The organism is Pelomonas cellulosilytica (assembly GCF_021353265.1).
Taxonomy (GTDB): Bacteria; Pseudomonadota; Gammaproteobacteria; order Burkholderiales; family Burkholderiaceae_C; genus Pelomonas; species Pelomonas cellulosilytica.
This window is the reverse complement of record NZ_JAJTWU010000008.1, coordinates 140,388-198,058: the sequence shown is the minus strand read 5'-3', so window position 1 is coordinate 198,058 and position 57,671 is coordinate 140,388. Positions and strand designations below refer to the sequence as shown.

Annotated in this window: 45 protein-coding genes (2 of these 45 cut by a window edge); 21 read left to right on the top strand and 24 right to left on the bottom strand. The window is 68.1% G+C overall.

All coding sequences use genetic code 11. From position 1 onward, the window contains the following. The 4 genes in view from LXT13_RS20000 to LXT13_RS19985 are tightly spaced (each overlapping or abutting the next) and all read right to left on the bottom strand, a layout consistent with a single transcriptional unit that may run on beyond the window. On the bottom strand, positions 1-535 hold the start of the coding sequence (locus LXT13_RS20000) for a hypothetical protein (protein WP_233373789.1). It extends 638 nt beyond the left edge of the window; the window shows 535 of its 1,173 coding nt (coding positions 1-535); its start codon is at positions 533-535; the stop codon falls past the left edge of the window. Beyond that, complete coding sequence (locus LXT13_RS19995) at positions 522-3,338, bottom strand: ATP-binding protein (protein ID WP_233373788.1); 2,817 nt, start codon at positions 3,336-3,338, stop codon at positions 522-524. The genes LXT13_RS20000 and LXT13_RS19995 overlap by 14 nt, the downstream gene beginning before the upstream one ends. Then, positions 3,338-4,051, bottom strand: coding sequence for a hypothetical protein (locus LXT13_RS19990; RefSeq protein WP_233373782.1), 714 nt, complete (start codon positions 4,049-4,051; stop codon positions 3,338-3,340). The genes LXT13_RS19995 and LXT13_RS19990 overlap by 1 nt, the downstream gene beginning before the upstream one ends. After that, on the bottom strand, positions 4,048-5,355 hold the full coding sequence (locus LXT13_RS19985; protein WP_233373780.1) for a hypothetical protein: 1,308 nt from the start codon (positions 5,353-5,355) through the stop codon (positions 4,048-4,050). The genes LXT13_RS19990 and LXT13_RS19985 overlap by 4 nt, the downstream gene beginning before the upstream one ends. A gap of 91 nt (positions 5,356-5,446) precedes the next feature. Between LXT13_RS19985 and LXT13_RS19980 the strand changes: the two genes are divergently transcribed. The 3 genes from LXT13_RS19980 to LXT13_RS19970 all read left to right on the top strand — a co-directional run bounded on the left by LXT13_RS19980 (position 5,447) and on the right by LXT13_RS19970 (position 7,251). After that, positions 5,447-6,250 carry a DODA-type extradiol aromatic ring-opening family dioxygenase gene (locus LXT13_RS19980; protein WP_419964692.1) on the top strand — a complete coding sequence of 268 codons (804 nt, stop codon included), beginning with the start codon at positions 5,447-5,449 and terminating at the stop codon, positions 6,248-6,250. 69 nt (positions 6,251-6,319) lie between these two features. After that, the gene (locus LXT13_RS19975; protein ID WP_233373777.1) at positions 6,320-6,727 is read left to right on the top strand and encodes a hypothetical protein; all 408 of its coding nucleotides are present in this window, start codon (positions 6,320-6,322) and stop codon (positions 6,725-6,727) included. Then, positions 6,724-7,251, top strand: coding sequence for a MerR family transcriptional regulator (locus LXT13_RS19970; protein ID WP_233373775.1), 528 nt, complete (start codon positions 6,724-6,726; stop codon positions 7,249-7,251). The genes LXT13_RS19975 and LXT13_RS19970 overlap by 4 nt, the downstream gene beginning before the upstream one ends. Before the next feature lie 22 nt (positions 7,252-7,273). Here the strand turns inward: LXT13_RS19970 and LXT13_RS19965 are convergent, their stop codons facing one another. Next, the gene (locus LXT13_RS19965; RefSeq protein WP_233373768.1) at positions 7,274-8,614 is read right to left on the bottom strand and encodes a CapA family protein; all 1,341 of its coding nucleotides are present in this window, start codon (positions 8,612-8,614) and stop codon (positions 7,274-7,276) included. Next, positions 8,602-9,633 (bottom strand): PEP-CTERM sorting domain-containing protein, encoded by a 1,032-nt coding sequence (locus tag LXT13_RS19960; protein ID WP_233373766.1) that lies wholly within the window; start codon positions 9,631-9,633, stop codon positions 8,602-8,604. Before LXT13_RS19960 ends, LXT13_RS19965 begins: the two co-directional genes overlap by 13 nt. A gap of 74 nt (positions 9,634-9,707) precedes the next feature. Here LXT13_RS19960 and LXT13_RS19955 point away from each other — a divergent pair, with 74 nt between their 5' ends. After that, complete coding sequence (locus tag LXT13_RS19955) at positions 9,708-10,610, top strand: hypothetical protein (protein WP_233373760.1); 903 nt, start codon at positions 9,708-9,710, stop codon at positions 10,608-10,610. Further along, positions 10,607-13,450 carry a serine/threonine-protein kinase gene (locus LXT13_RS19950; protein ID WP_233373756.1) on the top strand — a complete coding sequence of 948 codons (2,844 nt, stop codon included), beginning with the start codon at positions 10,607-10,609 and terminating at the stop codon, positions 13,448-13,450. Before LXT13_RS19955 ends, LXT13_RS19950 begins: the two co-directional genes overlap by 4 nt. Here the strand turns inward: LXT13_RS19950 and LXT13_RS19945 are convergent, their stop codons facing one another. Together LXT13_RS19945 and LXT13_RS19940 are read right to left on the bottom strand one after the other, a co-directional pair. Beyond that, a complete protein-coding gene (locus tag LXT13_RS19945; RefSeq protein WP_233373754.1) occupies positions 13,451-14,005 on the bottom strand; it encodes an ECF-type sigma factor in 555 nt (184 codons plus the stop codon). It abuts the gene before it with no gap. A 28-nt stretch (positions 14,006-14,033) separates the two neighbouring features. After that, the gene (locus LXT13_RS19940) at positions 14,034-14,963 is read right to left on the bottom strand and encodes a Gfo/Idh/MocA family protein (protein WP_233373751.1); all 930 of its coding nucleotides are present in this window, start codon (positions 14,961-14,963) and stop codon (positions 14,034-14,036) included. Between the two features lie 287 nt (positions 14,964-15,250). Between LXT13_RS19940 and LXT13_RS19935 the strand changes: the two genes are divergently transcribed. The 3 genes from LXT13_RS19935 (at position 15,251) to LXT13_RS19925 (ending at position 19,517) form a co-directional block, all read left to right on the top strand. Beyond that, complete coding sequence (locus LXT13_RS19935; RefSeq protein ID WP_233373734.1) at positions 15,251-16,360, top strand: glycoside hydrolase family 43 protein; 1,110 nt, start codon at positions 15,251-15,253, stop codon at positions 16,358-16,360. A gap of 51 nt (positions 16,361-16,411) precedes the next feature. Beyond that, a complete protein-coding gene (locus LXT13_RS19930; protein ID WP_233373730.1) occupies positions 16,412-17,122 on the top strand; it encodes a fumarylacetoacetate hydrolase family protein in 711 nt (236 codons plus the stop codon). A 103-nt stretch (positions 17,123-17,225) separates the two neighbouring features. Then, the gene (locus LXT13_RS19925; RefSeq protein WP_233373724.1) at positions 17,226-19,517 is read left to right on the top strand and encodes a hybrid sensor histidine kinase/response regulator; all 2,292 of its coding nucleotides are present in this window, start codon (positions 17,226-17,228) and stop codon (positions 19,515-19,517) included. Here LXT13_RS19925 and LXT13_RS19920 read toward each other — a convergent pair. Further along, positions 19,500-20,090, bottom strand: a complete 591-nt coding sequence (locus LXT13_RS19920; protein ID WP_233373722.1) for a DUF1294 domain-containing protein — start codon at positions 20,088-20,090, stop codon at positions 19,500-19,502. The genes LXT13_RS19925 and LXT13_RS19920 overlap by 18 nt on opposite strands. Then, a complete protein-coding gene (locus tag LXT13_RS19915; RefSeq protein ID WP_233373721.1) occupies positions 20,087-20,980 on the bottom strand; it encodes a LysR family transcriptional regulator in 894 nt (297 codons plus the stop codon). Before LXT13_RS19915 ends, LXT13_RS19920 begins: the two co-directional genes overlap by 4 nt. A gap of 100 nt (positions 20,981-21,080) precedes the next feature. Between LXT13_RS19915 and LXT13_RS19910 the strand changes: the two genes are divergently transcribed. Continuing rightward, positions 21,081-21,722: an NAD(P)-dependent oxidoreductase gene (locus LXT13_RS19910; RefSeq protein ID WP_233373718.1), complete on the top strand. Its 642-nt coding sequence runs from the start codon at positions 21,081-21,083 to the stop codon at positions 21,720-21,722. A 63-nt stretch (positions 21,723-21,785) separates the two neighbouring features. Here the strand turns inward: LXT13_RS19910 and LXT13_RS19905 are convergent, their stop codons facing one another. The 3 genes from LXT13_RS19905 to LXT13_RS19895 all read right to left on the bottom strand — a co-directional run bounded on the left by LXT13_RS19905 (position 21,786) and on the right by LXT13_RS19895 (position 25,715). Next, positions 21,786-23,003: a glycoside hydrolase family 27 protein gene (locus LXT13_RS19905; RefSeq protein WP_233373717.1), complete on the bottom strand. Its 1,218-nt coding sequence runs from the start codon at positions 23,001-23,003 to the stop codon at positions 21,786-21,788. A gap of 35 nt (positions 23,004-23,038) precedes the next feature. Further along, a complete protein-coding gene (locus LXT13_RS19900) occupies positions 23,039-24,520 on the bottom strand; it encodes an MFS transporter (RefSeq protein WP_233373716.1) in 1,482 nt (493 codons plus the stop codon). Positions 24,521-24,656: 136 nt separating this feature from the next. Continuing rightward, positions 24,657-25,715 carry a LacI family DNA-binding transcriptional regulator gene (locus LXT13_RS19895; protein WP_233373715.1) on the bottom strand — a complete coding sequence of 353 codons (1,059 nt, stop codon included), beginning with the start codon at positions 25,713-25,715 and terminating at the stop codon, positions 24,657-24,659. A 233-nt stretch (positions 25,716-25,948) separates the two neighbouring features. Between LXT13_RS19895 and LXT13_RS19890 the strand changes: the two genes are divergently transcribed. Further along, entirely contained in the window at positions 25,949-27,337 is a 1,389-nt protein-coding gene (locus LXT13_RS19890; RefSeq protein ID WP_233373714.1) for a GH1 family beta-glucosidase, read from the top strand. A 23-nt stretch (positions 27,338-27,360) separates the two neighbouring features. On the opposite strand, the gene LXT13_RS19885 is transcribed toward LXT13_RS19890, so the two are convergent. After that, on the bottom strand, positions 27,361-27,984 hold the full coding sequence (locus LXT13_RS19885; protein WP_233373713.1) for a cysteine hydrolase family protein: 624 nt from the start codon (positions 27,982-27,984) through the stop codon (positions 27,361-27,363). A gap of 251 nt (positions 27,985-28,235) precedes the next feature. Between LXT13_RS19885 and LXT13_RS19880 the strand changes: the two genes are divergently transcribed. The 9 genes from LXT13_RS19880 to LXT13_RS19840 all read left to right on the top strand — a co-directional run bounded on the left by LXT13_RS19880 (position 28,236) and on the right by LXT13_RS19840 (position 39,447). Next, positions 28,236-28,766, top strand: coding sequence for a CbrC family protein (locus LXT13_RS19880; RefSeq protein ID WP_233373712.1), 531 nt, complete (start codon positions 28,236-28,238; stop codon positions 28,764-28,766). A gap of 270 nt (positions 28,767-29,036) precedes the next feature. Next, complete coding sequence (locus tag LXT13_RS19875) at positions 29,037-29,531, top strand: Lrp/AsnC family transcriptional regulator (RefSeq protein ID WP_233373711.1); 495 nt, start codon at positions 29,037-29,039, stop codon at positions 29,529-29,531. Positions 29,532-29,704: 173 nt separating this feature from the next. Further along, positions 29,705-31,978 carry an aminotransferase class V-fold PLP-dependent enzyme gene (locus tag LXT13_RS19870; protein WP_233373710.1) on the top strand — a complete coding sequence of 758 codons (2,274 nt, stop codon included), beginning with the start codon at positions 29,705-29,707 and terminating at the stop codon, positions 31,976-31,978. A gap of 6 nt (positions 31,979-31,984) precedes the next feature. Further along, positions 31,985-32,797 (top strand): sulfite exporter TauE/SafE family protein, encoded by an 813-nt coding sequence (locus LXT13_RS19865; protein ID WP_349254849.1) that lies wholly within the window; start codon positions 31,985-31,987, stop codon positions 32,795-32,797. 271 nt (positions 32,798-33,068) lie between these two features. Continuing rightward, positions 33,069-33,269, top strand: coding sequence for a hypothetical protein (locus LXT13_RS19860; protein ID WP_233373709.1), 201 nt, complete (start codon positions 33,069-33,071; stop codon positions 33,267-33,269). A gap of 170 nt (positions 33,270-33,439) precedes the next feature. Further along, the gene (locus LXT13_RS19855; protein ID WP_233373708.1) at positions 33,440-33,781 is read left to right on the top strand and encodes a thioredoxin family protein; all 342 of its coding nucleotides are present in this window, start codon (positions 33,440-33,442) and stop codon (positions 33,779-33,781) included. Next, positions 33,778-34,776: a hypothetical protein gene (locus LXT13_RS19850; RefSeq protein WP_233373707.1), complete on the top strand. Its 999-nt coding sequence runs from the start codon at positions 33,778-33,780 to the stop codon at positions 34,774-34,776. The genes LXT13_RS19855 and LXT13_RS19850 overlap by 4 nt, the downstream gene beginning before the upstream one ends. 26 nt (positions 34,777-34,802) lie before the next feature. Next, complete coding sequence (locus LXT13_RS19845; protein WP_233373706.1) at positions 34,803-36,578, top strand: ABC transporter ATP-binding protein/permease; 1,776 nt, start codon at positions 34,803-34,805, stop codon at positions 36,576-36,578. Positions 36,579-36,600: 22 nt separating this feature from the next. Then, the gene (locus tag LXT13_RS19840; protein ID WP_233373705.1) at positions 36,601-39,447 is read left to right on the top strand and encodes a TonB-dependent receptor domain-containing protein; all 2,847 of its coding nucleotides are present in this window, start codon (positions 36,601-36,603) and stop codon (positions 39,445-39,447) included. A gap of 73 nt (positions 39,448-39,520) precedes the next feature. Here LXT13_RS19840 and LXT13_RS19835 read toward each other — a convergent pair whose 3' ends face one another. The 10 genes from LXT13_RS19835 to LXT13_RS19790 form a co-directional block, all read right to left on the bottom strand. Next, entirely contained in the window at positions 39,521-40,423 is a 903-nt protein-coding gene (locus LXT13_RS19835; RefSeq protein WP_233373704.1) for a helix-turn-helix domain-containing protein, read from the bottom strand. Between the two features lie 68 nt (positions 40,424-40,491). After that, positions 40,492-41,352, bottom strand: a complete 861-nt coding sequence (locus tag LXT13_RS19830; protein WP_233373703.1) for a hypothetical protein — start codon at positions 41,350-41,352, stop codon at positions 40,492-40,494. Beyond that, positions 41,349-41,684 (bottom strand): thioredoxin, encoded by a 336-nt coding sequence (gene trxA, locus LXT13_RS19825; RefSeq protein WP_233373702.1) that lies wholly within the window; start codon positions 41,682-41,684, stop codon positions 41,349-41,351. The genes LXT13_RS19830 and trxA overlap by 4 nt, the downstream gene beginning before the upstream one ends. A 47-nt stretch (positions 41,685-41,731) precedes the next feature. After that, on the bottom strand, positions 41,732-42,703 hold the full coding sequence (gene trxB, locus LXT13_RS19820; RefSeq protein WP_233373701.1) for a thioredoxin-disulfide reductase: 972 nt from the start codon (positions 42,701-42,703) through the stop codon (positions 41,732-41,734). Positions 42,704-42,706: 3 nt separating this feature from the next. Beyond that, positions 42,707-44,173: a metalloprotease TldD gene (tldD, locus tag LXT13_RS19815; RefSeq protein WP_233373700.1), complete on the bottom strand. Its 1,467-nt coding sequence runs from the start codon at positions 44,171-44,173 to the stop codon at positions 42,707-42,709. Between the two features lie 32 nt (positions 44,174-44,205). Continuing rightward, on the bottom strand, positions 44,206-45,609 hold the full coding sequence (locus LXT13_RS19810; RefSeq protein WP_233373699.1) for a TldD/PmbA family protein: 1,404 nt from the start codon (positions 45,607-45,609) through the stop codon (positions 44,206-44,208). A 343-nt stretch (positions 45,610-45,952) separates the two neighbouring features. Further along, positions 45,953-47,512 (bottom strand): tryptophan halogenase family protein, encoded by a 1,560-nt coding sequence (locus LXT13_RS19805; RefSeq protein WP_233373698.1) that lies wholly within the window; start codon positions 47,510-47,512, stop codon positions 45,953-45,955. Beyond that, on the bottom strand, positions 47,509-49,050 hold the full coding sequence (locus tag LXT13_RS19800; RefSeq protein ID WP_233373697.1) for a tryptophan halogenase family protein: 1,542 nt from the start codon (positions 49,048-49,050) through the stop codon (positions 47,509-47,511). The genes LXT13_RS19805 and LXT13_RS19800 overlap by 4 nt, the downstream gene beginning before the upstream one ends. Before the next feature lie 115 nt (positions 49,051-49,165). Continuing rightward, positions 49,166-52,306 (bottom strand): TonB-dependent receptor, encoded by a 3,141-nt coding sequence (locus tag LXT13_RS19795; protein ID WP_233373696.1) that lies wholly within the window; start codon positions 52,304-52,306, stop codon positions 49,166-49,168. 132 nt (positions 52,307-52,438) lie between these two features. After that, a complete protein-coding gene (locus LXT13_RS19790) occupies positions 52,439-54,958 on the bottom strand; it encodes a glycoside hydrolase family 2 protein (RefSeq protein WP_233373695.1) in 2,520 nt (839 codons plus the stop codon). A gap of 272 nt (positions 54,959-55,230) precedes the next feature. Between LXT13_RS19790 and LXT13_RS19785 the strand changes: the two genes are divergently transcribed. Both LXT13_RS19785 and LXT13_RS19780 read left to right on the top strand, forming a co-directional pair. Then, on the top strand, positions 55,231-57,432 hold the full coding sequence (locus LXT13_RS19785) for a GDSL-type esterase/lipase family protein (RefSeq protein WP_233373694.1): 2,202 nt from the start codon (positions 55,231-55,233) through the stop codon (positions 57,430-57,432). A gap of 81 nt (positions 57,433-57,513) precedes the next feature. Next, positions 57,514-57,671: the 5' end (the start) of a glycoside hydrolase family 5 protein gene (locus LXT13_RS19780; protein WP_233373693.1), read on the top strand. 976 nt of this gene lie beyond the right edge of the window; the window shows 158 of its 1,134 coding nt (coding positions 1-158); the start codon lies at positions 57,514-57,516; its stop codon lies off the right edge, out of view.

Below are 57,671 nucleotides of genomic sequence, written 5' to 3'. Positions count from 1 at the left end.
GCAGCGCGAAGTCGCGACGCAAACCCGAGCGCCCCTCGGCCGCCCAGCGGCGCAGCGCTTCCAGCAGGGCCGCCCGCGCCTCAACGGCAGCCGTAGCCATGCGCGCCTCGGCCAGCGCCTGCGCGGCTTCTCCGACGAGGTCGTCCGCCATCAGCGTTTCCAGGCGCTGCGCCAGCACCGCCGTGCGCGCCTCGCGGTCGCTGCGGGTGGCCAGGCCCAGCGCGGCCTGCAAGGCCTCCAGCTCGACCCAGCAGAGCTTCACGGGCCACCAGCGGCCGTGTTCGCTGCGCTCGTGGCGCGTGGCCAGCCCGGCCTCCAACGCCCTCTGCGACAGCGCGTCGGCCAGCTCAATGCGCCCGGGCCCGGCGGCCTGCAGCAGGCTCTGCCAGGGCCGCGTGTCGGCGCTGCCGCGCAGCCAGTCGATCAGCAGCTCGCGCTCCTCGGCGCTCAGTGTCGGCAGCCGTCCGGGCCACACCGCCCGCGCCGCCGCCAGGTGGCGGCGCGTGCGGCTGGCAGTCAGCTCACGCGTAGTCACTGACCTCAGGCCGCCGCGCCAGCACCGCAATCGGCGGCGCCCAGCGTTCGCCGCGCGGCTTCTTGCTCGTCACCAGCGTGATTTCGCTGGGCTCGAAGACCTCGACGTTGTGCGTGATCGGCGTCGTCAGCAGGTATTGCGCGCGGGTGCTGCGCAGGAAGTGGCCGACGAGCTGGATGTTGCGCACGTCCAGGTGGGCGAAGGGCTCGTCAATGAAGACGAAGCCGCCGGGCGTCTCGTCGTCCTTCATCAGGCCCACCAGCAGGATCAGGCTCTTCAGCACCTGCTGCCCGCCCGAGGCCTCGCCGTCATTCAGTCCCACCTCACCCTTGCCGTCGAAGTTGAACTTGACCTGCAGGCCGGCCTGGGCCAGCACGATGTCGTCGTTGTCCAGATGGGGCAATTGCGCCTCGGCGGCCACCCCAGCCAGCTCGCCCAGCTCGGCGACGTTCTTCTTGTAGCGGCGCACGGTGGCGCGCAGCACGTCGATGTAGCGCTCGCGGGCGTTGCCGGCCGCCGTGGCGGCTAGCGCGTTGCTGGCCTTGCGGTTGGACAGCTGTTCCTCCTCGTCACGCACCTGCTGGGTCATGCGCACATGGCGGTCCAGCACGGTGGCGTCCGTCTCCCAGACGCCTTTCTCAAGCTCCTGGTCCACATGATTGGCGCGGATCTCGGCCTGGCGGGCGTTCTCGAACTCATTCTTCAGCGCCGTGAGCGCGATGGGCGTAATCCAGCGCGGCGGGAACTTGGCGCCGGCCTCGCGCGAGACGCGCGCCGCCGCTTGCAGCGTCTTGCGGCGCTCGGCATGCTCGCGCGCGGTGCGCGCCTGGCGCTCCTCGCCGTCGGCTAGTTCCCGCTGCGCACGCTCGTAGTTCTGCTCGTGCACGCCGGAGGCCTTCAGCAGCCGGTCGTGCTCGGCCTCCACGGCCGTCATGCGCGTGGACGCCTCGGCGCGGGCCTGCTTGAGCGCCGGTAGCCGGGCGCGGGCCTCGGCGAACTCGTCGGCGCGCTCGGAGAGTTCCATCGCCGCCTTGTGGCCCTGCGCGGCGCGCTGAGCGTCCTTGAGCTGGCGGTCCACCTCGGCCTGGGCCTTGGCGACGCGGGTCAGCTCGGCGTCGATGCGGGACAGCTCGCCTTCGAGCGACGCGCGGCGGCCGGCCACGGCATTGGCGCCGAACTGGTGGTCCGACGCCGGTATAGCGACGCTGCGGCCGCCGCGGCCATCGCGGTAGTAGGCATCGGGCGTGATCCATTCGCCGCCCGTGCCACTGCCCTCTTCCGTGCTGGCGACGCAGCGGATGCCATCGAGCTGGCGCGCCAGCCACGTCGGCAGCGGCGCGCTGACCTTCAGCGCGGCCAGCAGCGAGCCAGACTTGGCCTGCGGCACGGGCGCGGCATCGGACACGACGTAATGGCGGTACTTCTGCTTGGACGCGATGGCGAAGGCGCGCGCCTCGTCACTGCGATGCTTCAGCACGACCACCCAGCGCGAGCCGCGCAGCACGCCCTCGGCGGCCTCGCGCCAGCGCTCGTCGGCGATGTCGATGCTGTCGGCCACGACATGGTGGGCGATGCCGGCGTCGTCCAACGCCTGACGCAGAGGCCTCACCTCGGGTGGCGGCGGCGGCAGGCGCTTGTCCTTCAGCTCGGCGAGCAGCCCCTGCACATGGCGCAGCTTGTCGTCGGCGCGGGTGTACTCGCCGCGCAGCCTGTCCTTGTCGGCGGCCAGCTGCTGCGTGCGGGCCGCGAGTGCGGCAGCATCGGCTTCCACATCGGCCAGCGCGCGCAGCTCGTCCTCGCGCTTGACGGTCTGCTCCACCGGCTTCTCGGCCTCGCGGGCCTGATCGAACGCGGCGCGGGCCTCGCGGCGCTCGCCTTCAAGCGCGACAAGCCTGGCCTTGGTGGCCTCGTGCTCCTTGAACAGCTCGTGCAGGCCGGCCCGCTTGGTCGACATGGCGCGCGCATCGGCGGCGGCAAAGAGCCGCGCGCGGTGCAGCTCTCGGCCGTCACGCGCCAGCCTTTCACGGGCTTCGCTCCACTGCATGACGGGCAGCACCTCGGTGGCCAGGCGCTCGCGCTCCTGGACCTTCAGCTGCCACTGGCGGTAGCTCGTCACGCGGTTGGCCAGCTCGGCCAGCTGGGCCTGCGTGCGCGCCAGCTCGCCCTCGGCGGCCTGCACCTCCTTGGCCAGCTGCTGCTGGTGGCTGCGCGCCTGCTCGTAACGGTCCAGCACCTCCTGGTCGCCGAACACCTCGAACACGAGGCGCAGCAGCTCCTTCGGCGACAGCTCGCAGAGCCGGTCGGTCTGCCCCTGCTCCAGTGCCAGCACTCGGCCGATCGCGCGCGTGAGACCTGCAGCTTCAAGACGTTTTCTCCAGGCCTCGATGCCCAGCCAGTCGCGGTCGCTCTTCTCGGCCAGCTGCTCGATCTCGACAACGCCTTCCACGATGGCATAACGCCGCACCCAGTCACCGCCCTGGCGCTCGATGCGGCAAGCCAGCGTGACCTGGTCGGCGTAGATCAGCGAGCTGGCGAAAGGACGGCTGCTGTTCTGCCGGCCGCGCGGTCGGTTGTCCACCAGCGCGCGCAGCCAGGCCGTCTCGGCATTGGCGTGGCGGGCGTAGGTGCGGAAGGTGCGGCCACCCGAGCATTCCAGTCCCAGCAGCGTACGCAGCGCGTCCAGCAGCGTGGTCTTGCCCGACCCGTTGGGGCCGGCGATGGTGATGATGTTGCCGTCCAGCGGCAGCGTAACGCGCTGGCAGTAGTCCCAGTGCAGCAGTTCGAGGGTTTGGAGGTGGAACATCAGGCGGCGTCGTCAGCGGGTTCTTCTTGTTCCTGGCGAGCGGCCTGGATCTGTTGAATCGCCGGGCCGGCGACCGCATCGGTCGCGCGGGCCAGCACGTCAGCCAGCGCGCCGTCGAGGATGCGCGGCGCGAGCTGGTCGTAGTCCAGCAGCAGGTCCAGCAGCGGGCCCTCGGCAATGTCTTCGCCGCGCCGCGTGATGAAGCCGTGGCGCTCCAGCGCTTTCAGGTTGCCGTCCAGCCGCACCTTCTTGCCGAGCTGGTCGCCGAAGTCGGCCAGCAGGCTGCGGTAGCTCAGTACCGGCGACACGCTGGCGGCGGCAGGCAGCGGCTTGTCAGCGGCGAACATCTCGCCCTGCTGGTCGCCATCGGCGTCGGCCCGGTTGAGCTGGCGCTGGCGCTTGGGCAGCACGATCAGACTCCACAGCACCACAAGCAGCGACACGCCATCGCGCGGCAGCTCCAGGTTGTTGTTGGCCGCCAGGCCCGACTCGCCAAACACCGCGGTCTCGGCCGGCCTCAGCAGCGCGACCGATACATGCTCGGCGTAGACGTTGTCGACGAGCTTCAGCCCCACGCCGGCCAGCCGCGCGGTGACGGCGGCCCACAGGTCGGCGTCGATCAGCGCCCGCTTGACCAGCGGGTGGGTGCGCGGCAGCCAGCGGCGAGCCAGCAGTTGGGCCGCCAGGTTGGCGGCATCATCGAAGTTGTTCATTCGGATTCGCTCAGGAGGTCGCCGCGGCTCATCCAGGCCACGGCTTCGTCGTCCACAGCGCCCTGCTCGGCGCTCCAGCGCACGCGCCAGGGCTGGCGGGCCATGTCACCAGTCGCGCCCTTCAGGTGGCGGGCCTGCGGGTCGCCCAGCAGCGGCAGCAGTTGGGCACGGTAGGCGGCCGACGCGTAGCTGCCGCCCAGCACGGCCGGCGCCACCGGCTGGGCGCCGCGGCCCTCGGCCGTCCAGCCGTCTAGCAGCAGCTGCAGCGCGCCCAGTTCGGGCGGCAGGCTCAGCACCTCCAGCCGACCATCCGGCGCGGCCTGGGCGGCGGGCAGGCCGGCCACGTCGGCGGGCTTGGGTCGGTCACGCTCGAACTCGGCCTCGGCGCCGTCCACCAGCTCCTGCGCGGCGACGATGACCGGGTGCACGCCGGTGGACAGCGCGTCGCCCAGCAGCGCGTGCAGCTCGCCGGCGCCGGCTTGGCGCTGCAGCCACTGGCGCAGGTCGGTCGTCGTCACGCCGGTGGAGCCCAGCGTCACGCGCTGGCGGTCCGCCTGCTGCAGCGCGCGGTTGAACTGGCTGGCCATGACCAGCAGACTGGCCTGGGCACTGGCCAAGTCGCGCGCCAACCGCTCCAGCCGCGCGTGGCCGCTGGCCTGGGCCTGCTCGATGATGGCCTTGACGGCGTCGCTTGCACGATCCACGAGCGCCATCGCGCGCTCGAACCGGGCATTGGCGCGGCGCAGCTCGAACTCGCTGCCGCTGGCCATCGCGTCAGCGAACTCCTCGCGCAGCCGCGCCAGCTGTGCGTGCAGCATGTTGAGCTGCTGCGGCTCCAGCAGGCCCAACTGGTGAGCGCCGGCCACGCCGGCCAGCAGCGCGGCGAGGTCGTCGTCGGGGCCGGCTGTGTCGGCCGTCAGCGGCTGCAGCATGCCGACGACCGACTGTGCCAGCGGCGTGATGGCGTAGGTCTGCGTGGAGGCTTCCCAGTGCAGCAGGCCGGCGTCGCGCAGGCGCTTGAGCACCGTCTCCAGCGCGTCTTCCTTGACGTGATGGAAGTGGCGGTTCAGCTCGTCACGGGCCAGTCGCGCGGCGGGCAGCGCCATCAGCTCCAGGAACACCCACACCCGCAGCCGCACCCAGGCCGCCTCGCCACCGAACAGCGCACGCTGCGCGGCCATCAGCGCCTCATGGCGGTCCAGCTGCCACCACAGCAGCGAGTCCACCGGCGCGCCGCCGTCGCGGAAGAACTCGTCGGGCGAGCGCGGGTCGTCGGGGGTGGGCGTGGGGCGGAGGTCGGCCATGGGGCCAGGATTATCGTCGGCGGCATTCAGCCGCTTTGAGCGCTGCCACCGGCCGGCTTGAACCTCCGAAGGGCGATGCAGGTCCACACTGATGCTCATCATGAGACAACCCACCTTCTTCCTGTCCCACGGCGGCGGCCCCTGGCCCTACATGGACGGCGAGTTCCGCCATGCCCACGCGAAGCTGGAAGCCTCGCTGCAGGCGCTGCCGGCTTCGCTGCCGGCGCGCCCGAAGGCCATCCTGATGATCTCGGCGCACTGGGAAGCCTCGGCCTTCACGGTGATGACGTCCCCGACCCCCGGCATGCTGTACGACTACGGCGGCTTCCCGGCGCACACCTACGAGGTGGTCTACCCCGCCCCGGGCGACCCGGCGCTGGCCGAGCGTGTCGTCGCGCTGATCCAGGCCGCTGGCCTGCCCGTGGCGCGCGATGCCGCACGCGGCTTCGACCACGGCGCCTTCTGCACCCTGGCGCCGATGTACCCGGACGCGGACGTGCCCGTCGTGCAGCTGTCGCTGCGCCAGGGGCTGGACCCGGCCGAGCACCTGGCGCTCGGCCGCGCCCTGGCCCCGCTGCGCGACGAAGGCGTGCTGATCCTCGGCAGCGGCTTCAGCTTCCACAACCTGGGGCTGATGTTCAACGGCCGCGGCCAGGCGCCGTCCATCGCCTTCGACGCCTGGCTGCAGGCCGCCGTGCCCGCGCCCGAGGGCCGCGCCGAACGGCTGAAGGACTGGGAACAGGCCCCCGCCGCGCGGCTGGCCCATGCGCGCGAGGAGCATCTGCTGCCGCTGATGGTCGCGGCCGGCGCGGCCGAAGGCGAGGCCGGCAGCTGCGACTACCACCAGACCGACTACCTGGGCGGGCTGACGGCGTCGAGCTTCAGATTCGGTTGAAGGGGCAAGCGGCTTGACCTGACGGCCGCCGTCAGGTTGATGCTCACGGCTTTCCGCCTCGGAGATGCCATGAGCCCGAACGATGACGAAGCTTTCTTGAGCGCCATCACGCGCTGCGACCTGCCACCCGCGGACTTCGGCCACCTGCAGCACCTGTGGCTCGCCTGGCTGCACCTGCGCCGCACGACGCTGCCGGAAGCCATCGAGCGCACCTGCACCGACATCGACCGGTTTGCCCGCCACCACGGCGCCCGCGACAAGTTCAACCGCACGCTGACGGAAGCCCTGGTTCGGCTGATGGCCGGCCGCGGCGCGACCCAGGCGACGTTGGACTGGGCCGGGTTCCAGCACCGCAACGCTGACCTCGTCCGCGATGCAGCCGGGCTGCTGGCGCGGCACTATTCGCCGACACTGCTGGCCAGTGCCGAGGCGCGGCGGCAGTTCCAGCCGCCCGACCGGCTGCCCCTGCCCGCATGAAGCCCCTCCTCACCCTCGGCCGGCTTGCCCGCGCGACGCGGCTGGCGCGCTCTTCGCTGCTGCACTACGAATCGCTGGGCCTGCTGCAGCCGCGTGACCGCAGTGAGGCCGGCTACAGGCTCTATGGCGAAGCTGAAGTCCAGCGGCTTCAAGCCATCCGCCGCTACCGCGAGGCCGGGTTGTCGCTGCACGCGATCCGGGACCTGCTCGCGGGCCCACCCGCCGACGGGCCTGCAGGGCTGCTCGAGCAACGGCTGCTGTCCCTCGGCGAGGAGGTGGACCGGCTGCGCGAGCAGCAGCAGGGCCTGGCGCGCCTGTTGGCCATGCCCGAGTTCCACGCCCGTCGCCAGGCGCGAGGCAAGGCCGCCTGGGTGGCGCTGCTGCGCCGGGCCGGGTTCAGCGACGACGACATGCGCCGCTGGCACGCCGCCTTCGAGGCGTCGGCACCGGCGCAGCACGCGGCCTTCCTGCGCTCGTTGGGGCTGCGACCGGCCGAGGTGGCCGGCATCCGACGCGCGACATGAGCGGGCTGGCGAAGCGAACTTGCTAGTCCGGCGCCCGTGCAGCTTGCAGCAGCGCCGCCGGCCGGCACATCGACGGCTGCACCTGCCCGCGCTGCCAGCACGGGGCCTCCTGCGTCGGCCGCGGATGCGGCACACCTTCGCGGTCGATGTGGCCGGACACGACATGGAAGCCCTTCACCCCTTGCGCGTCGACGTCCAGCTGCAGCAGCCAGGCAGTGTTGTTGTCATCGTCCTTGAAACCGTCGAAGACGAAGTTTCCAAGGCTGTAGACGATGGGCCGGCCGCGGTAGACCTCCACATCCTGCGTTAAATGCGGATGGCCGCCGACGACGGCGTCGGCGCCCGCGTCGATCATGTGGCGCGCCAGCGATCGCTGCCGGTCATTGGCCAGCGGCTCGTGCTCCTGACCCCAGTGCATGACGGGGATCACCACGTCCGCCACGCGGCGGGCGCGCTGGATGTCCAGCCACACCTGCTCGTCCTCGCTCCAGGCAATGCCGGGGCGGTCCACGTCGGCCTCGAAATGACGCGGCATGAACTCGTTGTAGCCCAGCAGCGCGATGCGCAGGCCACCGCGCTCGACGATAAGCGGCGCGTGCGCCTGGGCCAGCGTGCTACCGCCGCCGAAATGACGCAGGCCCTGGCGGCGCAGGCGGTCCAGCATCTCGGCGAAGGCGTCGGGGCCGAAGTCGCCCGAGTGATTGTTGGCCAGGCCCACGACGTCGACATGCCGGGCCAGCACCGGCAGCACACGCGGATGCGCACGGAACGTGAACGGCTTGACCGGCTCGGCACGCCCGCCGGTGGCCACGACGCACTCCAGGTTGGCCACGCGCACGTCGGCGAGCGCCAGCCACGGTGCGAACGGCTCGAAGGGGTCGCGACCCTCGCGGATGACGCGGCCCGGCGTGTCGTCCAGTAACACGTCGCCTACGAAGGCCAGGCTCACGTCGCGCGCCGGCGGGCTCGACGTGCGCGTGACGGCATCGTCCCGCACCTCGCAGCGGTAGCTCAGCTCCTGGCCGAGGCCCGGCGCGTAGACGCGCTGCAGGCCATCGGCCGGCAGCGTCGAACCGGCTGCGGGCACCTGGACCGTGGCCTGGTGAACCAGCGCGTCCCCGGCATAGGTGGCGAGGCGGATGTAGGCCGGTTGCGTGCCATCGTCCACCCACATCGCGCGGAAGCCGAAGCGGCCCAGCGGCACCCGCGCCACCGTGTACGGGTCGGCCACGGGCCGCGCCTCCACCGTCGTGCGACTGCCCCCCTGCACGAGCTCGCAGCGCAGCAGCGGCGCAGCTTGAGCTTGGGCCGCGCCAAGGCTGCCGGCCAGCACCAGGCCGGCCGCGCGGGTCACGCCGCGCACGACGACCGGCGGCGGGAGGCGGCCAGCAGCCCGCCCAGGCCGGCCAGCATCATCCAGCCGCTGGCGGCCTCGGGCACGGGCGCGAGGTAGTCGGTGCCGGAAGCGGACAGCAGGCGGGAATCCCCCACCGCCTGGTGCTGGCTGTCGAACAGCTGCACGCCAACCAACCGCGCGCCGCTCATGAAGTTGGACGTCACGTCGCCGTACGCCGAGGCGACGAGGCCGACGGTCAGGTCCCAGGACTGGCCCCAGACAATGGGCAGGTCCTCGCTGTAGAACGTGCTGCTGCCGCTGAGCATGCCGGGCGTCGTGGTCCAGCCATCAGGCACCAGGCGATAGGAAAAGAAGCCCGTTGACCCACGGGTGAGCTGTGCGCTCCAGCCGTACTTCACCGGCTGGTAGGAGTTCATGTAGAGCAGGTCTAGCACGGTGCTGCCGGTGAAGTAAGGTGCCAGTGCACCCGGCGCACTGGCCGAGCCGCTGAGCTCGAAGGCATAGCGCACGTAGCCCTTGCTGCCCTGGGCGACGCTGGCGCTGGTGGCCGTCAGCGTGTCGGTGAACTTGGCCGCGGCCACCATCGAGTCGTAGGTGCCGGGTCCGCCGTTGGCCACGCCGCCGGCGAATTGGCCTGCCGCCGACACCCCCACCCAGCCATATCGGGCGAAAGCATCGGCCTGACCCGAATACACGGCGGCATGCCCCTCGGGGATGCCCAGCTTCACGGGACCGACCGCGTAGGTGCTGGCGACACGGCCCGAGCTGCCGCTGTCCTGGTCCAGCCCGCCGGTCAGGCCGCAGGCGGCAATACCGCCGGCGGGAAAACTACCGCCGCTGAAGAAGGGCTTCAGCGCGTCCGGCGTGCCGCTGGTGTAGCAACCGGAATCGACGGAGCCTCGGGCGATTCCTCCCACGCCGCCGGCGTAGGTGTCGAGGCTGCCGGCGTGGGCCGGGGCGGCGAGCGAGGCCGCCAGCGCCGCAGCCACGGCGAGGCAGGAGGGATGTCGGTGAAGTACAGCCATGGGCCAACCTTTAGGGGGAGTCGGGACAAGAACGGTTCTGATCAGCTGTACGCATCCGGTGGGCTGGTTCCGCCATGCGACGCCCCCCTGACTTGGGGATCACACCGGCTGCCGCGCGTGTCGTGATACCGCCCGCCACTGCGTACCTGCCGGTATGGGGCCGCGTTCGGCCCCCCGGTGAGGTGGCGATGCTGTGGGAGAAGCTGGCCCTGACGATGGCGGGGATGCTGCTGGTGACGGCGGCCCTGCACATGGGCGGACGGCGCCTGGGTGGACTGCTGGCCGGCCTGCCCACCATCACGGCGCCCACGCTGGCCTGGACGGCGCTGGAGCAGGGCACGGGCTTCGCGGTCCATGCCGCCATCGGCAGCGTGGCCTCCTGCGCCGCGCTGGCGGTCTTCGCGCTGGCCTATGTGCACGCGTCACGCAGCCTGCGCGCTGCCGGGGCCCTCGCCTGCGGTGCCGGTGCCGCGGCGCTCGCCGCCCTGCCGGCGTTGCAGGCCGCCGACAGCCTGACCGCCGCGCTGGTGCTGGCCGTCAGCGTGACGCTCGCGGCCCGGGCCGCGCTTCCGACGCCTGCGCCGGCTGCGGCGGGCGCCCTGCGGTCGGGCCGGCAGGTGCTGCCGGGCATCGGCGCGGCCTGCATCGCCGCCATGCTGACGGTGCTCGTCACGCTGCTGGCCCCGGTGCTGGGGCCGCTGGCCACCGGGCTGCTCGCGTCGCTGCCGCTGGTGAGCGGGCCGCTGGCCATGGCCGAGCATGCCGGCGCGGGTCACCAGGCCTCCACCGAATTCCTACGCGGCTACGTGCGCGGCCTGTTCGGCAAGGCTGCCTTCGGCACGGTGTTCGTGCTGCTGGCGCCGGGCAGCGGCGTGCTGACGGCGCTGGCCGCGGCAGTGGCCGTCACGGCACTGATGACGCTGCGCCCGCAGAGCGTCCGTGCCGCCCTGCCCCGCCTAAACTCGCCGCCACGATGACGCCGCTGTCCCGCATTGCCGAGCAATGGTCCGCCGTCGACGGGCTGCTCGACGAGGCGCTGGCGCTGGCCCCGCGCGCGCGGGACGACTGGCTGGCGACGCTGAGCGGCGAAGCGGCCCTGCACCGTGAGACGCTTCGGGCGCTGCTGGCCACGCAGGCTCGCCTGGAAACCGACGATTTTCTGCACACGCTGCCGCCGCTGCGGCCGCCGGCCGCCCTACTTGCCGGAGCGGAGCCGCGCGCGGGAGAGCTCGTGGGCCCGTACCGGCTGATCCGCGAACTGGGCCGCGGCGGCATGGGCCTGGTATGGCTGGCAGAGCGCCATGACGGGCTTGCCGCGCGGCACGTGGCGCTGAAGCTGCCGCGGCTGGCCTGGGGCCAGGGGCTGGCCGAGCGGCTGGCGCGCGAGCGCGAGATCCTGGCCGGCCTGGAACATGAGCACATCGCCCGGCTCTACGACGCCGGCGTCGATGCCCAGGGCCGCCCATTCATCGCGATGCAGTACGTGGAGGGCGAACCCATCGACGCCTACTGCCGGCGCCACCGGCTGCCGGCCGTCGCGCGCATCGGCCTACTGCTGCAGGCGATGGCGGCCGTCGCGCATGCGCATGCACGGCTGGTTGTGCACCGGGACCTGAAGCCGGGCAACGTGCTGGTGGATGCCGACGGCTGCGTCACGCTGCTGGACTTCGGCCTGGCCAAGCTGATTGACGGTGAGCAGGCCGGTGCGACCGCGGTGACGGAGTTCGCCGGCCGCGCGCTGACGCCTAACTACGCCAGCCCCGAGCAGATCCGCGGCGAGCCGCTGGGCACGGCCAGTGACGTATACAGCCTGGGCGTGCTGGCCTTCGAACTGCTCACCGAAGCCAAGCCCTACCGGCTGAGCCGCGGCACGGCAGCCGAGCTCGAGGAGGCCATCATGCGGGCCGAGCCGCCGCGCGCCAGCGACGCTGCGACGGATCCGGCGCTGAAGAAGGCCTTGCGCGGCGACCTCGACGCCATCCTCGCCCGCGCGCTGAAGAAGGCCGTGGCCGGGCGCTATGCCGGCGTCGACGCCTTCGCCGACGACCTGCAGCGCCACCTGCGCGGCGAGCCGGTGCTGGCGCGGCCCGACGGCGCGGGCTACCGGCTCGCCAAGTTCGTCGGCCGGCACCGGCTGGCAGTGGGCCTGGGCGTTGCACTGACGCTGACCGTGCTGGCGGGCAGCGGCGTATCGCTGTGGCAGGCGCATGTGGCGCGCCTGCAAGAGCAGCGCGCCTCTGCCGAAGTGCGGCGCCAGCGCGCGACGCAGGACCTGTACATCGAGACGCTGTCGCGCCTGTCGGTGCTGGCCGCCGAGGAGCCGCAGGCGCTGACCCGCCCGGGCGCCGTGACCTCGGTGCTGGTGGACAAGCTCAATGAGATGGCGCCGCACCTTGCTGAGCGCCCCGACGACCGCGGCGCGCAGCTCGAAGCGGTCATGGTGCAGTTGAACTACGACCAGCGCTTCGCCGAGTCCCTCACGATCGGCGAACAGTACCTGGCGCATCTGAAGGCCCACGACGCGCCGCCGTCGCAGGTCATCAACACCTATGCCTCGCTCGGCCGCACGCTGTTCCAGCTGGGGCGGCTGGATGACAGCGAGGCCATGCGCCGCGCCGGCCTGGACTGGGCCGCCGACGCGCACGACAGCGAAACCGAGCTCAGGCGCATGACGATCGCGGCGGACCTGGGCGACCTGTTGACCAACAGGGGCCGCCGCGACGAGGCACTCACCGTGCTGACCCGCGCCGACCGGCTCGCCACGCAGCACGGCGCCGACCAGCACCTGCGCTACGAGTCGCTGATCCCGCTCGGCATGTACTACCTGTCCTTCGACGATGCGAAGGCGCTTGAGCTGCTGCAGCAGGCCCGCTTCGAGCTGAGGGCCAACGGCTTGGCCGACGACGACACGGTGGGCCAGCTGCAATGGCAGCTGGGTGACGCGCTGCTGGCCAACGGGCGCCTCACGGAGGCCGAGGAAGCGCTGAATGAGTCCCTCGCCGGCTACCGTCGTGCCTATGGGCGCGACAGCCGCAGCGCGGTGCGCGCCTTCGGGCGCAGCATGGCGGCCACGGCGCGGCTCGACCCGGCGCGCGCGGCCCAGCTGATTGCCGCCGAACGCCAGGCGCTCGGCCAGCGGCCGGGGGGGCTGCCGGCGCCATCGGACGCGCTGCTGCAGGCGCGGGAGTTCGAAGCGGCGTGGCTGGCCGGCAACGTGGCCGCCTCCCAGGCCATCGCGCTGCCGGACGAGGCGATGCTGAAGTCCCCCTCGGTACTGCGCAACAACCAGGTGTTGATCGTCCATGCCACCCAGGCCAGCACGCAGGACGGGCGCGCGACGCGGATGTTGCCGCTGATGGAGGCGCTGCTCAAGCACTGGCCCGACGGGCACATCCCCAAGCGCACACGGCTGCGCATGGAGCAGGTCATCGCCGAGGCGCAGCTGGCCGCCGGCGCCGCCGACGCCGCTCGCGCCGCAGCGCAGGCGCTCGCCGACATGATCGACGCCGCGCAAGGCCGCCACAGCCTGGGCTACCGGGCCGCGCTGTCGGTCGTCGCGCTCGCCGCGGCCCGAGCGGGCGATTCCCGCGGCGCCGGCCAGGCGCTGGACCACTTGGCCCGGTTGGAGGAGCCGCCCTACCCGTCCGCGGCGGAACGGGCCGACGTCGAGCTGCGACGGGCCCAGGCGCTGGCGCTGCTCGGGCGTGCCGCCGAAGCGGCGGCGATCGCGCGAGCCGTGCTGCCCGGTCTGCAGACGCAGCATGCGCAAAGCCCGCGGCTGGCGCTGGCGCGACGGCTCAGCGCCGCAAGCGGTTGATCAGCCGCGCAGCGTGTGCGCCAGCAGCAGCCGTGCCTTGTCCCACGCGCGCTGCACGCTGCGGGTCGACAACGACAACGCCTCGGCGATCTCGGCATCCTTCATGCCGCCGAAGTAGCGCATCTCCACGACCTGCGCGAGCCGCGCGTCCAGCTTGGCGAGTTGCTGCAGCGCACTGTCAACGTCCATGATTTCCTCGGCCGGCGCAGCCAGCGAGTCGGCCGCCGCCGTGTCCAGCGGCTGGTGCTGCACATCGCCGCCACGGCGCTCGGCGAGCGACTGCCGCGCCGCGTCGACGATGATGGAGCGCATGACCGCCGCCGCGTAGGCGAGAAAGTGCGCCCGGTCTTCGGGCCGCAGACCCTCGCGCTGCACGAAGCGCAGGTAGCACTCGTTGACGAGCGCCGTCGTATCGAGCAGAACGTTGCGTTCATGCGGCGCGAGACGGCGATGCGCGATGCCGCGCAGCTCCGGGTACAGCAGACCGAAGATGCGGTCGAGCGCCCCGCGGTCGCCCGCGCGGGCCTGCTCGATGAGCTGGGTCACGTCACCCATGAATCACCCTGGGCGCGGCGGCTGCCGTTCAGACGTGATGAGCGGCCACCGTGCGCCGCTCGCCGATCAGGAAGGCGTCGGCCACGAGCTGGAACGGGCGCCAGTCGACCTCCGAGCGGCCTGCCGCGCAGAGCTCCGCGAAGCGGGCGTAAAGGCGCGGGTATTCGCCTGCCAGCGCGTCGTCGGCGGCCACCGGCTGGCCGTCGATCTCCAGCGCGCCACCGCCATGCGACAGGCGCAGCCGGCCAGTCGTCGTGACCAGTTCGACGTCCCAGGTCTGCTCGCCCTTCTGGCGGAAGTCGAAGTCAGCATCGATGCGCACGCCGGACTCGGTGCGCAGGTCCAGCTGCGCGGCGATGGGCGCCTGCTGGTTCTCGGGGAACTCCAGCACAGCCTTGTGGACGACAGCCTCCTCGGCCAGCACCTCGGTCAGCACCGACAGCGCATTGATGCCCGGGTCGAACACGCCGAGGCCGCCCGCATCGAAGATCCACTGCTGGCCCGGGTGCCAGTGGTGCACGTCTTCCTTCCACGTGATCGTGCCGCCAGTCAGCGTGCGGCCCTTGAGCCAGTCGCGCGCGGCGTCCACACCCCCGGCAAACCGAGAGTGCCAGGTCTGGAACAGCGTGCGGCCATGGCGCGCGGCCTCGGCCTGCAGCAGCCCGATCTGCCGCGTCGTCGCGGCCGGGGGCTTTTCCAGCATGACGTGCTTGCCGGCGCGCAGCGCGGCCAGCGCGGCATCGAAATGCGCCTGCGGGGGCGTGCAGATGGAAATGGCGTCCAGCGCCGGCACCTCAGCCAGCATCGTGGCCACGTCGGGAAAGTTCGCGACGCCGTCCACCCGCGCATTGCGGCTGGCGCAGGCCACCAGCTCGAAACGCGGGTCGCCCGACAGCGCCGGGATGTGTTGATCGCGGGCAATCTTGCCGATGCCCACCAAGCCTAACTTCAGTGCCATGCTGCTTCCACGAAATGCTGTCGATTGCGCCGTGCGCCTGGGTCTCGCTCCACCGGCGTGCCAGGTGTGAACAGCGACCATCTTAAGTGGGGCTCCTGGGACCGCCCCGGAGACGGCCGGTGGTCGGGCGAGTCCGGCAATGTCATGGCGGGCGTGAAGGAATCCCGCCGGCGCCCGGCGGTCGGTAAACCGGCGTGTGGGCGGCCGGAGAGTGCGCAATTCTCAACGCCCGGCCGACGGCGTTGCGCCGATGCTGGTGGCCTTGGGAATCAGATCCGTCGCTCGCCATGCACGCCAAACTCCATCCCTCCTCGCGCCGCCGGCAGACAGCCGCTGACAAGGCCGCCCAGCGCGCCGGCCATGCATCGCCGGGTCACTTCACGAACCCTATCGTCGCCGCCGCGGTGCCGGCCGGTTCGGCTGACCCATCCGTCGTGCACGTGAACGGGCATTACTACTACTGTCGCAGCGTCGGCGATCGCTTCCTCGGCGTGGCACGGGCCGAACGGCTGCAGGACATCGGTCGCGCCGAGATGGTCAACGTCTTCGAGCCCGAGGTCGGCACGCCGTGGAGCTGCGAGATCTGGGCCCCGGAGCTGCAGTTCGTGCGCGGCCGCTGGTACATCTATTTCGCGGCGAGCGACGGCGACAACCGCAACCACCGCATGTACGCGCTCGAAGCCGTGACCGACGACCCTCAGGGCGAATACGTCTTCAGGGGCCAGCTCACCGACGCCACGAACCGCTGGGCCATCGACGGCATTGCCGTGGAGAGCGAGGGCGGGCTGTATTTCGTCTGGTCCGGCTGGCGCAACGAGGACGATGGCTTCCCGCAGGTGCTCTACATCGCGGAGATGAGCGACCCTTGCACAATCGTCGGCGAGCGGCACGAGATCGCCGCGCCCGACCTGCCGTGGGAATGCCAGGGCGCATCGCTGCTGGAAGGCCCGGCCGTGCTGTACGGCGACAGCGGCCTGTTCATCACCTACTCGGCCAGCGCGAGCTGGACGGACCACTACGCCGTGGGCCTGCTGCACTACCAGGGCGGCGATATCCTGTCGGCCGCGGCGTGGCACAAGAGTCCGACGCCGGTGTTCGCGGCGCGGCCCGAGCAGCGCGTCTTCGGCCCCGGCCACAACAGCTTCGTCAAATCGCCAGACGGCACGGAAGACTGGATCGTCTACCACGCCATCGACAGCTCGGGCGGCGGCTGGTCCCAGCGCAGCGTGCGCGCCCAGCGCTTCGACTGGACCGCAGACGGCATACCCATGCTCGGCATGCCGGTCGGCCATGGCGTGCGCGTGGAGGAGCCGTCGGGCACGCGGACGATGGCGTCAGCCGGCACGCATGAGACGGCCGCCGTCGTCGCACTGCCGCCGGAAGCGGCGGCCGCCTAGCGGTACCGTCGGCGACACTGGCGGCGTGATCGACTCTTGCCGCCACCAACGATGCCTGCGCCCACGCTGCAAGCCCTAGTCACCGCCCTCGCCGACGCCCACCGTCACGGCACGCCGCTGCGGTCGGCCGACTGGGCCGACACCGTTGGCAATGAGGCCGATGCCTATGCCGTGCAGGAGGGCGTGGCCGCGGCGCTCGGCTGGCGGCTGGACCGCTGGAAGTCGGGCGGCGCCAGTCCTCAGGGGCCTTTCAGCCATTCGCCGGTTAACCCGCTCGCCGACGGCCGCCTGCTGGGCGTGGAAGCGGAGGTGGCGCTGCGCGTGGGCCGCGACGTGACGCCCGCCGAGGCGCTCGGTCCACTGAGCGATGTCATCGACGCGATGTGCATCGCCGTCGAGCTGGTCGCGTCTCGCTGGACCGAGGGGCTGGACGCGCCAGCGCTGTTGCGCATGGCCGATCACCAGTCGAATGCCGGCCTGTGGCTGGGGCCCTGGCAGCCGTGGCGCGCACTGGATTGGGCGCGGCTGCCGTGGCGCCTGTCGCTGGCCGGCGCGCCGGTGCTGGTGCGCCAGGGCGGCCATTCGCTCGGTGACCCCGCCGGCGTGCTGCCTGCGTGGCTGCGTCATGCGACGCGCGACGGCCGCACGGTGAAGGCGGGCACCGTCGTGACGACCGGCGCCTGGGGCGGCCTGCACGCCGCCGATGCCCCGCAGGGCTCGCTGCAGATCGACGGGCTGGGTACGTTCAGCTTCGGCCGCTGACCCCAGTCGGCACAGCCGCTCCTGCGCTCGACGGCACCGTTGGGGCCGACGGGCCGGCACTACACTGCGTCACCCTTGGCCGGCGCCCGGCGCCCACGACGACATGAGCTCCACGCCGAGCATCCCGGCCCGCGACCAGCACGCGGAACTGATGGCCTTGTTGACGAGCGCGCCGCTCGGCGTGGCCCTGTTTGACCGCGAGCACCGCTACGTCAGCATCAACGAGGCGCTGGCCGCCATCAACGGCTTGCCGATTCAGGCGCACATCGGCCAGCGCATCGAAGACCTGCTACCAGCCAATGCGACCGCCGTGGTCCCGGTGATCGACGCCGTGTTCTGCGATGGCGAGGGCGTAACGAACCTGGAAGTGACGGGCGAGACGCCGCTGCAGCCCGGCGTGACCCGCAACTGGCTGACCGGTTTCTATCCGGTGCGCGACGACGCTGGCCACGTGACGGCGGTGGGCGCCTGGGTGACCGAGATCACCGACCGAAAGGCCGCAGAGCAGGCGCTGCGGCGAAGTGAACAGGACTTCCGAGCGACATTCGACAACGCCGCGGTCGGCATCGCGCATGTGGGGCTGGACGGCCGCTGGCTGTCGCTGAATGACCGGCTCTGCGACATCACCGGTTACCGGCGCGATGAGTTGCTGGCCATGACGTTCCAGGACATCACGCATCCCGACGACCTCGCGGCCGATCTGGAGCAGGCCCGGCGGCTGGCGCGCGGCGAGCTGGACACCTACTCGATGGAGAAGCGCTACCTGCGCAAGGACGGCCAGGAGACGTGGATCAACCTGACCGTCTCGGCCCGCCGCGATGCCGCGGGCCAGCCGCTGTACTACATCTCCATCGTGGAGGACATCCAGGCCCGCAAGCGGGCGGAGCAGGCGCTGCAGGATGCGCTGCAGGCGAGCCAGACCGGCACCTTCCGCTGGGACATACAGACGAACCGGCTGGACTGGGACGAGGCGCTGGATCGCCTGTTCGGCCTGCGCCCCGGCGAGAGCGTGCATGACTTCGCGGCCTTTCTGGCACGCGTGCATCCGGACGACCGGGCCGGCGTCGTTGAACGCTGCGACCGCTGCCGCGAGCACGGCGCCGACTTCGCGATGGAATTTCGGGTCGTCTGGCCCGACGGCCGTGAACACTGGCTCTACGACCGCGGCCGCACCTTCCTCGACGCCGCCGGCCGGCCCGCCTACATGACGGGCGCGTGCGTGGACATCACCGAGCGCAAGTGGGCCGACCAGGCGCTGCGCCAAGCCGACCGCCAGAAGGACGAGTTCCTCGCCACGCTGGCGCATGAGCTGCGCAACCCACTGGCGCCGATGCGCAGCGCGCTGGAGGGACTGCGCAGCGGCCGGCTGGACACCGGGCGCAGCGAGCGCGCGCTGGCCGTCATGGACCGCCAGCTGCGCCACCTGGTGCGCCTGGTGGACGACCTGCTCGACGTGTCGCGCATCAGCAGCGGCAAGATCGAGCTGCGTTGCCAAACGCTGGACCTGGCCGAGGTGGTGGAGCAGGCGGCCGAGCTGGCAAGGCCGCTCATCGAGGCGGCCGACCAGCAAATGCAGGTGGCCCTGCCTGACGCGCCGATGTGGGTACACGGCGACTTGACGCGGCTCGCGCAGGTGGTGGGCAACCTGTTGAACAACGCCAGCAAGTACACGCCGGCCGGCGGCCACATCACCGTCAGTGCCTGCGCGCTGCCGGACGAGGCAGTCATCGAGATCCGCGACAGCGGCATGGGCCTGGCGCCGGACATGCTGGAGCGCATCTTCGAGCTGTTCGTGCAGGCCGAGGACGCGCGGCTGCAGGCCCAGGGTGGCCTGGGCATCGGACTGTCGCTGGTGAAGCGGCTGGTGGAGCTGCATGGCGGCGTCGTCCAGGCCGCAAGCAGCGGGCTGGGCCAGGGCTCCTGCTTCACGCTGCGGCTGCCGCTCGCAGGCGCGGCAGCGCCGGTGCCGCTCGTAGCTGCCCCTGCACCGGCCATGGCGTCAGTGCAGAAGGGCGGCTGCCGTGTGCTGGTGATCGACGACAACGTGGACGGCGCCGAAGCGCTACAGGCGCTGCTGGACATGCTGGGGCAGCAGACGCACGTGGCCCACGACGGCGAGCAGGCGCTGCGCATGGTGGCGGACTTCCGGCCGCAGATCGTGCTATGCGACATCGGCCTGCCCGGCATGAACGGCTACGAGGTGGCGCGCCGCCTGCGCAGCGAGCCCGGCACGGCGCAGGCCCTGCTCGTCGCGCTGACCGGCTGGGGGTCCAATGAAGACCGGCGCAAGAGCCTGGCAGTGGGCTTCGACGTACACCTGACCAAGCCTGTCGAGCTCAGCGCGCTGGAAGCGCTGCTGGCACGGGCTGGTTGCGGCTCAGCGCCAGGCGCCTGACAGCGGTGTGAACACCAGCGCGAACACAGCCAGGTTGAACAGCACCGTCAGCCCGTAGATGCGGCGGAATCGCGGCTTGGCACTCTTGTGCCGCAGCAACTGCTGGGCCAGCAGCGCCCCCGGCCAGCCGCCTGCTGCAGCCAGCGCATGCAGCGTGGCCTCGGGCACCCGGTCACCGCCCTTGACGGCGGCCCGCTTGTCCAGCGCGTAGACGATGAAAGTGGCGGTGCTGAGGGACGAGTACAAGCCCCACAGCCAGTTCGGCAGACCCCAGACGAGATGGCAGCCGAGCACCAGCGCGGCGAACGCCGGGATCACCAGTAGCACCCGCTGGCCGTCTCCGCGGCGGGGGCCCGCGGGGGTCGGCGGCGCGCCGAGCGCCTTGACGTCGAACGCGCGCCGCTTGCCCTGAGCATCGTGCCCCTCGCGGTAGGCCAGCCGTTCGCCGACATAGGGTCGGTGCGGGCGCAGGCCGAAGGCCTGGATGTGCACGAACACGCGAGCGCCGCCGCCGTCGGGCGCGATGAAGCCATAGCCCTTGGCGTCGTCCCATTGCGTCAACGTGCCCTTCATGCTGCGCCCCCATCCTGAAGATGCGCCTTCAGCGCGGCGATGGCATGGCGCACCTTGGCCGGCTGGCCGGGGTTGCCGTCGGCACGCTGCAGCGCCAGCGCCCAGACGGGCAGGTCGGGCAGCGCCAAGTCGGTGTGCAGCCGCAGCAGGTGCCCGCGGGCGACGGACTCGGCCACGTCCTCGTCGCCCAGCGCGGCCACGCCCAGGCCGGCCTCGCAAAGCTGCTGCAAGGTCAGCTGGTTGTTGCTGGTGTAGCGCGGCTGCACGGTCAGCTCGGTGCCGGGCAGGCGGCGTGGCTGGTCCGGGCCGTCCTGCAGCATCAGCCAGTCGGCCTGCCGCAGCGCATCCGGCGTGGCAGGCACGCCGCGCTGCGCAAGATAGGCGGGCGACGCGTACAGGCTGGTGTGCAGCGTGCCGATGCGCTGCGCCACCCAGGTGCTATCGGGCAGGCGGCCAAAGCGGATGGCCAGGTCGATGCGGTGGGCGACAAGGTCGGTGAAGCCGTCCTCCACCTGCAGGTGCAGGCGCAGGCCCGGGTGGGCCGCCAGCAACGCGGCCAGCGCCGGGCCGAGACGACGGGCGAAGCCGACCGTCATCGCGATGCGCAGCTCGCCCTCGGGTGCGTCGCGCAGCTGCAGCAGCTGCGCCTGCGCCCCTTCGGCGGCCGCCACCATGGCCGCACAACCGGCGTGAAAGCGTTCGCCGGCCGGCGTCAGGCCAAGCTTGCGCGTGGAGCGGTGCAGCAGCGTGACGCCCATGTCGCGTTCCAGCGCGCTCACCTGCTGGCTGACGGCCGACGTGCTGGTGCGCAACTGGCGGGCCGCTGCGGCGAAGCTGCCGTGGCGCACCACGGCGGCCAGCACGGCCATGCGCTTGAGCTGGTTAAGCATGAAGTTTTTCTAAACAGTCCTAGAGGTTGACGGCGACTTATCAAGCAATTGTGAAGCAAGAACAATTGCTCAATCGACAACTGATCGACTGGAGAACCTCATGAACATCGCTCTGATCGGCGCCACCGGCTTTGTGGGCCAGCCGCTGCTGCAGGAACTGCTGAGCCGCGGCCATCAGGTGCGCGCGCTGCAGCGCGACACGGCCAAACTGACGCCCCGCCCCGGTCTGGATGCCCGGGCCGTGGACGTGCTGAACGGCGGCGACCTGGCCGCTGCGCTGGCTGGCGTGGACGCGGTCGTCAGCGCGTTCAACGCGGGCTGGGGCAACCCCAACCTGCATGACGACTTCCTGCGCGGCAGCGAGCTGATCGCCAATGCGGCGCGCGACGCCGGCGTGCGACTCATCGTCGTCGGCGGTGCGGGCAGCCTCTACATCGCGCCCGGCCAGCAGTTGGTGGACTCACCGGACTTCCCGGCCGAATGGAAGTCGGGCGCGCTGGCCGCCCGCGAAGTGCTGAACCGCCTGCGCGCCGACACCACGCCGCTGGACTGGACCTTCGTGTCGCCCGCGATCATGCTGGTGCCGGGCGAGCGCACTGGCCAGTTCCGCCTGGGCACGGAGTCGCCCGTGTTCGACGCCCAAGGCGAAAGCCGCATCAGCGTGGCCGACCTCGCGGTGGCCATCGTCAACGAGCTGGAAGCGCCACAGCACCGCCGCGGCCGCTTCACCGCGGGGTATTGATTCGCCTCTCGGCCGGTCAAGCCCCGCTGAACGCGGGTGTGACCGGCCGACGGGCCACAAACCTCATGGGGTGACCGGCGAGATCCGGAACATCAGCACGCCATGCGGCGCCACGGTGCCCCCATGGCGGCCCGTGGCGCCCTTCGTCTTTTTGCTGGACCACAGGTCCAGCACGTCGGCCTTCAGCCGCGCCGGCAGGTCGAGCTGCGCCCAGCTGACGGCGATGTCCGCCGGCTTGTCGCCACGGTTGAACAACACGGCCGCGCGGTCACCGCCGGCCAGCGTGCGCACCCACACCTCCAGGTCACCCTGGCGCCAGACGCGACGGCCCTGGCGGCCCAGCGGATCCTGGTCGACCTTGATGACCTCGGCATTGGTCAGGATGCGCAGCGTGTCGGCATCCATGCGGCGCAGGTCGTTGCCGGCGATCAGCGGCGCGGCCAGCATGGCCCAGATGGAGAAGTGGCTCTCGTACTCGGCGGTCGTCATGCCGCCGTTACCGACCTCCAGCATGTCGGGGTCGTTCCAGCCGTTCGGCGCGGACTCGGCCCACAGCTCGGCGTTCATGTCGATGATGTCGAGCAGGCCGTGGGAGTAGGCCTTCTTGCCCTTCCAGCCGTCCCAGATGTCGCCTGTCGTGCGCCACAGGTGGCCCACCGGGTGCGCCCAGCGGCCGGGCCTGCTGTTGCCCCACTCGCAGATGGACAGCACGATGTCGCGGCCCGATTCGCGCAATGCCTTGGCCATCAGGGTGTAGGCCGCCTCGGGGTTGCGGGTACCGGTGTAGCACCAGTCGTACTTGAGCCAGTCCACGCCCCATCTGGCGTACTGGCGGGCGTCCTGGAATTCATGCCCCGCGCTGCCAGGGCGGCCGCCACAGGTCAGCGAGCCGGCATCGGAATACAGGCCGAACTTCAGCCCCTTGCCGTGCACGTAGTCGGCCAGCGCCTTCATGCCGCTCGGAAAGCGCTCCGGGTCAGGCTGGATATTGCCGTCGGCGTCGCGGCTCTTCTGCCAGCAGTCATCGATGACGAGGTAGGTGTAGCCGGCGGCCTTCAGGCCCGAAGCCGCCATCGCGTCGGCCTGCTCGCGGATCAACTGCTCGCTGACGTTGCAGGCAAACTTGTTCCACGAGTTCCAGCCCATCGGCGGCGTGGGGGCGAGGTTGGGTTTGGGGGCGTCGAGCTTGAGCGTCTCGTGGCCGGTCTGCGCCTGCGCCGAGCAGGCGATGGCGCAAGACGACAGCACCAGCAGCATACGGCGCAGCCAGGTCGAGGTCATGGATGAACTCCGTTCGAGGGAAGGATGGCGGCCGGTCAGACGGCGCCACGGCGGGCTTCGAGTGCGGCGCGGATCTCGTGCATGCGCTGCTCGGTCAGGAAGTAGCGCGACACGATGTAGAGCGCCACCAGCAGGCCGGCGATGGGAATGCCGGACAGGAACACGCGGATCAGGAACAGCGCCTGCTCGCCCTGCACCGGCAGCTTGGCGTCGAACCCGGTGAACATCAACACCCAGCCGGACGCGCCGTTGCCCAGCGCCAGGCCCACCTTGCTGATCCACGAGCCGCAGGCGGCGAAGGAGCCCTCGCGGCGCTGGTGGCTGTCGAGTTCGTCATGGTCGATGACGTCGGCCATCGCCGAGCCATAGACCGTCCAGAACCCGGCGCCGACGAAGGCCACGCCACCGCTGGCGAACAGCTGCAGCCAGGGCAGCTGCGGGTTGTAGAAGAACCAGTCGCCGATGAAGGCGACGATGCCCAACACCAGCACCGTCATCAACGCGTTGCGCTTGCCCCAGCGCCGGGCCACGGCACCGGCGAAGCTGATGCCCAAGAGGCCGCACACCAGGCCGGCCGTGCCCATCAGCGAGTTCCACTTCGTGGCCTCGACGACATTGCCGCCGCAGACGTAGTAGACCGTCGCGTAGTAGCCCAGCAGGCCCACCATGGACGTGGCCATGTTGTAGGTCAGCATCGTGCCGAGCATCTGGCGGAAGGGGCGATTCTTCAGCGTGCGGTAGAGCGTGTCCTTGAACGGCACGCGCTGCGTGCTGCGCGCGACGACGCTCTCGTAATAGCGCTCCCGCGTCAGCAGGAAGATGGCGACGGACACCAGCACCATGATGCCGCCCAGGATGCTCGTGTAGACCTGTGCGCCCAGCAGGATGTCGGGCTTTCCGGACGCGTCGTTGAAGAAGGCCAGCGTTGTGAACTGTGCGGCGACGAACATCGCCAGCTCGGGCAGCTTCTGGATCGCGTTCTTCACCGACATCAGCCGCGTGCGCTCGTGGTAGTCGGGCGTCATCTCCGTACCGAGGCTGTTCCACGGCATGTTGAAGCAGCTCATCGCCGGCACATAGAGGCAGGTCGACACCAGCATGAAGATGAAGTACTCGGTGTCGCTCCAGCCTCGGCCGACGGCGAACATCAGCGGCAGCCCGATGCCCGCCAGCACGCCGCCGACGAGGATGAACGGCCGCCGACGGCCCCAGCGCGAGCGCGCGTTGTCAGACAGCCAGCCGAACATCGCATCCGACACGGCGTCCACCGCGATCTTCGCGAACAGCACGATGGAGATCAGCCCGGGCGCCACGCCAAGGAACACGTTGAACACGTGGAAGGCCAGTGACTGGTAGAGCCAGTGGCCCCACATGTCGAGGAAGGACCCCAGGCCGAAGCCGATCTTTTGCGGCAGTGGCACACGGTCGGCCACCGGCGTCGTCACGGTCTGCGCCGCCGGGGCGGCGTTCGGGCGGTGCGTCAGGGGCACGGCGGCCCCATCGCTTTCGGCAAGCACGGCTGTCTCCTTGTGTCGCTGATGACGACAACTTTTTAGTAAACAGCCAGATTTTCGTTCGACCGCTGCACCAATAGAACGCGGTGAAACACCTAGCGACCGGCGCTATCCCCGCCCGGCGGGCGGCAAGGACCCATCAACCGCGTTCGGTCGCCAGTGCCGCCGCCGCGCGCCGCCCCTTGCGGCCGGCCGCCGGCTCGGCGGCGGCAACCCGGGAGCTGTCGCGAACGACCAGTTCGACCGGCAGCGCCGCATCGTTGGGCTCGGTGTCGCCTTCGATGAGCGCCCGCGCCGCGACGATGCCCAGCGCCTCTTTGTCCATCTTCACGGTGGACAGCGGCGGCTTGAAGTGGGCAGCTTCCTCGATGTCGTCGTAGCCGATGACACGGATGTCCTCCGGCACGCGCAGGCCGTGCTCGCGGCAGACCTCGATGGCAAAAATCGCCGTGGAGTCGTTGTAGGCGAACAAGGCATCCGGCCGCTGCGGCAGCGCCAACAGTTGTCGCATCGCCTCGCGGCCGGCATCGCGGTAGTCCATGACAGGGTCCAGCGTCACCTCGTAGTCCGGATCGAACAGCCGGCCGGCCTCGAACAACGCCCGGCGGAAGCCCTTGGCGCGCAGGGACACGGAGTAGTGCGTCGGCGGGCCGAAGATGGCCGCCACGCGCTGCGCACCGCCCTCGATGAGGTGGCGCGTCGCGAGCCAGCCTCCCAGCTGGTTGTCGTCGTTGACGCAGCGCACGCCGGGGTAGAAGTGGTCCACCAGCACCAGCGGCAGTTCGCAGCGGCGGATGGCTTCCATCGCCTCGGGATCGAAGTAGCCCGCCCCCAGCAGCGCGTCGGCCTCGTGGCGGCGCACCTGCCCGGCGATGTCTTCGCCCGACTGCACCGACAGCAGGCTCAGCGGCACGCCCGCCTCCCGGCAGACCGTCTCGGCGCCGTGCAGCACATAGGAATAGAAGGGATTGTTCGCGAGCGAACCGACATGGCGGCTGTACAGGAACAGCATGCGGCGCGGCTTGCCCGTGCGCAGCTTGCCGACGTCATAGCCGAGTTGCTGGGCCACCTCGAGCACCTGACCGCGCGTCTGCTCTGACAAACCGGGCTGCCCCTTCAGCGCGCGCGACACCGTGCCGATGGACACCCCCGCAGCCTGGGCCAATTCCCGGATCGTCACTCCCCGTTTCTCGGCCATGGCCTCCACTCCAGCATTGTTTAGTCGCTCAACAGCGCCGCGATTGTGGCATCGCCTACTGGGCGGCGCCGTAATGCTGCGAAGGCCGTCCGCCAGGCGATGAGGGATGCCCCGATTGCCGATTGTTCACTAAACAATTATTGTTGCCTAGAAGTTTTCCCCAGCACTGCCGGCCACGGAGCGGCCTTCCTGCACTGAGACGGCCGACCACTCACCTCCCAGACACCCCACTGATGAGCTCGACATCCCCCGCCCCGGCCTCGCTGGCCGACCTCGTCTCCCCGCCGGCCGACTCGGCGATGCGCCGCAGCGACTTCGTGTTCGGCTGCGGAACATCCTCCTACCAGATCGAAGGCGCCGTCCACGACGATGGCCGGCTGGAATCCATCTGGGACCGCTTCAGCAAGACGCCTGGCAAGGTGCTGCGCGGCGAGACCGGCGACGTCGCCTGCGACCACTACCACCGCCTCGAGGAGGACCTGGACATCATCCAGCGGCTGGGCGTGGACGCCTACCGCTTCTCCATCGCCTGGCCGCGCGTCATGGACGAGGCCGGCCGGCCGAACGCCCGCGGCATCGACTTCTACAAGCGCCTGCTCGACGGCCTGGGCCAGCGCGGCATCCGCGCCTTCGTCACGCTTTACCACTGGGACCTGCCACAGCACCTGGAAGACCGCGGCGGCTGGCTCAACCGCGAGACGGCCTGGCGCTTCGCAGACTACGCCGACCTGATGAGCCGCCAGCTCGCCGGCCATGGCGACGTGGCCGCCTGGACGACGCACAACGAGCCATGGTGTGCGGCCTACCTCGGCTATGGCGACGGCCACCATGCCCCCGGCCTGAAGTCCACGCGCTGGGCCGCCCAGGCCATGCACCACCTGCTGCTGGGCCATGGCCTGGCGCTGCCCGCGCTGCGCGCGAACGCGCCGCAGGCGCAGCACGGCATCGTCGTCAACATGGCACCCGGCTATGCGGACAGCGACACCGCCGCCGACCGCGACGCGGCCTACCTGTTCGAGACCTTCCAGAACCGCTGGGCGCTGGACCCGCTGCTCAAGGGCGAGTACCCGGCCGCGCTGTGGCGCTACTGGAAAGGCAGCGAGCCCCTCGTGCTGGACGGCGACATGGACATCATCCGCCGGCCCATCGACTACCTGGGCATCAACTTCTACAGCCGCGCCGTGCTGCGCTCCACCGGCCCCGACACGGTGGACTGGGTGCGGCGCGACGGCGTGGAGCGCACGACAATGGACTGGGAGGTCTATCCGCAGGGCATGCAGGACCTGTTCGAGGCGCTCAAGGCCGAGTACGCCAACCTACCGCCGATTTACGTGACCGAGAACGGCATGTCCAGTGCGGACGAGGTGCAGGCCGGCACGGTGGACGACGTGCAGCGCCAGTCCTACATCAAGCGCCATTTCGCGGCCTGCTCACGGGCGATGCACAACGGCGTGGACGTCCGAGGCTATTTCATCTGGTCGCTAATGGACAACTTCGAATGGGCCTTCGGCTACGAGCGCCGCTTCGGTCTCGTGCACGTCGACTTCGAGACGCAGAAGCGCACACTCAAGCGCAGCGCGCTGGCCTATGCAGACTTCCTGCGCGAACGCGCCGCAGGCTGACGCCCACAGGGCACCGGGCCGGGTTAGAACGCCACGTCCGCTGTCGTGCGCACTTCGGTGCGCACATCGGGAACGCTGAGCCATTCGAAGACGGTGTTCAGGTCCGTGACGATGGCCTCGGCAGGTATGTCCTTGCCCCCTGGCACCGGGATTGGCTCGGTCGAATGCGCGTCACCCACGAGCGTCAGCTGGTAGCCGCGGTCCACCGCCGCGTAGGCGGTGGCACGGATGCACCAGTTGGTCGCCGCGCCCGCCAGGACGATGCGCGACACGCCGAGCGACTTCAGTCGCGCGTCCAGGTCCGTCCTGGCAAAGGCCGAGTTGTACTGCTTGTGCACGACGCTCTCCGAAGCTGCCGGCACGAAGCCCGGCGCCAGTTGCCAGCGGTCCGAGCCGTACTTCAGCTCGTTGTCGGCATGCTGCACCCAGATCACCGGAGCACCGGCCGCCCTGGCCTTGGCCACCAGTTTCTGCAGATTGGCCGTGACCCGCTCGGCCTGCCAGACGGAAGCAAGCACCCCCACCTGGGCGTCGACCACCAGCAATGCCGAGGCGGCATCGTGGCGTGGCGCTGCCGTCTGAGCGACGGCGATACCGTGGCCCAGGACGGCCAGCAGGCCAACAAGAAGGCGGCGTCGACACTTCATGGACGGGGTGCTCCGGGAACATGGGTTCAGGCTCGACCAGACAGCGTACCGCTGGCTCGCTCGACGCGCCTACCGTGACACGGCCACACGGCCACACGGCCACACGGCCACACGGCCACACGGCCACACGGCCACACGGCCACACGGCCACACGGCCACGACGAAATGGTACGCAGGTTACCCAAGCCCATGTCCGCCGCTCACCTGGATCACGGCACGGGCACAGGCCCCCGCTCTGTTAGCGTGGCGGCATGACGCTGCCTCTCTTCCGCTACCACCCCGATCCGCTGGCCACGGGCGCCATCGAACCGCGACAGATCACCTGTGCCTGCTGCGGTCAGGCGCGCGACTTCGTCTACGTGCAACCGGTCTATGCCACCACTGACCTGGACGAGAAGCTGTGCCCCTGGTGCATCGCCGACGGTTCTGCGGCCAGCCAACTGCGCGCGAGCTTCTCGGACCCGCAGCCTCTCGCGCAGGCCGGCGTGGCCGCCGACATCGTGGACGAGGTCAGCCTGCGCACGCCCGGCTACTCCTGTTGGCAGCAAGAGCAATGGCTGGCGCACTGCAACGATGCCTGCGAGTTCCACGGCGACGCCTCGCAAGAGGATGTGGAAGACGCGAGCGATGCCACAAAGGAGGATTGGATGCAGCGTTACAGCAAGACCGTGAAGCAATGGGCCGCTGCCACGCGCGACTACGAGCCCGCCGGTGACAACGCCTTCTACAAGTTCGTGTGCCGGCATTGTGGGGTGATCCGGTTCGGGTGGGACTGCCCGTAGGCCAGCCAAGAGGACGTGCCGTTTCAGGGACCTGCGGCTTGAGCTGCGGGTTGCTTGAGATGCAAGGCTGCGTTGCAGCACTCGACACCGCGTGATTTGCGCCCCGTCACTTCCCGACATGGCCCGCGCCGGTGCTCGCCACCCCGCACGCCGCTGCCCCACTGCGCGAGCGCTATCTTCCAGGCCTTGCACCCGGCAGACAGCTTTTCGCCGTTACATCGTTGCAGGTATCGCGGTGCCCCAAACCGACGGGCATCCGCTTCCATCACCATGAGCAAGATCACTCATCCATCCAAAGCCAGGCTCGACGCCATCGACCGAAAGATCCTCGAACGCCTGCAGCAGGACTGCGACATTCACATCTCGGCACTCGCCGAGGAGGTCGGCCTGTCCCAGACCCCCTGCTGGCGGCGCGTGCAGCGCCTGCGCGAGGCCGGGGTCATCACCAGGAACGTCTCGCTGGTTGATCGCAACAGCATCAACGTCGGCGTGACGGTGTTCGTCTCGGTGCGCACCAGCACGCATACCAAGGCCTGGTTCGAACGCTTCAAGGCCGCCGTCGAGGTCATACCCGAGGTGGTCGAGTTCTACCGGATGAGCGGCGACGTGGACTACCTGCTTCGCGTCGTGGTGCCGGACATCGCGGCCTATGACCGGGTCTATCAACGCCTCATCAGCGACACACAACTCTCGGACGTCAGCTCCAGCTTCGCGATGGAGGAACTGAAATACACGACAGCCTTGCCGTTGGCGTACATCGAATGAAGGTTGCAGCCCTCCGCCGGGAGGTGCCAGAAGAGGAATTCCATTTTTTCGCGGTTCGGCGCAATCCACTTGCGTACCGAGCCCCGCTGGAACCGCAAAGAGAAATTTGATCTCCACCAAGATTTCTACAGTGAGCGTCAAGAAGCCACACGGCAGCTCTCCTGACGCGAATTATGGAAATCTACCTCGACGCCAATGCCACGACGCCGGTCCTTCCCGAGGCCCGAGCAGCCGCCATCGCCGCCATGTCGGCCGACTACGGGAACCCCAGCAGCATCCACGGCACCGGCCTGAAGGCGCGTGCCCTGATGGACGAGGTTCGCGCCCGCGCACGGCGCGTGCTGGGCGCGCCCACCGGTGAGCTGCTGTTCATGAGCGGGGCCACCGAAGGCATCCAGACCGCCGTTCTTTCCGCGCTAACGGCACTGCGCAAGCGCCGCGAAAGCGGCGAACCCATGCCGCAGCTGTTGCTGTACGGCGCCACAGAACACAAGGCGGTGCCCGAGGCGCTGCGCCACTGGAATGACCTGCTGCGCCTGAACCTGCAGATTCTGGCCATTCCCGTCGGTCCTGACGGCCGCCATGACCTGCAATGGTTGCGCGAACGCGCGCCGCGTGCGGGCCTGGTGTGCACCATGGCGGCCAACAACGAGACCGGCATCATCAGCGACCTGGACGGCATCCAGACGGCGCTCACAGGCAGCCCGGCATTGTGGATGGTCGACAGCGTGCAGGCTCTGGGCAAGCTACCCCTTCGCCTGGCAGACCGGCCGATCGACTACGCGCCCTTCTCCGGCCACAAGCTCTATGCGCCCAAAGGCATCGGCCTGCTGTACGTGCGCGCGGGCGCACCCATCACGCCGCTGATGGCCGGCGGTGGCCAAGAAGGTGCGCTGCGCTCCGGGACCGAAAACATGCCCGGCATCGCCGCGCTGGGCGCCGTGCTGGAGCTGCTCGAAACCGGGGACTTGTTCAAGTCCGCCAATGAACTGCACGCCTGCGGCGAGCGTCTGAAAAGCGCCCTACGCGACGCTTTTCCACAGATCGTCTTCAACGCCGACCGGGCACCGTGCCTGCCGACCACGCTGAACTTCTCGGTGCCCGGCGTCAGCTCCAAGGTGCTGCTGGACCTGTTCGATGCGGCCAACATCCGCGTCAGCGGCGGCTCGGCCTGCGGCGCGTCCAAGGCCAAGCCCAGTTACGTCCTCGAAGCGATGGGCCTCGATGCCTGGCGCTGCGCCTCCGCCGTGAGGCTGTCCTTCGGCCCGGCGACGCCGTCAGGCCTGATCGACGAGGCCTGCGAACGCATCCGTGCCTGCGGAGCTTCGCTGCGCGACAGCTGCCTCACGCAGACGTTTCAGCGAAACGCAATGCCGGTGGAACGAATCAACCGCTACGTTGTCGACGGATCGGTCTGCTACCTCATCGCCGATTCATCCTCCCGCCGCTGCGTCATCATCGATCCACTGCCGCAGCTCACGCAGCAGCTTGTGCAATGGATCCGCTGCCGCAGCTACATCCTCACCGCCGTGCTCGACACGCACAGCCACGGCGACCACGCCTCGTCCGCCACCGACATCTGGCGGGGCATCCCCGCCGTGCTGGCCGACACGACCGATTTCCGTGACCGCGACAGCCTGGGATGGCCGTTGGGTTCGCAGGAGATCCACTTGGGCGAACAGCGCCTGAGCCGTCTGCACATTCCCGGCCATACCCGCGACTCCACGGCCTACCTGCTGCATGACGCGAATGGACTGTGCGCGGCGTTCGTCGGAGACACCGTCATGCCAGGCGCCCTGGGGCGCAGCGACTTCGACGTAAGCGAACCGCAGAAGTACGGTCCGTCCCTGAAGCACCTGCTGGCCGTCGTCGGTAGCGACGCGTTGCTGTTGCCGGGCCACGACTACGACGAACGCTACGCTTGCACGCTGGGCATCGAGATCGCTCGGCAACCGCTCGTGGCTTCGGTGCTGAAGGGAAGCATGGACGCCAAGTCGTTCGCGGCGGCCAAGGCCCACCTGGAACGAGATCTGGCACCGACCGAGTACGAGACCCTGGCTTGCGGCGCGCGAGTGGACGCCTGCCGCGAGACAGCTTCGGTCGAGCTCAAACCCAGCGAGCTGTTCGCACGGATCGACCGCGGCGAAAGGTTCGTGCTGGTCGACGTGCGCGAGCCCTATGAGCATCGCCTGGGCGTCGCGCCGCAACTTGGAGAGCAGGTGCGTCGCGAGGCCGTGCCGCTGTCGTCGATCGTCAATGCGATCCCGGGCTGGCTGGCCGCCGAAACCGACGCCACGCTGGTGCTGTTTTGCCGCAGCGGCAACCGCAGCGCTAAGGCGGCGCAGGCGCTGCGCCGTCTCGGCCTTGAGCGCACGGTGAGTCTGGCTGGCGGCGTCGCGCTGTGGCCTGAACCGAAGCAGGCCTCAAGGCACGCGGTTTCCGCCTGAACTCCCGTGCTCTCCAGCCTTCTGCTCGGGGCGCTGGCGGGCGTGGCGTTGGGCCTGACCGGCGCAGGCGGCGGCATTCTCGCCATCCCGCTGCTGACCTTCGGCGCCGGCCTGTCCCAGACTCAGGCCGCGCCGATCGCGCTGGTGGCCATTTCGCTTGCCGCGACCCTGGGAGCCATGTTGGGCCTGCGTGACGGCGTGGTGAGATACCGCGCAGCGCTACTGATCGGAGGCGCCGGCATGCTGGTCGCGCCTGCCGGCGTCTGGCTCGCGCATCGTGCGCCGCCTGCAGCGCTGACGTTGAGCCTCGCGGTCGTCATGGCGCTGTCAGCGTTGACTATGTACCGGCGCAGCCTGGAGCAGCCTGCACGAACCGGTGCCGGGCGCCCTGCTTTGCCTGTTTGCTACTGGAGTGCGAAAACCGGTCGCTTCGTCTGGACGCGCTCGTGCGCCGCAGCGCTCACGGGCATCGGTCTTGTTGCAGGTGCGATAAGTGGCCTGCTGGGCGTTGGTGGCGGTTTTGTGCTGGTGCCGGCGTTCACGCGGCTGTCCAATCTGCGCGTCGACGCCATCGTCAGCACCTCACAGGCCGTCATCGCATTGGTGTCGGCCGCAGGCGCGTTGGCAGCTGCCGGCCAGCAGGACATGCAGTGGCAGGTAGCGCTTCCGTTCACGCTGGCAGCCATGGGCGCTCTCATCGGCGCCCGATTGCTGGCGCGCCGGTTGTCGCCACGGCTCGTTCAGCGGAGTTTTGCGCTCCTGAGTGGTGGCATCGCCACTGCGCTGCTCGTTCGGGCGGCCCAGGGCGGCCTGGCCTGACATCCTCCGCAACGCTGGCACATCCACGTCCGCACATCCACGTCCGCGCATCCACGTCCGCGCATCCACGTTTGCACATCAACGTTTGCGCGCGGTCGGGCATACCGGTCGTCGCCCACGCTCGTTCAGCGACGCTTTGCACCCCGAGTAACGGCATCGCCGCCGCGCTACTCGGTCGGGTGCCCCAAGGGCGCCCCGGCCCGACTTCGTCCATAACGCCCGCGCATCAACGCTTGCGCGCAGCCGGCCGCGTTCTCGACCACGGGTTGCGATGACTGCCAGCCACGACGAAATCGAACAACGCGAGCGCCTCGCACACAAACGCCGACAAGCGCTATCGCCGGATTTGCAGTTTGCACTGTCAGGCAAGAAACCAGGTCGTGCCGGGCAATGGTGGAACGACCAGATCCTTATGCTGGACGCGAAAGACACACGCCTGATTGATTGGCGCGGCCAGGCCCTTCAAGCCTGAGCAACGCGTTGCCAGTCAGGCGATATCCGACGAGCTTTCGTGAGCATAGGAACCGCACTCTTGAATTCCGACAGCCTCGTGGAGCCTGCGCGCAGCGCTGCTGCCGCGACGGCTTCGCGCCCGATGTCCCCTGTCACGCCGGCTCCTTCATCACGGCAAGGATTCCATCAATGACTGCACAAGTGATCCCCGTCAGCGACGCGACCTTCGAGACCGAAGTGGCGCGCAGCGAGACGCCCGTTCTGGTCGACTTCTGGGCTCCCTGGTGTGGTCCCTGCATGGCCCTCCTACCGACGCTCGAGGCGCTGGCGCCGATGTACGACGGCAGCTTGAAGATCGTCAAGGTCAACATCGACGAATGCCCCGGACTGGCGGAAAAGTTCGATGTGCAGGGAATACCTCATCTCATTCTGACCAAAGGGGGGGAAGCCACGGCCACGTTGCACGATCGCAGCCGCACCCGCCTGGCCGGCGAACTCGACGCTCTCCTCGATCAGGACGGCGAAGCATGAGCGGCCTCACACAGTACTGCGCATTCAAGGGCGATCCTGCGCACAAGGCCGAGATGGTGGGCCGCGTCCGTGCCAGATGGACGGAAGGCCGAGCCTTTCCGCTCGCCTATCTGAAATGGCGGACGGATGGCGGAATGGTCTCACTGTCGGGAACATTGGCCGAAACGCAGGTTCCGCACGAGTTCGTCGAGCGAACCGGCTTGCCGTTGGAGCTTGCGACGCTGTGTGAAGGCGTCGTCTATGCGGGTGTCGACTTCAGCGAGGACAAGAGCAAACCTGCGGGTCTGGCGATAAGCGGCAGCGATGCCACGATGGCGTTTGCGATGAAGTGGCTGGACGCCATTGCGGTGGGGGCCGACCTGGGGGATGTGGTGCCACGCTTCATGCTCGGCTTCCTGTCAGGTGTTCTGGCACGCGATTTCGTCATGGCCCCCCATGTGCGCCCGGCGGTGCGCGCGTGCGGTGAGCGCATCCTCGCCCTGTGGGAGCGCGAGATGCGAGACGAGCCCGTGGCGCCCAAGGAATGGCGCACCCTTCGAGCCGACGCGATGCGGGCCGCTGAAGATGACAGCGATCCATGGAGCTACGCCGCCGGCGAGTTGGTCGAATCGCTGGCCTGGCCGGTCCGAGGACTCGCGCCTGAATTCGTGGCGATCTTCCAGCTATTCATGAAGGAGGTGCGGCAGTTCCTTGTCGCCCCTTTCCTCACCAGCGAGGACCGGGACATCCTGATGAAGTCGCTGGTCGGGCTTCGAGAACTGGTCCGCGCCCAGCGCGATCCCGAGCTGTCGCAATTGCCCACCGAAACGCTGCTGGACCGTGACCCGCAAACGAAGCAGGCGGTGACCGCGTTCATGCATGCGGACGTTCAGGCCCGCTTCAATGCCACCAGGCCGCAGGCGCAGTCGCAATCCGACAGCTTGCTGCACCGGCACATGCAGAGCCTCCAAAGACTGATCGAGACCGCCGGACCGACCCCATCCAGTGCCGCGTGACAGCCGCACGGCAGCAGGTGCAAACAATGACTGACGTCGCCATCACAGACCCCGCTGCAGCGGATGCAGTGAAGACCGAAATGCCGCCGGAAAGCGGTGGCAAGTCCTTGCGGGCCGATCTTCGGTACTGCGCATCGCTGATCGCGCAATACGTCAAGGCCGATCCGCTGATGGGCACGCTGCTGATTGCCTACCAGTTCGCGCACAGCGGGCTGGCGATGTCCTTCTTCCTGAAGATGCAGCTGGCGTTTTCGGACATCATCAACGCACTGGCCGCACACAATGCGGCGGTCATCCCGGACATCATCACCAAGATCCTGATGTTCGGCGCCGTGACCACCATCCTGGCCGCCATCGGCACGTGGTCGCGCCTGACACTTCGCATGCGCATGCGCCGGGTCTTGACCACCACGCTGCTGGACAAGTGGATGAATGGCAACCACTTCTTCCACCTGGAGCGGCGTGCGCAACTCGACTATCCCGAGCAGCGCATTCAGGAAGACATCTACCAGTTCGTCGACAAGCTGACGCTGATCGGCGTATCGATCCTCGCTTCACTGTTCGGTGTGTTCCTCTATACGGGCCAGCTGTGGCGGCTCTCACCGCCCTTGGTGATGCCCGCCATCGGCATCAACGAGCCGATCCCCGGCCTGCTGGTCTATCTCGCCTTTGGCTTCGCGCTGGCGATGACCGCGCTCGTGCATTGGGTGGGTGCGTTGTTGACGCGGGCAGAAGTCGTTCGACAGCGACTCGAAGCGCAATTCCGCTCCGAGATGCACGCTGTCCGCGAAAACGGCGAATCGATTGCCTTCGCCCGCGCAGCGCCTCTCGAACGTCGGCGGCTGGCCGACACGTTCGTGCTGATCGTCATGAACTGGCGCACCTACACCTTTGCCAACATGAAGATCGCGGTGGCCACGGGTCTTCCCGACATCCTGTTGATGCTGATGCCCTACCTGCTATGCGTTCCGTTCGTGCTCGACGGACGCATGCAGATCGGCGACATCCAGATTGTGGGGAACTCGTTCAGCCAGGTCTACAACGGCATCGGCGCCTTCATTACGCAATACGCCGAGATCGCGACCTGGCGCTCGTCCATCGCGCGTCTGCGCTTGCTGAACGACACGTTGTCGCAGCAGTCGTTCGGCAGTGGCATTGCCATCAGCGAAAGGCCGGCGTCGCACATTGCCGCTCATGACTTGACCATCACCTTCCCGGATGGCAAGCCGATGGTGACGCTCGACAGACTGGAGGTCGCAGCAGGATCGCGCGTGCTGGTTCAAGGGACTTCCGGCGCCGGGAAAAGCACGCTGCTGCGCAGCATCGCCGGTCTGTGGCCGTATGGCAGCGGGTCCGTGGAGCTGCCAGCCAATGCATCGGTCGCCTTCCTCCCGCAGCGCAACTACATGCCCAACGGATCGATCGCGAGCCTGATGGCCTATCCGCATGGGGCGGATCGCCACAGCGACGAGCAATACATCGAGCTGCTGAACGCGCTGGGTCTGCAGCGGCTCATTCCGGATCTACACAACTATCAGCCGTGGAGTCGCATCCTTTCGCCCGGCGAGCAACAGCGGATTGCAGCAGCGCGCGCCATTCTGGGCCGGCCCGACTTTCTGTTCATCGATGAAGGCACCAGTGCTCTCGATGCCGAGTCGGAAGCCAAGGTCTACCAAACGATCGTCAACCATTTGCCCAACGCAGCCCTCATCTCCGTGGCTCACCGTGAAAGCGTCTCGGCCTTTCACCAGCAGTTGCTGAGGATTGAGGGAGGCAGAGTCAGCAGTTCGTCAATCAGTTAACCCTTTTCAGAGGATGAAGCAGATGAGATTTGTCGTTAAAGGCGGACGTCTTCGGACGCTGATGGGATTGGGAAATCTGGCCATGGGAATGGCGCTGTGCGCGACGGTGCATGCGCAGGATCAGGCCAGTACGACCAAGTCGAAGGCCGACGCCGACGGGCGCACCGCCGACGAAGTGATGCCTGTGATCCTGGTGCGCGGCAAGCGCACACTCAACATGGACATTCGCCGCAACCGCGATGACATCCAACCCTACGTGGTGTTCGATGCGGAGCAGATTGCCAAGAGCGGCGCACAGACGATAGAAGGCTTCCTGCAGGCCAATCTACCGATGAATGCGCAGCAAACCACGAACCCGCAGCTAGGCCCCCAGGTCTCTCCTGAAGGACGCATCGACCTGCGTGGCCTCGGATCTGACCAGACCCTCATCCTGGTCGACGGGCGCCGTCTTCCCAGCATCTCGACGGGTGATTCCTTCAGGCAAGCCAACCTGAACGGCATCTCGATCTCGCAGATTGAGCGCATCGAGATCCTGCCGGCGACGGCGAGTGGCATCTATGGCGGTGGCGCGACAGGCGGTGTGATCAACATCATCCTCAAGCGCGACTATTCCGGCTTCGACGTCGAAGCCAGCTACGGCAATGCGTTCAATGGTGGCGTCGGCCAGAACAGGCTGGGCATCAGTGGCGGATTCTCTTTGGAAGAAGGCAAGACGCGCGTGCTGTTCTCTGCGTCGCATGCCAACAGCAACCTCCTGCTGTCGACGCAGAGAAACTTTGCCCGTCGGGGCGCGCAGCAGCAGCTGCGCAACGATCCGACCGATCCCAGTGTCATGCTGGGGGGCGCCAATATCTGCTCGACCGAGGACGGCACCACATGCTCCACCCAGTCGTTGCAGCTCAAGAGCGGTGCCTCCTTGGGCTCGGCGTTCACCAGCATTCCTGCCAAATACACGGGCGCTGCCAGCGACGGTGGTGCGGCGCTGACGGACAAGGCGGGCCAGCTCCAATTCGACAGAGCTGGCGTGCCGATCTGGTCCGCGCCCGAGACCAACACATTCACCGTCAATGCGCGTCGCGAGTTCAGCCCCGGCATCGAGGCGTATGTGGACTTCGCGCGCGACCACTCCAGAGACGTCCTCTCGTCGCCGTCGCAGATCCTCCAGTATGTGCCGGCCAGCGCATCGGTGAACCCATTCCAGCAGGATGTGCTCTCCTACCTCACCCTGCCCAGCGAGCAGACGCAAAGACAGTCGCTGACGAATACCCGGGTCTATGCCGGCGCCATTGCGCGGCTTCCTCACCAATGGAGCGCCGTGGTGGACTATGGCTGGCTGCGCAGCACCAGTTCCAGCACCAACAGCACGGTCCTCGGGGCCGCGTCACCGGCCGCGGACGAGACACTTCAGGCTGCGGTGTTCCGCGATCTTCTTGCCTCGCCTCTGAGCAACGCGGAATCTCTGTTATCGCTCTTCAAGCAGAGCGGTGACATGGGCAACACCCTGAAGACGCTGTCGCTGCGGCTGAGCGGTCCGGTCGTTGATCTTCCAGGCGGCAAGCTGACCGCCACCGCCCTTCTGGAACGACGCGATGAAACCAGCGACGATTCAGTGAACACCAGTGACACGGGTGGCGCCAGCACGTTCCGCTGGACGCCTGAAGCCCGCCGGAAGGTCGACTCCCAGTATCTGGAGCTCCGCGCGCCGGTCATTTCGGCCCGCAACGACGTTCCGTTTGCGAACCTGCTGGAACTGATGGTCTCGGTTCGCCACGATGGCTACCGGACCGAATATTCGGGATCGTCTATCGAGGTCGACAGCGCGAGCGGCCCGTTCCCACCTCAAACGGCCACGGTCAACAGCTTTGGCTCCACCAGCAATACGCTGGGCCTGCGCTATGCGCCAACGCGCGACATCACGTTGCGCGCCAGCCGTGGCACGGGCTTCCTGCCCCCTGACCTCGGGCAGATCCGCAGCTCAGCACCGACACTGTTCCCATCATTCCTCATCTCGCTGCTTGACTTGCGTGATCCGAAACTGGGCAACGCGCTCATTCCCGGGCCGCTGACGGTGCTCGCCGGCGGCAGCTCGTCGCTCAGGCCGGAAAAGTCGAAGAGCACCTCAATGGGCGTGATCCTGACGCCGCGCATCATGCCGGGACTGCGCGTGTCGGTAGATTACACAGACATCCGCAAGACCGATGAGGTCAGCAAGCTGCCGCTGAACTTCTTCATCGACAGCGAAGACGCGTTCCCGGGGCGCATCGTTCGCGGGCCGGGTTCGGGCGGACTGCCTGGTCCGATCACGCAGATCGACTCGACGCTGTTCAATGTGGCAAGCAGCCGGCTCAAGGCCTTCGACCTCCAGGCCGAATACACATTGACCAATGACGCGCTGGGCCAGCTGCGCTTGCACGCGGCGGCCACCCATACGAAGGAGCTGAGCCGCAGCACGACGCCCGGCGTTCCGGCGGTCGATCGTGCCGGTTTCTCCGATGGCCCACTGAAATGGCGGGGCAACATTGGCGTCGACTGGAGCAGTGACGCCTGGAGTGCTGGATGGAACGCCCAGTACTACGGCAGCTATCGGACCTGCCAGTCCACGCTTTCCGACTTTTCCTGCAAACAGTGGGAGATGTGGCAGGGCGCCGGCAAAGTGTCGAGCCAGCTTTATCACGACGCTTACGTGAGCTATGACTTCTTCGCCGCGGGCGGCATCCTGCGCGGCACTGACATCACCTTTGCCGTGAACAACCTGTTCAACAACCAGGGGCCGACGATCAGCAGCGCCATCGCCTACAGCGTTGGCGCGACGTCGTATCTCGATCCGCGTCTGCGTCGCTACACACTGTCCGTGCGCAAGCACTTCTGACGCAAAGCGAACGCGCCCGCGTCGGACCACACGGTCCGCGCGGGCGCTACCCTATCCTCGGCTCGCACGGCCCTCAGGCGGAGCGACTTGCGATGACTTCCGCGCGGTTGCCGGCGGCCATCGCCTTGGCCGTGACGCCAAACCGCGCCCGGAACAGCCGCGAGAAGTGGGAAAGGCTCGAAAACCCCACTTCATAGGCAATCTGCGAAATGCGGTCGTTGGTCCGGATGAGCTGGTACTGTGCGGCAACGAGTCGGGTCTCCGTGACCAAGGCACTGAAGCTCGTGCCATGCGACGCGCAGGTGTTGTAGATCGTACGGACCGAGCATTTCAGACTCTTCGCCGCATCCGGGGCGGAGAGCCCCCGCTTCTCCAGATTCTGGGCGATGAACCACAGAATCTCCCCCATTCGTCCACGCGCCCGCGGAATGATGCGATCGGCCTTGGCGCCCGCGGCCAGCGCGGTGCGCAGCAGGTCCCCGAGCATCGTCAACGCCTGCGGCGCCGCGAGCGCGTCGCTCTCGTCGAGGTCGAGGATCAGCTGGGCCAGGTCGCCAATGATCGGAGCAGCAAAGTACGCTGCGGGGATGTAGAGCTCCGGCAGGATCTGGTAGTTGTCCAGGAACCGCTGCATCGACCACCAGCCGGGCAGCGTGATGACAAGCATGTCCACCCTGCCCGTTCCGGCCAGCGCCATGGGCTGCCATCCGCAGGCCACAAAGATGTCACCCGCCACCAGCCTGTGCTGATGGGCGTGCTGATCCACCGTCAGCTTTCCGGCACGCAAGAAGACGATGTGCGTGCAGAAGCCTCCGCCATCCGCGCTCGTGACACCTTCGGTGGAGCAGGCGAACGCGCCCGTGGTGATGTGGCAGACGGTCGCGACGTCACGTGGAACGCTGCTGATACGCCAGCCCTCACCTTCGCGTGAACCGCGAAAGTTGCTGTCGAAGACTGCGGCGATGATGGAGGGCATCACTGACATACGTTCGGAGATCGGCCCGCCTGTCCGCCGGACCGCCTGCTGGGGCTAGCAAAACCGTATTACACGGCCAGCGCTCGCCCGTCCTCCAGGACCTTCTGCTGGATAACGCTACGCCAGATGGCAAGCTTGGCTTTGACGCGAGCCTGCCGAGCCAGCGCTCGCACCTTCAGGGGTTGGCCGGCCGGGTCAGCGGCCCAGCGTTTGTTCACTTCTTCCAGGAACGCTTCGTAGGAAAACTCAGCGTCACTGTCGTCGCTGACGGTGGCGATGATCTCTTCATTGATGCGATCCATCGTCGCCTTGAACAGCGCCGCTTCGGCCGCGGTGAACTGATCTTCATCGGCCGCCTCGGCTTCGGCGGTCAGCTGCGTCGTCCAGGCCACCATCGCATCCTGCACAGCGCCGGGCGCCTGCTCAAGATCCCAGGCCAGCGACAGCACCAGATCCACCTTCTCCGGCGCGGATGCTTCGCGCTTGACCTGCGCCAGCTTCGCGCGCGCCGCCCGCCAGGTCTGCTTGTCCACCGACACGGTCAAAGACTGGCGCACCAGGCCGATGACGGCCTCGCAGGCCTCGAGCACCGCACCGCCCGTGACGCGTTGAGCCCGGCCATAGACGGGGTCTGTCCAGGCCAGAAGCACCGCTCTGCGCGCGATGTTGCCCGTCTCGGCGCCGACTGGGATGGCATCCAGCAACGCGTCATAGAACGCGGGCGCTTCTTCGCCCTCGCCAAAGGCGCCCAGCGCAGGCAGCAGCCGGGCCAGCGCCGGGTGCAGGCCATAGTCCCGCGAGATCGGTGTCAGATCGCCCTCGATCGACGCTGTGGTCAGCCACGCGGCGTACACCGGCCCCCTGGTGCGGATCTCGGCCCTCAAAGCCTGCTTGGTGGCGTCATTGCCAAAGGCACGATAGGTGGTCATTGGCCGCCCCCGGCATAGGGTTCGAGCACCGATGCCAGCTTGCCGCGCGAGGCCTGGCCGATGAAGCGCTCCACTTCTTCTCGGTCCTTGATCAGGATGAAGGTCGGCACGCTTCGCACGCCGTAGGTCTCTGCGAGCTTGGGCTCTTGCTCGATGTCGACCTTGACGAAGGCGATCTCGCCCTCGAACTCGCGCGCCGCGTCTTCCAGCGCGGGCACGGAGGCCTTGCATGGGCCGCACCAGACGGCATGAAAGTCAATCAGAACCGGAATCGACGCGCTGAGCACGTCGTCCTCGAATCGGTCGGCGGTGGTGATCTTGAGGAGGGACATGTGTTTTCCTTGTGTGCCGTGCACCCCTGAGGGGGCCGGCGGGGTCTTCAGGGCCGGCCCGCGCCGGCCTGGGTGTCGATGAGAAAGCGCTCGGCCTCCAAGGCCGCCATGCAGCCCATGCCGGCCGATACGACCGCCTGGCGGAAGTGTTTGTCCTGCACGTCGCCGGCGGCAAACACGCCCGGGATGCTCGTGGCGGTCGAACCAGGTGTGACCAGGAGATAGCCGTCCTCATCCATCGCCAGCTGATCATTGAACAGGCTGGTGGCGGGATCGTGGCCGATCGCGACGAACAAACCGTCAAGCGCAAGGGTCGAACTCTCGCCGGTCAAGCGGTGGTTCAGACGCAGGGCGGTGACCTTCTTGCCGTCGCCCAGCACTTCGGCCACTTCGGCGTTCCAGATGGGCTTGATCTTGTCGTTGGCGAACAGGCGCGCCTGGTTGGTCTTGTCCGCGCGCAGGCTGTCGCGGCGATGGATCAGGTAGACCTCGCTGGCGAAGTTGGCCAGATGCAACGCATCCTCGACCGCGGTGTTCCCGCCGCCCACCACCGCGACCACGCGCTTGCGGAAGAAATAGCCGTCGCATGTGGCGCAAGCCGAGACGCCCTTGCCACGGTACGAACGCTCACTGTCCAGGCCGAGCCACCGCGCGTTGGCACCGGTGGCGATGATCAGGCTGTCGGCGGTGTAGCGTGCTCCAGCGTCGCCCACGGCCACAAACGGGCGCCGGGACAGGTCGACCTCGACGATGAAGTCATTGACGATCTCGGTACCCAGATGTCGAGCGTGCTCGCCCATGCGGCGCATCAGTTCGGGACCTTGTACGCTGGTGTCGCCAGGCCAGTTCTCCACCTCCGTCGTGATGGTCAGCTGTCCGCCGGGCTGCAGGCCCTCGATCAGCAGCGGCTCCAACGCACTGCGTGAGGCGTAGATCGCCGCCGTATAACCCGCCGGCCCGGAGCCGATGATCATCAGTTTGCTGTGGCGCGATACCGGTACTTCTGTCTTTGCATGCATGACTTAACCCTCCGCGCCGCCCACGACGACGTTATCGATCCGGATCGTCGGCTGGCCCACGCCCACCGGCACCATCTGGCCGTTCTTGCCACAAGTCGCCACGCCGGCATCCAACGCCAGGTCGTTGCCAATCATCGAAATGGACTTGAGCGTCTGGTTGCCCACGCCAATCAGCGTGGCTCCTTCGATGGGCGCCGTCACCCTGCCGTTCTCGATCAGGAAGGCCTTTTCCGCCGAGAAATTGAACTGACCTGACGTGATGTCGACGGTGCCGCCACTGAACTCGACGGCATAGATGCCATGGCGGACCGATGCGATGATCTCCTGTGGGTCGTAAGGACCTGCCTCCAGGAAGGTGTTGGTCATGCGGGTCATCGGCAGATCCGAATAAGACTGACGGCGCCCATTGCCCGTCGCGGCTTCGCGCATGATCCGGGCGCTGGTCTTGTCCTGCATCAACCCGACCAGGCGACCATCCTCAATCAGCAATGTTCGCTGCCCGATCACGCCCTCGTCGTCGACATTGAGTGAGCCGCGCGCGTTGGGCAACGTCGCGTCGTCGAACACATTGACGCCGGCCGAGGCGATCCGCTCCCCCATCAGGCCGTTGAACACCGATTCCCGCTTGCGGTGGAAGTCGCCTTCCAGGCCGTGCCCGATGGCTTCGTGCAGCAACACCCCCGGAAAGCCCGAACCCAGCACCACGGTCATCTCGCCCGCGGGCGAGGGTTTGGCCTCCAGATTCGTGAGCGCGATCGAGGTGGCCTTTTGCGCCATCTTCTCGAGCCGGTCCTCGGTGATCTCGCTCAGCGCGAACCGTCCGCCGGCGCCCGCTGAACCCGATGAGCGCTTGACGCTGCTCTCGGCGACGACCGACAGGTCCAATCGGACCAGCGGTCGGATATCGCCGGCCAGCGTACCGTCGGAGGCCGCCACCAGCACGGTCGAGTCCTCGACCGACAATGTGGCCGAAACCTCTGTGATCCGCGCATCCATGGCACGAGTCATCTGGTCGAGCCTTTGAAGGATCGCCACTTTCTGGATGCTGTCCATGCCGCCCGCCGCCTCGAGAGTTCCATAGGCACTTGCATCGCGCGGCACGCCGGCAATCTCCACGCCCCGCCCCGTCGCGCCCGCATCCTGGCCAAGGGCCTGCATTGACCGGGCCGCGGCGGTAATGGCCGTGATCGACTTGCTGCTGATGTCGCTGGAATAGGCAAAGGCGGTGTTGTCACCGTTCACGGCGCGTGCGCCCACGCCTTGCGAGATGGAGAAAGCCGCGCGCGCCACCTTGCTGCGTTCCAACGACCAGGAGTCACGGGTCGTCAACTCGAAATAGAGGTCACCATAGTCCGCACCCCTTGCCCACAGGCCGGACAGGCCTTCCTGCACATTTTGGATGTCGAGGTCATTGGCGACGAGCAGCCGGTCCTGAGCCAACGTCAGGCGATGGGAGGCGGTCATAGGCATGGTGATGGGTACTTTCTGCAGTGGGGTCTCGATCAGCGTCCGGCGATCTGCAGATCAGGAAAGAGGATCGAACCGACACGGATCGCGCCCTCACGGTGCACGTCGGCGCCCACCGCGACGATGGCCTTCAACATGTCCTGCAGGTTGCCGGCGACCGTGAAACCGTGGACGGGGCGCACGACCTGGCCGTTCTCGACCCAGAAGCCAGCCGCCGCCTGCGAATAGACGCCGGTGGCCGGATTGCTGCCGCCGCCCATGAAGCGGGTCAGCCACAGGCCGGTGCCCAGCTTGCGCAGCATGGCTGGCAAGTCATCGCCCGCCTGGGTGGTGGCGCTGGTCAAGGTGAGGTTGCGCATGCCGCCGGCATTTCCAGTGGAAGTCCGAGACAGCTTGCGCGCCATGCGGGTGTCCAGGAACAGCCCCTCGACCACCCCGCTACGCACAACCGCACGGCGAATGCCCGGCACGCCTTCACTATCGAACGTGCTGCTGGCCAGTCCAAACGGCTCGAAAGGGTCTTCCTCCAGCGTCAGGTGCGAAGCGGTCAGCTGTTGTCCAACGGCATCGGGCAAGAACGTCAGGCGCCGGAACTGTGCTGCGCCGCTCAGCTGCGAGCACATCTCACGCACCAGGCTCGCCGCTACCGGTGCGTCGACCAGCACCGGCACCCGTCGAGTGGTCAACCCTTCGGCGCCCAACACGTCAAGGGACTTCTTGGCGGCGATGCGACCGACATCAGCGCCAGGCCGCAAGCCATCGGTGCGGCGATCGATCGACGACCAACTGCCTTGGCGCATCTCGTCACCGCGCTGGGCAATGGTTTGGCACCAACGCTGCTGCATGGAGCCACTGCCAGTCCGGCAGAACCCCTGGCTTGTCGCCAGCGCGAAGCGCATGTCCTGGCTCGCGGCCCCCGCCTCCGAGACGCGCAGCTCATCGCGGTTGGCCGTCGACAGTGCGGCAGCTTCGATGCCCATGGCAGCCTCGGCCAGATCCTGGGCACTCAGATCCGAGGGTGCGAAGAGCGGGACGGTCGGCGTCGTCCACGCCAAAGACGCACGGTCGGCGAGGCCTGCATCGGGATCGGCTTCCAGCTGGCGCGCCATCGCGGCCGCCTGCTCAACGGCACGGGCGATGGCGTTGCGGCTGAGGGATTCTGTCGACGCGACGCCGGTGCGGCCCTCGGCATAGACGGTGATGCGCAGACTCTGATTGCCCTCACGAACGGCGGTCTCGACCTTGCCGCCGGCGACGGTGACGGTCATCCCCCCCTGTTCGCTGGCCATCGCAATCGCGTCGCTGGCGCCCAGAGCGGCGCTGCGCTCGATCGCGTAGGTCACCGCCTCGGCAAGCGCGCTCTCGCTCTGGAGAAGGTAGCCATTGCCACTCGCCGTTGAAGCAGTTTGGGTGGAGTGACTCGGGCTACTGACGCTCATTGGAGTGGGACCTATTGCTGTCGATTCATGGAGGCCGCGGGGACCGTCACGTCTGGCTTCTCGGCCAATGCTGTCAATGTAGGGTCGCCTCCTTCAGCAGCTTGCCCCGCAAGACACGGCTTGTTGCCTCAGAGTGCAATCTGACGTGACGCCGGCTTGCGACGCGCGTTGACGTGGAGCCTGCGCCTGTGTCAACGACACAGGCGCAGGCTCACGATGAGAGCTTGGACGGCGAAGACACCTGCAGCTGCGTGCCCCCGCCCGCCGTCGTGGGCTGCCGATGCAGCAGCACGCAAGGAGTCAGGCCGGCACCCAGCCGCCTCCGCCCCGAGCAAGCGGGTGCTCAGCGGCCCCGCTGAACACCCAGATCAGCACCCAGATCAGCGCCCAGGTGAGCGAGATAGGCCGCATGGTCGGGCATACCTTCCACCGTCTGCGCGATGGCGACATGCAGGCGCTGAAAATGCTGGCGCAGCAGGGCGTCATCCACCTGTGCCAGCAAGGGATCCAGGCCTTCGGGCGTGAGCCCGAGCCCCAGGAACAGCGACAGCCAGGAGTCCTCGCCGAAGCTGTCACGGTCCAGGATGGCGACCCGTCCGTTGCGGCGGAAGATGGCCATCTGATGCGCCAGCGTCTCCGGGATGGACATGTGGGCGCAGTAGCGCCAGAAGTCGCTGTCGTCGCGTCGCGTCTGCTTGTAGTGCAGGATGATGAAGTCGCGGATGGACTCGTACTGGCGAGCCATGCGGCGGTTGTACTCCTGCACCAGGTGCCGCTCGCAGGCGCGGTTGGGAAAGAGCTCCACCAGCGCGCTGACGCCATGGATGACAAGCGACAGGCTGGTCGACTCCAAGGGCTCCAGGAAACCCGAGGCGAGGCCGATGGACACGACGTTGCGGTCCCATATCTTGTGGCGCATGCCCGTCTTGAAGCGCAGCTGGCGCGGCTCGCCGAGCGCCGCGCCGTCCACGTGCTGCATCAGCACGCGGCCTGCCTCTTCGTCGCTGGTGTAGCCGCTGCAGTACACATGCCCGTTTCCCGTGCGGTGCTGCAGCGGGATGCGCCATTGCCAGCCCGCACTGCGCGCCGTGGACATCGTGTAGGGCGTCAGTGGCTCCACCCGCGCGCAGGGCACCGCCTGCGCGCTGTCGCACGGCAGCCAGTGCGTCCAGTCGTGGTAGCCGACTTGGCATACACCATCGATCAGCAGCGCACGGAAGCCCGAGCAGTCGATGAACAGGTCGCCCTCGATGCGCCGGCCATCGGCCAGGGTCACGGCCGTCACGAACCCATCGCCGGGCCGAACCGACACGTCGACGATCGTCCCCTCCTCGCGCTTCACCCCGCGCGCCATCGCGTAGTCGCGCAGGTAGGCCGCATACAGCCCCGCGTCGAAGTGGAAGGCGTAGGAGTAGGCGTTGGCCGCTGAGGGCGGGCCAGCGTCGGGCATCGCGAAACGGTTGCGACGCGCCATCTGGGTCGCGACCGACCATTCTTCATAGCTGCGCATGCCGCCCGCGCGCGACAGCCGCAGCCAGTGGGCCACTGAAGAGCGGTTGACGATGGCAGGCCCAAAGCCGCCGAAGCCGTGGAAGAAGCGGTTGCCGAGGTGGCCCCAGTCGTTGAACTCGATGCCGAGCTTGAACGTCGCCTGCGTCTTGCGCATGAATTCGGCGTTGTCCAGCCCCAGCGTGTCGTTGTAGTGGCGGATGCTCGGGAGCGTGGCCTCGCCCACGCCCACCGTGCCGATGTCGGGCGACTCGACCAGCACGATCTCGCAACCCACCGGGTTGGGCGGACCGCCCGGCTGCGTGCCGAACACCTGGCCCAGTGGCGCGGCCGTCATCCAGCCCGCGGAGCCGCCACCGACGATGACGATGCGGCGAATGGCAGCGTCACTCATGGCGTGACGGCCTCCAGCGGTTCAGCGCAAACATGCCGCTCGATGAAAGCAGCATGATCCGGCATGTCGCTGACCGTGGCGGCGATGGCGTGGCGCAAGCGCTCGAAGTGGCCGAGCAACGCCTGGTCGTCCACCTGGCGCAGCAGGGGATCGTGGCGCTCGGGCCGGCAGCCCAGCCCCAGAAACAGCGAGACCCACGAGGGCTCGGAAAAACTGTCCGGGTCCAGGATCGCGACGCGGCCGCTGCGGCGGAAGGTCTCGATCTGATGCTCCAGAGCATCGGGGATCGACATCGCGGCGCAATAGCGCCAGAACTCACTGTCGTCCCGTTGGGTGAGCTTGTAGTGCAGCACGATGAAGTCGCGGATCGATTCGTATTGGCGCGCCATACGGCGGTTGTATTCGTCGGCCAGGTGCCGATCGCAGCGCCGGTCGGGCAACAGCTCAATGAGCCGGCCTACGCCATCCATGATGAGCTGAATGCTGGTGGACTCCAGCGGCTCCAAGAAGCCCGACGACAGCCCGATGGCCACGACATTGCGATCCCAGGCCTTTTGCCGCATGCCGGTCTTGAAGCGCAGCTGGCGCGGCTCGCCTAGCGCGGCACCGTCCAGGTTCTGCATCAGCACGTGCCGGGCCTCTTCGTCGCTGGTGTAGCCGCTGCAGTACACATGCCCGTTGCCGGTACGATGCTGCAGCGGGATGCGCCATTGCCAGCCTGCGCTGCGCGCCGTGGACGTGGTGTAGGGCGTCAGCGGCTCCACGCGCACGCACGGCACCGCCTGCGCGCTGTCGCACGGCAGCCAGTGTGTCCAGTCGTGGTAGCCCACCTGGCAGACTCCGTCGATCAGCAGCCCGCGGAATCCCGAGCAGTCGATGAACAGGTCGCCCTCGATGCGCCGGCCGTCGGCCAGCGTCACGGCCGTCACGAAACCATCGCCCGGCCGCAGCGACACGTCGACGATGGTGCCCTCCTCCCGCTTCACGCCGCGCGCAATCGCATAGTCGCGCAGGTAGGCGGCGTACAGGCCCGCGTCGAAGTGGAAGGCGTAGGAGTAGGCGTTGGCGGCCGACGGCTGATCGCCCGCAGGCGGCACGAACCGGTTGCGCCGGGCCATGACGGTGGCCGTCGACAAGTCCTCGTGATTTCCCAGCGCACCGTCCACGTTCAACCGCAGCCAGTGCAGGATGGACGAGCGGTTCACGATCGCTGGGCCGAAATCACCGAAGCCGTGGAAGAACCGGTTGCCCAGATGCCCCCAGTCCTTGAACTCAATGCCGAGCTTGAACGTCGCCTGCGTCTTGCGGATGAACTCGGCGTTGTCGAGCTGCAGCGTGCGGTTGTAGAAGCGGATCGTCGGCAGCGTCGCCTCGCCGACGCCCACCGTGCCGATCTCCGGCGACTCGACGAGCACGATCTCGCAGCTGGCGGCGTGGTCACCCAGGCCGAGCAACTGCGCCAGCGGCGCTGCCGACATCCATCCCGCCGTCCCGCCGCCCACGATCACGATACGGCGCAGGGCCTGCTCCTCACGCATGTTGTGTCTCCTGAAGCCGCCCTGCGACGGGCGCGTCTTTGCTGCGCACACTAACAAAAAAGGCCCGACGCGAGAGCGCCAGGCCCGTCCGGAGCCGGGAAAACCCGGCTGTCGATCAGAAGGTGTAGCGCGCCGTGACCGTATAGCGCGGACCCGAAGCGAACCAGGTCCGACCCATCAGGCCGATGTGCTGCTGCATCAGCTGCTTGTAGACCGAGTCAGTCAGGTTCTGACCTTCGAAGCCCAGTTGCAGCTGCTCGGTCACCTTGTAGAACACGCCCAGGTCCAGCTGACCGTAGTCAGCCGTCCACAGCGGCAAGCCCAGCGGCATGTTGTTGCGGCCGTACTGCGGACTGTTGGGGTTGCCGTTCAGACCGTTGGTCTGGTTCGGACCCGTGTTGTCCGGGAACGCCACGCCGTTGAGGTACTTGCCGCGCCAGGCATAGGCCAGGCGTGCGGACAGGGGACCGTGGTCGTAGAGGATTGCCAGGTTGTACGCTTTGCGCGACAGGTTGGGCAGCGGCAGCCCGCCATAAGACTGCGCATTGGTGTCGCAACCATTGACGAACAGGTTCAGGTTTGTGCCATCCGCGTTGCTGCTGCACCAGGCCGAGTCGACCGAGTTGTAGCGACTCTGCTTGCTATCCACATAGGTGAAGTTGGCCTGAACGCCAAGGCCCGACAGCAGACCCGGCAGCCCGTTGAAGTAATGCTGCACGGCCAGTTCCACGCCACGCGCCCAGCCCTTGGCACCGTTGACCTTGGTGGAGTAGGCGAAGTCGTAGGACTTGCCTGTCGTGTCCACCGCCGACACCACGCCGATTTGGTTCACGATGACGTCCTTCAACTGCTTGTTGAAGACTGCCATCGTGATGGAGCTGGTCTTGTCCAGATACCACTCGCCCGTCACGTCAAACTGGTCGGACTTGACCGGCTTCAGCGTCGGATTGCCAAGCGCCGTGCCCACGTTGCGCAGATCGTCGATGAAGATCTGGCGCTTGTTGGGCGTGACCGTCGTATCGACCACCGTACGCGTCGTCGCCGTACCCGCCGTCAGCTGGATGTTGGGCTGCAGGTCGCTGAAGTCCGGCCGGGCGACCGCCTTGGCGAAGGCGAACCGCACCTGCATCTTGTCGTTCAGCTTCCAGCGCAGGTTCAGGCTGGGCAGCACATCGGTGTAGCTGGTGTCTGCAACGACGGGTTTGAGGTAGGGCGCGAACGAAGGAATCGTGCCGACGAGGTTGGGGTCGGTGGCCGCCGTCGTCGGGTTGAACGTCAGCGACTGATAGCCATTCGTGCTGTACTTCGTTTCAACAACGCGCAGGCCAGCGTTGCCGTCCACCGGCACGTTGTACTCGTCGAAGCCGAAGCGCAGCTGGGCGTAGGCTGTTTGCGTCTTCTCGTGCTGCTTGTTGCTGTTGGGCGAATCGTCACCAAAGGCCGCTGGAGACCAGGACACGGGGCAGGGATCCGCGCTCGCACCTTGCAACTGCCGCTTGTACTCGGTGCACAGGGTGTCGTAGTAGCTGTGCAGCGTCGCGTAGGAGCTCGGGTAATTCGCCGCCACCGACATCTTCGGCAACACCAGCGACGCCACGGAACCGCGCCCGTTCATGAAGTTGTTGAACTGCTTGACCTGAGTGTCGCCACCAAAGCGCGACAGATAGGCCAGGCTGCGGATCGGGTGCCAGTCCCAAGACTGATCCTTGGCACCTGCATCGAACTCGGCCGACTGCCATGTCTGCGTGACGGCCTTCCAGTTGTAGCTGGGGTTGCTGACGACGTTCTTCACGTCGCGGTCCGTCAGCCGCAGGCCAACACGCAGGTCATGCAGCACCGGATGATCGAACGTGTAGCGCACGTCACCCTTCCACGCCTTCTGCGTCGCGCGGCTGCGGTCCAGGTGCTCCATCGTGAACGCCCAGTAGTACTTGGACGGATCGGCGAGATAGGCCATGTCGGCAGCGTCCAGGTTCAGACGCGGCATGCTGCCGGTGAAATCGACACTCTCCTTGGGCATGTTGATGCCCGTCGCAACCGTGGAGTCGAAGCTGCTGGTGGTGGACTCGATGAACTGGAAGTCGTTCGAGATGCGCAGTGCCGGCGTCGGGGTCCAGACGAAGTTGAACGTGGACTCCTGCGTCAGCGAGTTGCGCGTGGCAAAGCGCGTGTCGGCGTTGAACGGAATGCCGCCGTGAACCGGGTCGGTGATCGTGCCGGTCAACAGCGCGCCGTTGCTGCCCCACTTCGCGTCGGACGAGACGACGGCGTTATACGGGTCGGCCTGACTGTCGATCGAGCTTTCATCCCAATAGAACCGGTACTTCGAGCGGAAGTAGGTCGCCGTCGCGGCGAACTCGTCCTTCTTCCACTGGCCGGCGATGTAGGTACCCTGACGCTTGCGGTCGAACTCCAGCGTGCGCCAGCCCACGGCCTTCGGGAACCAGTGGTTGCCCGGCAGAGGACGGTAGTACGTGTTGTTGTCGCCGTCGGTCTTGTCAGCCCACTTTTCGACCGTCTGGAAATACGGGTCGACATAGATGCCATCGGTGCGCGTGGCGCTTTCCGAATAGGCCACGTCGACCAGCAGGCCCACCTTGCCCAGCGGCGTGTTCCAGGTGTTGGACAACAGCGCGGACGCAGACGGCTTGGTCTTGTCACCGAGCTTGGCGTTGGTCATCTGCACGCCGAAACTGGCCTTGAAGCCGCCATAGTCGAACGGCAATGCCGTGCGCAGGTTCACCAGGCCGCCGATGGCGCCTTCGATCTGCTCGGCTGACGGATTCTTGTAGACGTCGACGCCGGCCATCAGTTCGGGCGGCACGTCCTCGAAGCTGAGGCCGCGGCCGCCGTTGGCCGAGAAGCTCTCGCGGCCGTTGAGCTGCGAGGACACGTAGGTCAGGCCACGGATGATGACGCCCGAGCCCTCGACCGAGAAGTGGGCCGGGTCACCACGAGCCATGACGCGATCCATCGTGACGCCGACGATGCGCTGCAGCACTTCGCTGACGGAACGGTCCGGCAGCTTGCCGATGTCGTCGGCGACGATCGAGTCGACGATCTCGTCGGAGTTCTGCTTGATGCGCTGGGCCGATTGCAGCGCTGCTCGCTGGCCCGAGACGACGACGGTCTCGAGTTGCTGCGTCCCCTTGCCGTCCGCTGCCGCAGGCGCGGTCTGCGCCGCTGCAGGCCCCGCCCAGACCAGCAAGGCCTGGGCCGCTGCCAGCGACAGCGTGGTTTGCTTGAAATGTCTCATCCTCGTTTGCTCCTCTTGAGTGGGAAACCTTGGCCCTGTCGGGCCGCATCTCGCATCGGCTCGCGCCGAGCGGTTGTCTCTTTCGTTTTTCAAGGAACCCCAACGATGCCGGGGTCCTGGTCGTCGGGGGATTCAGGCTTTCCCCGTGCTCGGTGCCTCCCTTGTCGAAATGGTCATCCGTTGCGGCCCGTGATCCAGCGCCTGATACGCCAGCACACCCCTTGGCGCCGACGGCACACCCACGAGGCGCGGTGCGCCTGGCACCAGGTCGATGAAGTTGTCGTCGAGCTGGATGCCATCGCCCGCAAGCCACAACCCCTTGACCGGCCGGTCGCATCCCAACACCAGCTGACCGTCCTGCCAGCCGACTTCGATGCGCGCACCGCCCAGGCGATGGAACCTGAACGGCTCGGTCCAGGCGCAGTCGCGCGCGAGTTCCCGTCCATCGGCATCCATCGCGCACAGTTCCGCCACGACCGGCTCGTCCGTCGCCGCCAGCGCTTGCGTCGTCTCCACGCTGCTGACGGCCGGCGCGTGCTGTGCCGCGCGAACGTCGGCCAATTGCCGGCCATCCAGCGCGAAGACGCGCAGCTGCAGCGTCACGTCCTGCGCCTGGGCCGTGCCGTTCATCACAGCCAGCCGCACCTGGCCGGCCTCCAGCCGAACGGCCACCGCCAGCGGCGCCAGCGCGCGCCGCACCGCATGCCACGCGGGCTTGACGGTGCCGGACGAATCGATGAGCGCCCAGCTCGTCACGGGCCAGCAGTCGTTGAGCTGCCACACGAGCGCACCGCTGACGGCCCGCGCGCCGGGCCGCTGCCAGCGGCGGCGGAAGTCCTGGTAGGCCACGCGCATCGCCTCGGCCTGCACGAACTGCGTTGCATAGACATGGTCGGCCAGCGTCGGCCCGACGCGCAGGTTGTCGGCCAGGTACACGGCCAGGCGGCGGTGGCCGTCCGGCCCGGTGGGCGAACCGGCCTTGTTGTGCCACTGCACCGTGCGGCTCTGCGGAAAGCGCTCCTCCTCCGGCAGCACCGATTCCAGCAGCGCCAGCGACGGATGCGACTGCATGCCGAACTCGCTGACGAAGCGGGCCTGCACGTCGGCATAGCGCTGGTACGGCAGCATCTGCTGGTGCCAGACCTCCCAGCTGTGGCGGTCGCCCACCGTCGCGTCGGACGACTTGGCGCCGTCGCCCGGGGTGAACGGGCTGCCAGGCCAATAGGCGCGGTCGGGGTCCAGCGCGGCGCAGATCTCGGGCAGCAAGCCTTCATAGATCGCGCGCGCCTCGAAGCGCTCCGCCGGCACGCCCGGGCCCGACAGCCCCTGCGACTCGGCAATCATGTAGTCCTCGTTGTTGCCACACCAGAGCGCCATGCAGGCGTGGTGACGCAACCGGCGGACCTGCGCCTCGGCCTCCGCACGGACGCTGGCCTGGAACTCGACATTGGCCGGATAGATCCCGCAGGCGAACATGAAGTCCTGCCACACCAGCAGGCCCAGTTCGTCGCAGGCCTCGTAGAAGGCCTCATGCTCGTAGATGCCGCCGCCCCAGATGCGCAGCATGTTCATGTTCGCCGCGGCCGCCTGCGCGACGCGCTCTCGGTAGCGAGCCGGCGTGATGCGCTCCAGCAGGTTGTCGTCAGGGATCCAGTTCGCACCACCGGCGAACAGATCCTGTCCGTTGACCTCGAAATGGAAGCTCAGCCCCACCTCGCCCTCCACGGGCGCCTGCACCAGGCGCAGCGCTCGCAGGCCCAGGCGTCGGCGGTCCTCCGCCAGCACGCGGCCGTCGTCATCCTCCAGCTGCGTGACCAGCGTGTAAAGCGGTTGCCCGCCCAGCCCCCGCGGCCACCACAGCTGAACATCGGTGACGGACAGCGCCACCTCGACGCCGCCGGCTGCTGCGGCGGTACGCGAGGCCACGCTGCGGCCCGACGGGTCCAGCAACTGCACCGTGCAACGGCTGCCACGGCCCTGGCATGTCACGGCGACCTTCAGAGCCGCCGAGCGCGCCTGTGCGTCGACGTCGCTGCGCACTTGCACCTCCGCCAGCCGCCCTGACCAGCCATGCCGGCGCACCGCACGCCAGGGACCGCACGTGATGAGCTCGGGACCCCAGTCCCAGCCGAAGTGGTATTGCGCCTTGCGTGCGTGCAACCGGGCACTGTCGCCGTTCCACAGCGCGCGCTTGCCGTGTACGGCCTCCACGTCGCGGGCGCGCACCAGCGCCGGCTCGAAGCACAGCAGCAACTCATTGCCGGCAGGCTTGAGCCGCGAGCGCACGTCCACGCGATGAGGCACGAACATGTTGTCGGTGGACAGCAAGCGCTCCCCGTTGAGCCACACGCTGCAGTAGGTATCCAGCCCGTCGAAGACCAGATCCTCGTGCTCGGCCAGGTCGCTCGCGTCGAAGTTCAGGCGCCAGACCCAGCGCCGCTGGGCCACCCACGCGACGTCGGCCTCATTGCGGCCGTAGAACGGGTCCGGGATGCGCCCCGCGGCCAGCAGCGCGCCGTGCGCCGTGCCGGGCACCGCAGCGGGCAGCCAGGCATCGGCCGGCAGGGCACCCAGGTCCGCCCCGCTCAGGCCGACTGGCGCCTGGGCCAGGGACCAGCCCTGGCGTAAATCGATAAATCGTTCAGAGTTCACTATTGGCAGCCGTCGCATCACGCGCCCTGCCGCGCGACCGGAGACGACGGGCGCCCATCTCTCGGGCTGCCGATCGGTCGCAACCCAGGGGCGGCGACCTGTCTCCTGCCTCGCCTGCGGCAAAGCTAAACATTGTTTTGTTGCGCATTCTGTTTCTCTCAAATTGCGCCGGCACTCGGGGATAGTCCGGATGTCCTCTACAGGAGACATTCAGTGCCAACGAAATCACGCGGCACCATAATCACAGACGTTTACTAAACAACAGAGACAACGTGCCACCACCGCCGCTCACGGGCGGTCGGCACGACGCCAAGAAGATGAACCGCCTTAAAGGAATGGCGCTGGGGTTGTCATTGATGCTGCCGCTCGCCGCGGACGCAGCAGACGCGCGGCTGCAGTCGGTCATGCAGAAGCTGCAGGCCGGCGAGCCCGTCACCGTAGCTGCCATCGGCGGCTCCATCACCACCGGCTACGCCGCCCAGCCCCCACGCGAGCAGGGATGGGCGGCCCTGCTTGCCCGGTCGCTGGGGCCGAGCATCCGCCTCTTCAATGCCGGCGTCAGCGGCACGGACTCCGCCGCGGCGGCGCATCGGCTGCAGTCGCAGGTGCTGGATGCGAACCCGGACCTCGTCATCGTCGAGTTCGGCGTCAACGACCAATGGCTGGACCCAGCCGTGCGCGGCAGCAGCTACGAGGCGCTGCTGCGCCGTCTGCTGGGCGCGCAGAAGCCGCCAGCGGTCGTCGTACTGGGCCTGACCCAGCAGGGCAACCAGCCACGCGATGCGACCGACGTCCAGCTGAAGCTCGCCGAGCACTACGGCGTCACGGCGCTGGATTTCGGCCGCTGGATGCAGGCCCGCGAAGATGCCGGCATTGACCGCTGGAGCGCCCTGTACGACGAACCCGTCCACCCAAATGCGGTCGGCCACCAGCGCATCGCGCAGGCGCTGTCAGAAACGCTCCTGGCGGCAATCGCGCAACCCGCGCGACAGCCCGCCCCGCCGCCGGAGCCTGTCTATGGCCGCGCGCACGAGTTCACTCGTCTGCTGGGCGGCGATGACCTTCACCCCTATCGCCAGCAGGGCTTCACGCGCGGTGGTGAAGTCCACCCCGAGTGGGTCGGCCAGCAGCCCGGCTGGATCAGCCGGGCCGACTATGGCGAGGCGCACTTCCTCGTATGGGGCAGTGAGGTGGCCGTCTTCCATGCCGAGAGCGAGCATTACCGCAACCTCGAGGCCTGGGTGGACGACGGCCCCGTCGTCACGCTGCGCGGTCACGTCCCCGAGCGCCAGGGCTATCTGGGCTGGCACTACAGCGTCGTCGGCCGCGATCTGGAGCCCGGCGCGCACCTGCTGCATGTTCGCGTCAAGCCCGACGAATGGACCGGCAGCGGCCGCCCGGCCAGCCTGCTTGCGGTCATGTCGGCCGGCGTGTTTGCGCCCGAGCTGCACGGCAGCGACTTCATCCGCGAGCCGGCCACCAATCCTGCAGAGCTGATCGCGCCGGACGATCCGCGGCTGCGCTGGGTCGGCCGCGTCGCCGCGGCCCCGGGGGGCCGACTGCTGGCTTGGAGCGGCACCGAACTGCGCGCGCGCTTCACCGGCAGGGAGCTGACGCTGCGTCTTGCGCCCGCACGCGGCGGCATCAACCATTTCACCGTCGACGTGGACGGCCGCCGCCACGCACTGGCGCTGCGCGGCGACGGCCCGGCCGACTGGCGGCTGCCATTGCCGGCCGGCACGCACGAGCTGCGCTTGATCAAGCGCACGGAGGCGTCGCAGGCCGAGTCGGTATTTCTGGGTTTGAAGCTGTCTCCGGGCGAGCAGTTGCTGCCGCCGCCGCCGCCGCGCCGGCTCAGGTTGGAGTTCTACGGCGACTCCATCACGGCCGGCGCCTGCAACGGCGACCTGGGTCAGGACCAGTACGCCGACCTGTCCACCCACGACGGCACGCGGGCGTATGGCGCGCTGACCGCTCAGCGTCTGGGCGCCGACTACATCGGCATCGCCGTCAGCGGCATCGGTGTCACCGCCACCTGGGACCAGTTGCTGATGCCACAGGTCTGGAACCGTTATGCACCGCGGCTCGACGCACCAGTCGCGCCGCCCGACGCACAGGCGCCCGACGTGGTGCTGGTCAACCTCGGCCAGAACGACCATGGCTTTCCTGCTTCCAGGGGCCAGCACATCGCCCGCGACTTCGGGCCGCGCTACCTCACCTTCGTGAGGGAGCTGCGCGCCCGCTACCCGTTGGCGCGGCTCGTGCTGCTGGCCGGCGGCATGACGGCCTGGAAGGAAGAGCCCGCAATTCCGCGCGCGCTGGAGGAGGCCGTGGCGACGCTGCGCGCGCAGGGCGACGCCCGGGTGTGGACCTACACCTTCCAGGCCTTCGCGTACGCCCACCCACGCATCGACGTGCACGAGCTGATGGCGGACGAACTGACCGCCTTCCTGAAGACCGAGGTGCTGAAATGACGATGCCACCGCTGCAGGCCCTGCGCCTCACCCGGGCGCGCCATGCCCAGCACGCCCATGTCCGAGCTTGAGGAGATGACCATGCGCCAATCGCTCGTCATCACCTGGCTGGCGCTGGCGATGTCCGCCTGCGGCGCTGGCGGCGGCAGCGCCGGTGCCACGACACCCGCGCCGGCGCCGTCCAGCGACCCCTGGGTTGCCTACCCCACGATGCCCGCCGGCACGCCGCCGGGCGCGTC

Excerpts from the sequence above, each read along its gene's own strand:
- LXT13_RS19995 (WP_233373788.1), bottom strand. The coding sequence starts at position 3,338 with ATGTTCCACCTCCAAACCCTCGAACTGCTGCACTGGGACTACTGCCAG.
- LXT13_RS19990 (WP_233373782.1), bottom strand. The coding sequence starts at position 4,051 with ATGAACAACTTCGATGATGCCGCCAACCTGGCGGCCCAACTGCTGGCT.
- LXT13_RS19985 (WP_233373780.1), bottom strand. The coding sequence starts at position 5,355 with ATGGCCGACCTCCGCCCCACGCCCACCCCCGACGACCCGCGCTCGCCC.
- LXT13_RS19980 (WP_419964692.1), top strand. The coding sequence starts at position 5,447 with ATGCTCATCATGAGACAACCCACCTTCTTCCTGTCCCACGGCGGCGGC.
- LXT13_RS19975 (WP_233373777.1), top strand. The coding sequence starts at position 6,320 with ATGAGCCCGAACGATGACGAAGCTTTCTTGAGCGCCATCACGCGCTGC.
- LXT13_RS19970 (WP_233373775.1), top strand. The coding sequence starts at position 6,724 with ATGAAGCCCCTCCTCACCCTCGGCCGGCTTGCCCGCGCGACGCGGCTG.
- LXT13_RS19960 (WP_233373766.1), bottom strand. The coding sequence starts at position 9,633 with ATGGCTGTACTTCACCGACATCCCTCCTGCCTCGCCGTGGCTGCGGCG.
- LXT13_RS19955 (WP_233373760.1), top strand. The coding sequence starts at position 9,708 with ATGCGACGCCCCCCTGACTTGGGGATCACACCGGCTGCCGCGCGTGTC.
- LXT13_RS19950 (WP_233373756.1), top strand. The coding sequence starts at position 10,607 with ATGACGCCGCTGTCCCGCATTGCCGAGCAATGGTCCGCCGTCGACGGG.
- LXT13_RS19945 (WP_233373754.1), bottom strand. The coding sequence starts at position 14,005 with ATGGGTGACGTGACCCAGCTCATCGAGCAGGCCCGCGCGGGCGACCGC.
- LXT13_RS19940 (WP_233373751.1), bottom strand. The coding sequence starts at position 14,963 with ATGGCACTGAAGTTAGGCTTGGTGGGCATCGGCAAGATTGCCCGCGAT.
- LXT13_RS19935 (WP_233373734.1), top strand. The coding sequence starts at position 15,251 with ATGCACGCCAAACTCCATCCCTCCTCGCGCCGCCGGCAGACAGCCGCT.
- LXT13_RS19930 (WP_233373730.1), top strand. The coding sequence starts at position 16,412 with ATGCCTGCGCCCACGCTGCAAGCCCTAGTCACCGCCCTCGCCGACGCC.
- LXT13_RS19925 (WP_233373724.1), top strand. The coding sequence starts at position 17,226 with ATGAGCTCCACGCCGAGCATCCCGGCCCGCGACCAGCACGCGGAACTG.
- LXT13_RS19920 (WP_233373722.1), bottom strand. The coding sequence starts at position 20,090 with ATGAAGGGCACGTTGACGCAATGGGACGACGCCAAGGGCTATGGCTTC.
- LXT13_RS19915 (WP_233373721.1), bottom strand. The coding sequence starts at position 20,980 with ATGCTTAACCAGCTCAAGCGCATGGCCGTGCTGGCCGCCGTGGTGCGC.
- LXT13_RS19910 (WP_233373718.1), top strand. The coding sequence starts at position 21,081 with ATGAACATCGCTCTGATCGGCGCCACCGGCTTTGTGGGCCAGCCGCTG.
- LXT13_RS19905 (WP_233373717.1), bottom strand. The coding sequence starts at position 23,003 with ATGACCTCGACCTGGCTGCGCCGTATGCTGCTGGTGCTGTCGTCTTGC.
- LXT13_RS19895 (WP_233373715.1), bottom strand. The coding sequence starts at position 25,715 with ATGGCCGAGAAACGGGGAGTGACGATCCGGGAATTGGCCCAGGCTGCG.
- LXT13_RS19890 (WP_233373714.1), top strand. The coding sequence starts at position 25,949 with ATGAGCTCGACATCCCCCGCCCCGGCCTCGCTGGCCGACCTCGTCTCC.
- LXT13_RS19885 (WP_233373713.1), bottom strand. The coding sequence starts at position 27,984 with ATGAAGTGTCGACGCCGCCTTCTTGTTGGCCTGCTGGCCGTCCTGGGC.
- LXT13_RS19880 (WP_233373712.1), top strand. The coding sequence starts at position 28,236 with ATGACGCTGCCTCTCTTCCGCTACCACCCCGATCCGCTGGCCACGGGC.
- LXT13_RS19875 (WP_233373711.1), top strand. The coding sequence starts at position 29,037 with ATGAGCAAGATCACTCATCCATCCAAAGCCAGGCTCGACGCCATCGAC.
- LXT13_RS19870 (WP_233373710.1), top strand. The coding sequence starts at position 29,705 with ATGGAAATCTACCTCGACGCCAATGCCACGACGCCGGTCCTTCCCGAG.
- LXT13_RS19860 (WP_233373709.1), top strand. The coding sequence starts at position 33,069 with ATGACTGCCAGCCACGACGAAATCGAACAACGCGAGCGCCTCGCACAC.
- LXT13_RS19855 (WP_233373708.1), top strand. The coding sequence starts at position 33,440 with ATGACTGCACAAGTGATCCCCGTCAGCGACGCGACCTTCGAGACCGAA.
- LXT13_RS19850 (WP_233373707.1), top strand. The coding sequence starts at position 33,778 with ATGAGCGGCCTCACACAGTACTGCGCATTCAAGGGCGATCCTGCGCAC.
- LXT13_RS19845 (WP_233373706.1), top strand. The coding sequence starts at position 34,803 with ATGACTGACGTCGCCATCACAGACCCCGCTGCAGCGGATGCAGTGAAG.
- LXT13_RS19840 (WP_233373705.1), top strand. The coding sequence starts at position 36,601 with ATGAGATTTGTCGTTAAAGGCGGACGTCTTCGGACGCTGATGGGATTG.
- LXT13_RS19835 (WP_233373704.1), bottom strand. The coding sequence starts at position 40,423 with ATGCCCTCCATCATCGCCGCAGTCTTCGACAGCAACTTTCGCGGTTCA.
- LXT13_RS19830 (WP_233373703.1), bottom strand. The coding sequence starts at position 41,352 with ATGACCACCTATCGTGCCTTTGGCAATGACGCCACCAAGCAGGCTTTG.
- trxA (WP_233373702.1), bottom strand. The coding sequence starts at position 41,684 with ATGTCCCTCCTCAAGATCACCACCGCCGACCGATTCGAGGACGACGTG.
- trxB (WP_233373701.1), bottom strand. The coding sequence starts at position 42,703 with ATGCATGCAAAGACAGAAGTACCGGTATCGCGCCACAGCAAACTGATG.
- tldD (WP_233373700.1), bottom strand. The coding sequence starts at position 44,173 with ATGCCTATGACCGCCTCCCATCGCCTGACGTTGGCTCAGGACCGGCTG.
- LXT13_RS19810 (WP_233373699.1), bottom strand. The coding sequence starts at position 45,609 with ATGAGCGTCAGTAGCCCGAGTCACTCCACCCAAACTGCTTCAACGGCG.
- LXT13_RS19805 (WP_233373698.1), bottom strand. The coding sequence starts at position 47,512 with ATGAGTGACGCTGCCATTCGCCGCATCGTCATCGTCGGTGGCGGCTCC.
- LXT13_RS19800 (WP_233373697.1), bottom strand. The coding sequence starts at position 49,050 with ATGCGTGAGGAGCAGGCCCTGCGCCGTATCGTGATCGTGGGCGGCGGG.
- LXT13_RS19795 (WP_233373696.1), bottom strand. The coding sequence starts at position 52,306 with ATGAGACATTTCAAGCAAACCACGCTGTCGCTGGCAGCGGCCCAGGCC.